The sequence below is a fragment of the Variovorax humicola genome, assembly GCF_037889915.1.
In the GTDB taxonomy this organism is placed as follows: domain Bacteria; phylum Pseudomonadota; class Gammaproteobacteria; order Burkholderiales; family Burkholderiaceae_C; genus Variovorax; species Variovorax humicola.
Genome location: NZ_JBBKZV010000039.1, coordinates 1 through 48,417, shown reverse-complemented (window position 1 = coordinate 48,417; position 48,417 = coordinate 1). Strand labels below are relative to the sequence as shown.

Below are 48,417 nucleotides of genomic sequence, written 5' to 3'. Positions count from 1 at the left end.
GCCACGGCGACCCGCCTGAAGGAACCAAGGCGCTTCAAGCTGTCACTGGCTACGTCAGTGTATGACGCGCTGCGCGCAGAACTCATCGCCATATCGGGCGTTCTCGGCATCGAGTCTGCGGGCAGCCTGCGCAGGCAACGCGACACCGTGGGCGATCTCGACCTGGTGGCGGCCGTCGAGCACGACAGTCCGATCATGGACCGCTTTGTTTCCGGCACGGACGGGCGGCGCGTACTCGTCAAGGGACCGACGCGGGCCAGTATCGTGCTTGCCAGCGGCCTGCAAGTGGATCTTCGGGCGGTGCCGCACGAGAGCTTCGGCGCGGCATGGCTCTACTTCACCGGCTCGAAGGCCCACAACATCGCGTTGCGACAGCGGGCGCACGCGGCGGGGCTCAAGCTCAACGAGTACGGCCTTTTTCGCGGCGACCTGCGCATCGCGGGCGATACGGAAGCATCGGTGTATGGCGCGCTTGGCTTGCCCTTCATCGAACCCGAGCTGCGCGAACAGCGCGGTGAGATCGAGGCGGCGTTGTCGCACAGCCTTCCCGTGCTGGTACAACGCCGCGACCTGCGTGGCGATCTGCATGCGCATACGCGCGAGAGCGACGGCCGCGAAAGCCTCGAGGCGATGGCCGCCGCCGCCCGAGCCCGCGGACTCGAATATCTCGCGATCACGGACCATTCGCCGCGGCTTGCGCTGGCCCACGGCCTGGATGCGGAACGGCTTGCACGACAGATCGACCGCATCGACGAACTCAACGCCCGCCTCGTTGGCATCACGCTGCTCAAAGGCATCGAGGTCGACATCCTGGAGGACGGGAGGCTGGACCTGCCCGACGCCGTCTTGCGGCGGCTGGACCTGGTCGTGGGAGCCGTGCACCATCGCTTCGACTTGCCCCGCGACAGGCAGACCGACCGGCTGCTGCGCGCCATGGACCACCCGTGCTTCAGCGTCCTCGCCCACCCCACCGCGCGACTCATCGGAGAGCGCGCCGCCTGTGAAATCGATCTTTCGCGCGTGATACGCCATGCGCGTCAACGCGGCTGCTTTCTGGAGCTCAATGCCCAGCCCTCCCGGCTCGACCTGGACGACATCGCCTGCCGCATGGCCAAGGACGAAGGGGTGCTGGTAAGCATCGCCTCCGACGCCCACAGCCTGGACGAGTTCGACAACCTGCGCCATGGCATCGGCCAGGCGCGACGCGGCTGGCTGGAATCGCGCGATGTCCTCAACACCCGCAGCCTTGCCGCGCTGAGAAGCCTGCTGTCCGCGACGATGGACAAGCCGGCGCCACACGGCCGGGTTCGCGCGGACGAAACCCTTGCAGCGCACTGAGCCGGCAGGCCGCACGCATGACGGAGGCAAGCGCCTTTCTTCAGCACCGAAGGGTACCGAACATGAAAAAGCACCCGACCGCAGTCCCCCCGCCAGTTGCGGCGATGGCACGCAGGCGTCGTGCCCAGGCTCCGACCGTCCCGCCCCCTGGCGATGACATGGCGAGCGTCACTCCCGGACACGCGTGGGAGCCGGGGCGAATCGACATGGAGCGCCCGGGCAGGCTTCAGGGTTCGATCGAGACCGTCTCGCGCGACGAGTCGGCAGGGGGCATGGAATCGCCAGGGCCTGCCACGGATGCGAGAAAAGCCACGCCCTTCGAATAGGCGCGGGCAATGACGGTGCCGGCCCGGGCACACGTTGTGGCGAGCCCATCGGGCAACCGATGCCCGGGGTCGTCGCTGTGGGGAGACCTCGGCCTTGGCAGCAGACAGTCAGCGACGGGCGGCAAGAAGACCGACGAACAGCGCGGCCGCGGCAGCGATGCCAATTGCGCGATACGGATGATCGTGAACCGCCTCGTCCGCTTGCGCAGCGGCGTCGCGCGCCTTGCGCATCGCACCGGCCTGCAACGCATCGACCCGCAAGCGTTGCAGCCCGCCCTTGATCTTTGCTGCAAGCGCAAAGTGCCTGCGCAGGGGCCTCCCGGGCTACCTGCGCAGCGTGCTCGACTCGATGCTGCGTCGCTGTCCGCCCATTCGCTACGACGGCCCGTTGCCAAAGTCATTCGACGCCGTGGTGCTCGTGTCGCCGATCTGGGCATGGCGCCTGGCCAGTCCCATGCGCAGCTTCGTGATGCGGCGACAAGACCACCTGCCGGACGTCGCCGTCGTCTCGGTAATGGGCGGCGGCGGCGCGGCCAATGCGGTGGACGAGGTCTCGCAAATTCTCGGTCGCGCGCCCCTCCTCCACGCAGCCTTCGCCCAGCGCGAAGTCGAGAGCGGCAGCCAGGCGCAGCGCCTTCAATCCTTCGGCGAGGAACTGGTCCGCGCAGAAGGCGCCCATCGCCCCCTTCACCCCGTCACGCTGAACCAGCAGACGGCCTGAAGAACGGAAGCCTTCCATGAGAATCCTTGTCGCAACTGATGGCTCCAGGCATGCCCTGCGCGCCGTGAAGTACGCGGCGGGACTCGTGCACCTCTTGCGCACGCGAAACAGGATCACGCTGGTCAGCGTGCACGACGACACCGGCCTGCGGTCAAGGCCTTCGTCGGCAAGGACCAGGTTGCGGACTACCTGCGCGAGCTCAGCGAGAAGGAGATGAAGCCGGCCATCAAGCTGCTGAAAGCCGATGACATCGGCTACGACATGGAGATCCGCACGGGCCATGTCGCGCAGGAGATCGTCGCATGCGCGAACGAAGGCAGGTTCGACATGATCGTGCTGGGTTCCAAAGGGCGCGGCGCGGTGGCCGACATGCTGCTCGGCTCTGTCGTGCACAAGGTGATGGCGCTGGCGAAGCAGCCGGTCATCGTCGTCAAGTAGACCTCCACCGTTTCGCCAGAGGTGCGCCCTGAACAAGGAATGACCAGCAGTGGCTGAAGACGGGACAAGCAGCCCAATCCTTGACCTGCGTCAAGACTTCGTACACAGGGAACACTACAGTGAGGGATCCTCCACCCGGGGGATTTCGCGGCATCCGCCCGATGCCGTGCGGTGAAGACAGGCCCAGTCCGCTCGCGCATCGGCGCGGGGGCTGGGACCTTCACCAGGCCCGCCGCTCCGCAAGGATGGCGGGCCTTTTCTTTCCATGTGTACCGTGAGGTTCTCGCCTGCGTGGAGGACCCTTCCAGCGCCACTTGATCGCGATCGGCCATTGGCTTGCGCCTGATCAACCGCCGGGCATCCTCCAGTCCTTACTGTTCGTGCATCACCTTCAATCGAAGCGAGCCAACATGAGCCGAACCATCTCATCCCTGATGCAGCCCATCGTATGGAGCGTGGGCATGGACGCCACCGTGGCGGAAGTCGAGACCCTGCTCTCCGCTAGGCACCTGTCCTGGGTCCCCGTCACCGAGCCCGTGCGGGGCGAAGCCGTCGGCGTGATCAGCGCCTCGGACATCGTGCAGTTCCATGCACAGAATCGCGACGCCGCCACTTCCCACGCATGGCAGATGTGCACCTACAAGCCAATCGTGGCCGACCTCGACACGCCGATCGACAAGGTCGCGGCGCTCATGGTGGAGCGCGGCGTCCATCACGTTGTCGTGACAGGCCGCGACGGGATGGTGGGTATCGTGTCCTCGCTGGATTTTGTGCGCACGTTTGCAGCGGAAGACAGGTCTGCGCAGGTCGTCACCGCAGCGCCATCCGCTTGAAGTCCTTCCAGCGCTTGCGCACCTCGGGCCTCGCGCTTCGGCTGCGCCGATCGAGGTGCTCGCTGGCGGCTCTCGCGGAGGGCGCGAGCCTGTGTTCCTTCCCGGCAAGTTCGCCGAGCAGGCGCTTGGCAACGATGGCATCGTTGAGCTGGCCGAGGACATCCTGCAAGGCCGCCAGGCGTTCGATGTAGCGCTGCGCCGGCTTGCCCGGATAAAGCGAGCGAAAGAAGTCGGTGGCGTAGCGCAGCCGTTTGGCGGCGATGCGCACCCTGTGCCGCTGCGCGGGTCGGGCGCGCGCAATGCCCTTGCCGGCATCGATCAACTTGTGATGCAGGCGGCCCGATACGCGAAGCGCATACGGACGCAGCGGTTGGTACAGTGCCTTGCGGCCCTTCTTGCCGACCGAGGTGCGCCACGCCATGCATTCCAGCCATGCAGCCAGGCCCAGCGAAAGCCGCGCATACCGATGCGAGGCAAGTGCCTGCGCCGAACTGCGTCGATGCATCCCGGCCGATGCAGATGCGTTTTGAAGCAATGCGGTCCATGTGGATTGCCCGCCCGCGTCGTGGGCCAATGCCGGCAAGGTCTCGACGGATAGCACCTCCGCATCGCGCGACTCGCCCAAGACCCGTCCAGGCAACTGGTTTCCATCGGCGACATGGCGGCTGCCATGGACAGCGACAGCATCTTGTGCTGGTCTTCTCTTTGCATTGCCCAATGCCGTGCCAGCCTTGCCGGGGACCTCGACGATCCTTAGCTTGCCCCTCTTCCTCCTGACGATCCAACTGGCATCCGCGAGAAAGCCGGCCCTTCCTCGATGGATTGCCAGGTCGCTGCTACCCAGCGTGCCGGTGGAATTGATCAATGCGCTGCAGACGACACGCAATCCTTCCGACCTGGCCGACATCACGGCGAGCGTGAGCGATGCCGAGACAACAGGCCCGTCTTGAAATGACCCATTCCGCTGAAAGGTGCGGGCACTGCTCAAGCTCCTGTCGCACCGGCTCGAGGTGCGCTGTCCAAGGAGATCGGTGAACGGACCAAGGAGCATCTCGACGATCACCAGCGCAAGTTCCTGTTGCGCCAGCCACTCAAGACAATCCAGGCCGCGCTCGGCGAGACGGGGGGCGACGAGGAAGAGTTCGCGCGCATCGAGGAAAAGATCGCAGATGCCGGGATGCCGGCAGATGTCGAGGCCCACAGCCGCAAGGAACTCGCCCGACTCCGGGGCATGCCCGATGCATCGAGCGAGTCCTCGATGCTGCGCACCTATCTCGAGTGGATGACCGAGTTGCCCGGGAACACCGAACCGGCTGCACCGCTGAATCTTGGCGCGGCGCGCCAGACGCTGCAGGCCGATCACCTCGGCCTCGATCGTGTCAAGCAACGCATCATCGAGTTCCTGGCCGTGCGCAAGCTCAATCCCGGCGGCCGGGATCCTCTGCTTCGTGGGGCGCCCGGGGTCGGCAAGACCTCGCTGGGACAAAGCATCGCGCGCGCCATCCAGCGACCCTCTGCCCCCGCGCGTCGTTCGGCGGCATGCACCGACGAAGCGGAAATCCGCCGGCATCGCCGGACGTACATCGGCGCCATGCCCCGGCGCCATCGTGCAGGCGTTGCGGCGCGCGGGCGCGCGAGACTGCGTCATGAAGCTCGACGAGATCGACAAGATCAGTGCCAGCGCCCAAGGCGATCCGTCGGCGGCCCTGCTCGAGGTGCTCGATCCCGAACAACAACAGCTCTCGCGACAACTACCTGGGCGTGCCCTTCGACCTGAGCCGCATCGTCTTCATTGTCCCGCCAACGTGATCGAGAACGTTCCCGCAGCGGTTCGCGACCGCATGGAGGACAACGAACTCGCGGGCTACACCCTGGAAGAAAAATTCCAGATCGCACGCAACTACCTGATCCGGCGCCAGCGCGCGCCAGCGGCCTGGAAAGAGGCGCAATGCGAACTGGACGACCAGGCCCTTCAGGCGATCGTCTCCGGGTACACGCGGGAAGCAGGTGACGCCAGTTCGAGCGGGAAATCGGCCGCGTCATGCGATATGCGGCAGTGAAGGTCGCCAAAGGTGCGGTCGGAAGCATCCGCATCGGCGCGGCCGACCTGGACGAAATCCGGGCCCGGCGGCCTATGAGCATGAACTGGCGATGGTCAGCAATGTCACTGGGGTGGCGACCGGCCTGGCATGGACACCGGCTGGAGGCGAAATCCTGTTCATCGAGGCGACGCGCGTGTCCGGCATGGGCAAGCTCAACCTCACGGGACAACTTGAGAACGCGATGAAGGAAAGCGCCCAGGCGGCACTGACGCTCATCAAGGCTCGCGCCGCCCTGGTGGGCGTGCCGTCCAAGATTCGAGGGCATCGACATCCACCTTCACATCCGGCGGGCGCGATTCCCAAGGACGGGCCGAGTGCGGGCGTCGCGCTGTTCAATTCATTTGGCGTCGCTGTTCACGGGCAGGCCCACGCTCCACGATGTCGCCATGACCGGCGAGATCAGCCTTGCGCGGCCCGGTGCTGCCCGTCGGCGGCCTCAAGGAAAAGGTGCTGGCGGCGCAGCGCGCGGGTGTGCACACCGTTCTGCTGCCGGCGCGCAACCTGAAGGAGTTGCGCGAAGTGCCCGACAGCGTTCGCGCGGCGCTCCGGATCGTCGGGGTGTCAACGGTGGACGACGCGGTTCGCCACGCGCTGACCGGCATCGACGAGTTCAAGCCCGAGGCCGTTTCCGGCTGAGCCGCCCGCAGAGGTCGCCGACTTCAGGGCTTGCGATATCCCACCGTCTGCGCGAGCCCGATGCGCTGAGCTCTGCGCAGGCCCAATGCCTCGGCCAGCGCGCGCCGGTCGATGGCGGCGCGCTTCACCGTCGCCAGTCCCGCCGCCGCGCAATGCAGGTACACGTTCTGTGCGATGCCTCCGGCGTCGGCTCCCGCGAGAAAGGGCCGGTCGCGCATGTCGACCTCGACCATGCGATCGAAATCGGCCACGTACACCAGGTTGACCGGCGCGCTCGCGACGAAGTCCTGCATGCCCGTCAGCGCGCGCAAGTCCCCTGTCCACCAGATACAGGTAGTGCGTGCGGGGCTCGTTAGCGATAAGCGCCTTCAGCCAGCACGGCATAGACGTCGATTTCCTTCCAGTTGTACGCGGAAGGCGCCGTGCGCCCGCCCTGCCGCTCGCGATTGAACGCCGCCTGGTCGAGTGTCATCAACGTGGGCAAGAGCGTAGGCAGGACCGTGGATGCGCTCGCCGCCTCGATGTGGATGGGGCTCATGGCCGGGATTCAGGAGTCGACAATGCGGCCCGGCAGGCGCGGCGCTTGACACCGAACTCTGCCGCGTGGATTCGGGCTGACTTCGCAATTCGCACTCGCTGCTCAGAAAGGAGGAGCTGGCAGCATTGCCCGACACCAGAACGTCTGCTTTGACGTGGCGCAAGATCCAGGCGTCCACGCGGCCGAGCCCAAGTTGGCGGCGCGACATCTTCTTGCCGCCGCAGCGTCACGGGGCTGTCACGCTCGCCATCCCGACACCAGCGTCGATGCGAACGATCGGCAGCTGGGAATGCACGAAGCTCAGGGCATATTGGAGCGCCCCCAGGCTTTGAGCATGCAGCGTGTAGAGAGGATCATCGCGCTTGACGCGATCGCTCACCCGCACGTGCATCGAGGCGCCCGCTGCCGGATCGCGCGGCGCGCCTGCGAGCTTGGCCGTTCGCGCCACGAGCCGCGTGTCGATGGCGGACACCATGCCGTCCACGGGCGCACGCACGCTTCGCACGTGCGCCGCCCTGGGCGGTACGCGCAAGCCGCCCTGCGCCTCGCAGATCGCAATGAACTTGGCCAGTGCGCGTCCGTCGTCCAGCACCTCGCGCGCCATCAAGTTTCCCCTCTCCGGCGCGGCCTTTCCCGACATCTCGAGGATCAGCCCGGCCAGCAGGAGTGCCCGATCGCGCAGATCCTGCGGCGCATCGGCCCGGCGTTCGAGCACCGCCATCACATCCATCGCCTCGAGTGCCGGGCCGACCCCGCGGCCGACGGGCTGGCTTCCATCGGTGAACACGGTCTGGACCTGCAGGCCCAGCGCCGCGCCCACCGACACCAGCCCTCGCGAAAGCCGGTCCGCCGCAGCCGGACTGCGGACCTTGGTCAGCACGCCCAGGGGAATGTCGATCAGCACGCGCTGCGAACCCATGGCGGCCTTCTTGGACAGGATGGACGCCACCATGAGGCCTTCGCTGTCGATGCTCAACGGCCGCTCCACGCGAATCAGCATGTCGTCGGCGGGGCTGAGGCGCATGGCATTGCCCCACACGATGCAGCCGCATTCGCGCTCCACGACGCGGCGCATTGCCGCCAGGTCCAGGTCGACCGGCGCCAACGTCTCCATCACGTCCGCAGTCCCGGCCGCTGACGTGATGGCGCGTGAAGAAGTCTTAGGCATGACCACGCCACAGGCGGCGACGATGGGCACCACGATCAGCGTCGTTCGATTGCCAGGCAATCCACCGATGCAATGCTTGTCCACCACCGGCGACATCCCCCAATCCAGGCGCTCTCCCACATCGACCATCGCGCGCGTCAGCGCCACGGTCTCCTCGAGATCGAGGCCGTCCCCGGCGCACATCGTCACGAAGGACGCCAAGTGTATGTCGGGAACCCGCCCGCGACTCACATCGTCCATCAGTGCACGCAGTGCCGCGTAATGCAGTCGCTCGCCATGAAGCTTGCTTCGAAGATGCGTCAGCGAATCGAGCACGGGCGGATGCCGCACCACCAGTTCGTCGCCTTCCGACGCACCCATGAGGTTCCAAGCCGACTCCGACAGGGCGATCTCGTCGTTGCGAAGCCAGTTGCCGCTCACCTGGTGAAGGACGGCGAGCAGGTGACGGCCGTCGGAAGTCACCTCGACTTGCGCCTGCGACTGGAAACCCTCGGCCTTGCAGACATCGCAGTCGCTGCGCAGGTAGACCACGGGTTGCTGGTAGGTATCGATGCCGGCGCGGCGCGCCAGCAAAGCGTTGAATGACACAGGGCATCGCTCCGCGGAACTCGTGCGGCCCCGCGCTCGTCCGAGTGCGATTCCGCGTACCCCCCTGAACATGGCGTCATTATTCGGACGCCCCGGCTTCCCGACCTTGACCCGGATCAACCCTCCCAGAATGCACCACGCTCAAAACGCCAATGCCGGGGCATTCGTCGCCTCGCTGCGATCACGGACCCGGCGCCTCCCAACCCACCGTCTGCGCGAGAGTGATGCGCTGGTTTGCCGGCAGTTGCAGCGCCTTTGCCAGACCGCGCCGGTCGATCATTGCGCGCACCACCGTGCCAAGACCCATGGCCGCGCAGCAGAGGTAGACGTTCTGTGCGATGAATCCGGTATCTGTGCCAGCCAGGAACGGCCGGTCCTCCAGTGCAGCCTCCACCATCCGGTCCAGATGAGCGACATAGACCAGGTTCAGCGGAGCTGCACCCACGAAGTCCTGCACGCCGGTGGCGCCGCGCAGATCCTGCGCGCTGACAAGCGCCAGGCGATGCGCCTCCGGTTCGTACCGGTAGGCGCCCTCGGGCAGGACCGCATAGATATCAACCTCCTTCCAGCCGCGCGCCGATGGCGCGGTGCGGCCACCAGTTTGCTCCCGGTTGATCCCGCAGGCTGCCCAGAGTAACGCCGAAAGCGTGGCGAGCGAAACCGGATCCGGCCGGAATGACCGCGTGCTCCGGCGTCCCCTGAGGGTCTGGTGCAGCGACGCTTGCGACGGAAGCTGAGGGGCCGGCAGCACGACGGCGTCCGATGCGAGATCCAATGGAATGACAGACATGACGCGTCCTTGCAGTTCAAGAAGGACACAAGGATCCCGCAACGGTGCGAGCGCGCCATTGACCTGGCGCAAGCCTGCGTCGCGGTCGCGCACCGCCCGATGGGCCTGCGCCAGGCGCGAGCGATCTGCCGGGCCGAAAGCCGTGCAGCAAGGCTGCGCGACCCTGCGCAAATCGCCTACCGCGTCGAGAGAGGCTTCGTCACCTCCGGATCTTCAGTCGGTGTGCGTGATGCAGATGGTGCGCTCCGACCTCGCGGGCAGCGGTGTCATGTTCACGCTCTACCGACAGCGGATTCCGGGATGTGGTCTACATCCACCGGGGCCTACAGCCTGGGCGAGAACATCGTCCAGGGCACGGTGGACCCCGACGAGTTCTACGTCTTCAAGCCCACGCTCAAGCTTGGCCATGGCGCCGTGCTGCGACGTAAGCCGGGCAGCAAACAGATGCGATGGTGTATTCGAAGACCGAAGGGCCCGAAACCACCGGCAACGAATCCACGCCACCGGACGATCAGGCGCGCTGCTGCATCAAGGACGCCGCTGTGCTGGCATTAGCCGATGCCGCCGTGGCGATCGAAGACGACTTCAGCGGCCGTGCAGGCCAGCCGACCCCGATGGACATCGAATGGGCCAGGGACGGGCTCGATGGAGAGATCTACATCGTGCAGGCCCGACCGGAGACGGTCGCCTCGCGCAGGCCGCGTCAGCGCTTCGACACGTACCGGTTGCGGGAGCCGGCGCGGCCGCTGCTTGCGGGTCGCGCGGTCGGCTCTTCCATCGCCTCCAGGAAGGCACGTGTCATCACCGACATGTAGGCCTTGGTGCTGATCGCCGACACCACCACGCCCGACTGGGGCCCCGTGATGAAGATCGCGTCGGCCGTCGTGAACAACCGCGGCGGCGGCACCTGCCATGCGGCCATCGTGGCCCGCGAACTGGGCATTCCGGCGGTCGTCGGATGTGACGGTGCGACGGCCATGATCCTCACGGGCGAGCAGATCACCGTGCACTGCGCAGGCGGAGCCGAAGGCCATGTCTATCCGGGCGCGGTGCCGTTCGACAAGGAGAGCGTGAATCTGTCTGCGCTCGCGCGCCCGCAGACGTACCTGATGGTCAATCTCGGCAACCCCGACCTCGCCTTACAGATCGCCCTGCTGCCCCATGACGGCGTGGGCCTGGCGCGCATGGAATTCATCGTGACCGGACACATCAGAATTCATCCGATGGCGCTGGTGCATCCGGAGAAAATGGGCCGACCCGCGCAGCGCGCCGAGATCGCGCGTCTGACCCGTGGCTTCGATCGGCCCGCGGACTACTTCGTGCGCCAGCCGTCCGAGGGTGTCGGCGCGATCGCAGCGGCCTTCCATCCCAAGCCCGTCATCGTGCGGATGTCCGACTTCAAGTCCAACGAGTACGTGCGCCTGCGGGGAGGCGGCGCCTTCGAATCCCCCGAAGAGAATCCAATGAACGGGTTTCGCGGTGCATCCCGCTATACGCGCCCCGCCTATGCGGATGGCTTTGCGCTCGAGTGCGCCGCCATGAAGCGGGGTGCGCGAAGACATGGGATTCGCCAACGTCAAGCTCATGATTCCCTGCTGCCGCCGCATTCCCGAGGCCGAGAAGGTGCTCGAGGCGGTGGCCGCCCACGGGCTGCGCCGCGACGCAAACGGCCTGGAGATCTACGTGATGTGCGAGATCCCGAACAACGTGATCCAGATCGACGCGTTCGCGCGCCTGTTCGACGGTTTTTCGATCGGGTTGAACGACCTCACAACTGGTCCTGGGGGTCGATCACGACTCGCGCATCGTGGCGTTCGACTTCGATGAGCGTGACGAGGGCGTGAAAACCATGATCCGGCAAACCATCGAGGGTGTCCGGCGCCACGGGACGGCACGTGGACATCTGCGGACAGGCCCCCTCGACTACCCGGAGATGGCCGCGCAGTTGGTCCAACTCGGCATCGATGCCATGAGCGTGAGCCCCGATGTCCTGCTCAAGATCACCGGCGATGTCCTGGCCGAAAGAAGCGCTTGGGGCGTGCGCCCAGGCCGCTACTTGACCACGGAATGGTCGACGCGGCGCAAGCCCGCGGCGGACCGCCGGGCCGATGATGCGAAGCTAACTTGAGAACGAGACCATGCGCTTTGCAGATCGCGCCGACGCCGCCAGGCAACTTTCGAAGGCCCTTGCGACCTGGAAGGGACACCACCCCTGGTCCTGGCCATCCCCGCGGCGCCCTGGAGATCGGCGCCATCCTGGCGCGGCAGTTGGGCGGGGATCTCGACGTGGTGCTCGTGCGGAAGTTGCGCGCGCCCGCCTCGCCTGAGCTCGCCATCGGCGCGATCGATGAAAGCGGGTGGACCCACATCGCGCCCCATGTCCTTGCAGCGGGTGCGACCGACGCATACATCGAACAGGAAAGGCGATCCTGACTGGGTGTGCTGGAAAGACGGCGCAAGCAATACACGCCCGATCGGGCACCGATCGACGCCGCCGATCGCACGGTCATCGTGGTGGACGACGGGCTCGCCACGGGCGCAACGATGGTGGCTGCCCTGCACGCAGTCCGGGCGCGCAAGCACCTCGACGCGGCCCTGCGCCGTGCCGGTCGCATCCGCTCGCAGCCTCGAACTGGTACGACCACTGGCCGATGAATTTGTATGTCTGCATGCGCCCGCGAGCTTCGACGCGGTTGGTCGGTTCTACAAGGCGTTCGATCAGGTGGAAGACGAGCACGCGCTGCGCCTGTTGCATCAGCAGGCCGGGCACGGAGCCGCACCTGCTCGCGCCGTTGATCTTCCGCACGCCCGCCGCTTGGCGGGATCACCGCTTGTGACGTGGCTGCGTGTCGAGATTAAACAATGAATAGAGGGGGCAGTTGCCGACGACACCGGTCAACACGGCCACGACGCCCAGATAGCCCCAGAGGCCAACGACGCCCGTGGCCGCCAGCACGATCAGCAAGATGCCCAACCCGATACGCAATGCGCGGTCGACGGGCCCGACGTTGATCGAAAGAAACGGCATGACTCTTCTCCTTGAACGACATGGAAGACGATGCTAGGCAGGCGGGCGACCGGCCGCGTTGAGGTGGATCAAGGTCCGTTCGCGCTGCTCGCAACGCGATGCATTCGCAGCGGATGAAGCGCTGTGGCTCCCGGGCCGGCTGACACCCTCGCGCCGGAAGGAGCGGCCGCCTCGGTCGCCTTGACGGAGGTCAATGGGCGCACCACGTGCGCGATCGAAAATGCACTACCTTTTCAAGAGCACGTCCATGCAATCAATGCTCATCCCTGGCGCTTTCGATCTTCCCTGGTGGGGCGATGTGATCGTAGCATTTGCGCTCACGCGGCTCACCATCGCCTGGGTCAGCGCAGTGCTGGGCTATCTCATCGAGCAAGTGGTTCGAATTCGACCGCGTGTAGCGACATCCGGAAAGTGCAGGCGCCCAGGCTTGGCGACGGTGATGCATGCGAGCCCGGGGCTTCGCGCCCATCCTGGTCCATCGGGCCATGGACGACCCGGGCGACGGGAGCGATCAACTCCGCGCGGCTCGACGGTCAGAAATTCCAGGCTCAACGGCGTATCAATGCTTCGTGGCGGGGAACGATTGGTGATTGGCGCGTGACGGGGACGACGTGCTCGGCGACGGCCAGTAGCCGCTCGCGCCGTCTGTTGGCCTTGCGCCATTCGATGGGGCCTGTCGCGTCGATTGGAGAGGTCCGATGCATGACATCCCATGCCAGCCGGCTGCGGAATCACCACGCAGATCCCGCGTACCCTTGCCGGGCGCCGAGGTCACGCGCAACTGCCCGCCGCACGCCTCCACCCGCTGGCGCACGGCCGCGATGCCATGACGACCGGGCCGATGGCAGCCCGGGTCGAAGCCCCGTCCGTTGTCCGCAACGATCACGATCACGTCACGCTCACCGTCGAGCAGGCTGACCTTCACCTTGTCGGCGTGCGCGTATCTGCCGACGTTTGTCAGGCTTTCCTGAACCACCCGATAGATAGCCCAATGGGTGGATTCAAGCACCACCACCTCCTGACGGCCCATGGTGACCGGGATACCTGCGCTGAGGCTGAAATCCCGGGCGAGATGGTCCAGCGCGGCACCGAGGCCCGCCGCGCCTGGCGACGAAGGCCTGTGCCCATCGATGATCCGGCGCTTCAAAGCCAAACCCGCATTGAGATGCTGAAAATGCTGCTCCATCCTGCTGCCCAAGCCACCGCCAAGTTACTGCCGCACACATGCCAGCTCCAGTTTGGCGGCCGTCAGGATCGAGCCCAATTCGTCGTGAAGTTCGCGCGCCAGATGCGCACGCTCTTCCTCGCGAGCCCGCCGCAGCTGCCGATCGAAAGACGCGTTCTCCGGATCGCCGGCCGCATTTCCAGGCTGAATGGTTTCCGATCCCGAAAATTTATCGAGCATGAACAGACTTTCGTGTTCTGCAAGAAATCGCCCGATACTACGTTTGATGCAGGCAGGGTCATTGACCTCCGTCAAGGCTTCCCACAGAAGGCTTCCTTCGAAACAGCTTCCCTTGCGACAGTTTTTCAAACCAGGCCGATGCGTCCTGTGCAAGATATCCAGCAGTTCAGCGCGACTGTCCAGGGCTGCGCAGAACGGTCGAAGAAGGACACTGCGGCAGCGCGAATGAGCCGGCTATGAAACAGGGTGACCGCGCACGTGGCGACCTCCACTCTGATCCATCACCAGCCGTCACCGCGACAGCCACAGCGCCCTGGAAGTCTGAAACGAGCGAACGGCATCCGCCGCACGCGCGCCTCAGGCGGCGACCCGGAGGTCGTCTTCGACGCTCACGATGCCCGGGGCGGACCATGCCGCGCCCTGCGCTGCCGAGCGCTCGGCCCACGAATGAACCGTGCCGCGCAATACCGCCTTCGCTCCCTTCACCTCGACCTGGATCCCCTTGGCTTCGTCCAGCGCGTGCCGTTCCAGCGCCTGACGAATGCGGGCGCCGATGTCGGCAGGCGTGAGATGAACCTTGAGGGTGATGTTGTTGCTGAGGCCCACCACGCCGATCAGCGCTTGGACGGCGCGCTTGGCAGCACTGCGCTGGAAATCCCAATCCAGTTCGCCATCGAGCGTGATCCAGCCCTTCTCCACGCGGATCCTGACGACGTTCTTCGGAATCTCCGAGTGCCAGTTCAAGGCACCTTCGGCGGCCTCGGCGATCTCCGCGTCACTGCGCTTGTGACTCGGCGACAGCTTTAAATCGAGCTCGACGGCCACGGCCTGCACGCCCTGCACACGTTGCACCGCACGCTCGATGTTCAGCACCGGCGCGCCGGTGATCTTCGCGTACCACGGCTATCCCGCGCTGATCCACCGACTCACCTACCAGCGCACCAACCATGACAACTTCCACGTGCACGGCTACCGAGAGGAAAGCAAACCACGCCCTTCGACATGACGGTGCTCAACCACCTCGACCGCTTCCACCTGGCCGCGGCGGCGATCGACCGTGTTGCCACGCACCCGCGAGCGCGCCAGCCATGTGCAGCAGCGGCTGCGCGACAAGCTGCTCGAACACCATGCATGGATCCGCCGCCACGGACGGGACATGCGATCAGCGGGTGGCGCTGGCAGGCATCGAACCCTTGATCTGACGCAAGCCATGGGCCCGCGCTGCTGCCTACATTGAAGTCGCTTCGCAACTCTTCAGGAGACCCTTATGAAGTCCGATGTGCAACTGAGAAACGATGTCCTGTCCGAACTCGCATGGGACCCGGCCATCACCGCCACCGATGTGGGCGTGATCGTCAAGGACGGCGTGGTCACGCTGACCGGCCATCCGTCGAGCCATGCCGAGAAGTGCGCCATCGAGCACGCGGTGCAGCGCATCGCCGGCGTGCGCGCGCTGGCGGTCGAGATGACCGTCAAGCTGCCGGCGGATTTCCAGCGCACCGACGCCGAGATCGCGCTGGCGGCCGAACGCGCGCTCGAATGGAACGTCCTCGTGCCCGACGGCAAGATCAAGGCGATGGTCGAGAACGGCTTCGCCACGCTGAGCGGCAAGGTCGACTGGGAGTACCAGCGCCGCGCCGCCGAGGTGGCGGTGCGCGACCTGCTCGGCGTTACCGGCGTGGCCAACCAGATCGTCGTCAAGCCGAAGGTCACCTCCACCGACATCGCGCTGAAGATCCAGAACGCGCTGGAACGCCAGGCCGACCGCGAGGCGCGCCGCATCGAGATCAGCGTCAGCGGCGCCGACGTAACGCTGCGCGGCACGGTGCATTCCTGGGCCGAGCGCCAAGCCGTGCAGGGTGCGGCCTGGTCGGCACCCGGCGTGGCCAACGTCGTGAACAACCTGCTCGTGGAGGCCTGACGCCATGCGCGCCGCGCTGGTCACCGGTAGCACCGCGGGCATCGGCGCGGCGACTGCGCAGGCGCTGAAGGCGCCCGGCTACCGGGTCGCCGTGAACCACGGCGCCAACACGCAGGCGACGCATGCCTTCACGAAGCGCACCGGCATTCCCGCGTTCACCAGGGACGTGGCCGATCCGATCGCCTGCAGCGAAGGCGTGGCGCTGGCGGAAGCCGAGATCGGCCCGATCGCCGTGCTCGTCAACAACGCCGGCATCACGCAGGACGCCGTGCTGCACAAGATGAGCTTCGAGCAATGGCGCGAGGTTCTCGACGTCACCCTCGGCGGCTGCTTCAACATGTGCCGCGCGGTGATCGAAGGCATGCGCGATCGCCGTTTCGGGCGCATCGTCAACATGGGCTCGGTCAACGGCCAGTCAGGGCAGGCCGGGCAATTCAATGGGACGGATCGCCAGCGCGCAGGAGATCGCGCGCTGCGTACTATTCCTCGTGGCCGAAGAAGCCGGCTTCATCAGCGGCGCCTCGCTGCCGGTGAACGGCGGCAAGTACATGGCGTGAGGTCTGCGATGCAGGACGACTCGACGATGCGGGCCATGGTCCTTGCGGCGCCACTGCTGCCGCTGGCCATGGAATACCGCACGTTGCCCGAGCCCGGTCCCGGCGAGTTGCGCTGCGCGTGCTGGCCTGCGCCGTGTGCCGCACCGACCTGCACGTCGTGGACGGCGACCTGCCGCTGCCGAGGCTGCCGATCATGCCCGGCCACGAGATCGTGGGCATCGTGGAAGCCATCGGCGAAGGGGTGGACTCGCATTGTCTCGACGACATCGTCGGCGTGCCGTGGCTCGGCCACACCTGTGGCCACTGCTTCTATTGCCAGCGGCCACGAAAACCTGTGCGACACGCCGAGCTTCACCGGCTACCACCGCGACGGCGGATTCGCCAGCCACGTTGTGGCGGAGGCCGCCTTCTGCCTGCCGCTCGGCGAGCTCGAACACGGGCCGGCGCGCATCGCACAGCTGATGTGCGCAGGCCTGATCGGCTGGCGCTGTCTCAGCGCGGCCGGACCGGACGCGCACCGGCTGGGGCTGTACGGCTTCGGCGCGGCAGCGCACCTCATCGCGCAGGTCGCGACCGCGCAGGGCCGCCATGTTTTACGCCTTCACCAGGCCCTGCGACGACCAGGGCCAGCGCTTCGCGCGCAGCATCGGCGCCGTATGGGCCGGCGGCTCCGACGAGCTGCCGCCGGAGCCGCTGGATACCGCGATCATCCTCGCGCCGGTCGGCGCCCTCGTGCCAGCGGCGCTGCGCCCGGTGCGCAAGGGCGGCCGCGTGGTCTGCGGCGGCATCCACATGAGCGACATCCCGGCCTTCGCCTACCGCTTGCTGTGGGAGGAGCGCCAACTGGTGTCGGTCGCCAACCTCACGCGGCAGGACGCAACCGGATTCTTCGCCGACGTTCGGGCGCACCCGCTCGACGTGCATGTCAAGACCTATCCGCTCGCGCAGGCCAACGAAGCGCTGGCCGACCTGCGCAACGGGCGGGTTCAGGGCGCGGCAGTGCTGATCCCATAGGCCTGCAGCGGCAGACAGCCGCATTCATCCACTTCTTTTAGTCATTGATCATGAAGCTCTCCACCGTCGACCACATCGCATTGGCCTCGCAACTGGACTCCCTGAAAAGGCAGGCCATCGACGATCTGCGCAGCCATGCGCCACATGTCGACCAGAGCGCCACCTCCATCGACCAGGAGGTGCACACGCACGCGGACGATGCCGAGGCCGAACGGGAGCAGGAAGTGCGCAGCGCCGAAATCGAGATCGATCGCCATCGCTGCACGACATCGAGGAAGCCGAGCGCCGTCTGGCCTGCGGGCGCTTCGGCGTCTGCATCGACTGCGGCGAGGAGATCGCGCGCCTGCGCCTGCTGGCCCATCCCATCGCGATCCGCTGTACGGCCTGCCAGGCGGCGCTGGAGGCGCGCCGGCGCTGAGCACCCGGGCCGCTGCGCAGCGGTTCCCGCGGACGCGCTCAATGCGACATCAACACCGGCACGGTCATGGACTGCAGGATCGACCGCGTCGCGCCGCCCAGCACCCACTCGCGCGCGCGGCTGTGGCCATAGCAGCCCATCACGAGCAGGTCGGCACCCACATCGGCGGCCCTGGACAGCAGATGCTCGCCCGCGTCGGCGTCCTCATGTCCACCCGGATGCACCGCCACCTTCACGCCGTGCGCCGCGAGATACGCCTGCAGGCTGTCCAGCGATGCATCGGCGCCCTCGCCGTAGCACACGGCATGCACAGCCTCCGCGCGCGTGAGCCATGGCAGTCCCGCCGACACCGCGCGCGCGGCCTCGCCTGACTCCTTCCAGGCGATGAGCACGTTCCGGCCGATCGGGCCGATCGGTCCCGCATAGGGCAGCACCAGCGCGGGCCTGCCGGATTGGACAAGCACACTGGACAGGAAGTCCGGCGGCAATTCGCCCGCCGCGGGGTCGTCAGCATCGCGCTGGCCAAGCACCAGCAGATCGGCGTAGATCGCGCAGTGCGAGAAGCCCCACGGTGCATCAACCAATGGCTCGCGCCAGCGCAAGCGTGCCGAGCCGGCGCCCGCCGCCATCAACACGGCATGCGCCTTGTCGCGGCAGTCCTCGTCCAGCGCCTGCATGATCTGCATGGCATCGGCCGAGGCTTCCAGTGCGTAGGGGTAGCGCATCAACGCGGTCAGCGTGCAGGGCTGCGCGACGACTTCGGCGTCGAACGCCTCGGCCAGTTCGCGCGCAACCCTGACGCGCTCCGCGGTGCGGGCGGAACTGTCCAGATGCAGGAGGATGGTCTTCGGGGTCGGCATGGGGGCTCCTTGATCGCCGTGAATGCGGGCATCCTCGCGCCGAGTCCACGTCTCGGGCTTGCGCGGCGTCAATCCCGCGGCGCGGGCCACGGTCGATGTTTTGCGCCGACGCTGCCTTTCCGCCCTCAGGTGCGCGACATCCAGAGCGCGCACAGCGACGCCGCGTCCGGCCGCATCTCCGTCTCGACGCAGATGGCCATCGCGCGCTCCTATGCATCCAGTGGCTCCTGGAACGCGAACTGCCGCTCCAGCACGGCCGGGTCGGCTTCGGACCGATCGAGACCGCCGGCATGGCGCGCCGCGACGCGGTGCCGCGGTTGCGCCGGACTCGCGCGCAGGTCCAGGATCGCGAAGGGCACCTGCAACGAGACGGCCAGCCGTGGAACGCGGCACGCTCGGCATGGCGCAGGAAGGCGGCGTCCATGATCACCTGGGCAGCCCGCCTGCAAGGCAAGTCGGACCGCTTCCGCGAGCCGTGCGAAGGTGCGCCGCGTTGCGTCGGGCGTGTAGATGTCGAGCGCCTGGTCCGACGAGTGCGCCAGCGCCGACAGGCCGAACAGGCGCTTGCGTTCGACATCGGAGCGCAGCCGCACCGCGCCGGCGAGCTCGAGCAACTGCGCCGCCACGGTCGACTTGCCGGAGCCGGACAGGCGATCAGCAGGCGCGGCATGCGTTCGGCGCGGTGCACGATGTCCTACGCGCACAGCAGGTAGTCCTCGACACCCGGATGCCCATCCCCGGACGGACCGCGCAGGCTCGCGACCTGCGCCCGGACCAGCGCCCGGTACACCTCGTAGAAGCGCAGCACCGGCAGGCCTTCATGGTCGCCCGAATGCTCCAGGTGCCAGTCGAGGAAACGGAAGGCCAGGTCGGTGCGGCCGTGCATGTCCTTGTGGTCTTCTACTCACTCAGCGGGACCTCGCGGAGCGTGGCGCAGCTGCTTTGCGCGCAACAGGACTGGCGCATCGGCGAGATCACGGAATACCATGGCCGTACGGACGGGTGGGGCAACCTGCGCTGCATCCTCAACGCCTTGTTCTACCTGCGACCGCCCATCCGCTACCTGGGGCCCGGTCCGATCGACTTCGACGCCGTGGTGCTCGTCTCGCCGATCTGGCTGATGCGCCTGGCCAGCCCGATGTGCAGTTTCGTGGCGACCCACCGCAAGCGACTGCCCGAGGTTGCCGTGGTATCGGTCATGGGGGGCCTCGGCAGCCCGGATGCCCCCGACGAGGTCGGGCGATGGATCGGACGGCAAGTCACCTTGAGTACGACCGTCACGGCCCGTGACGCGAAGGACGGCGGTTGCGCCGAACGCATGCAGGCATTCGGCGCTGCACTTGCGCCGACACCGGCTGCGCAAGAGATCGCGCGGCCGGTGCAATTCACCTGAAGGCTCCAAGGATGCGAGCATGAACGAACTGATGAACCGATGGCATGTCGACCATGTCGATTTCTCTCGGCTCCTGGACCTGCTGAGACAGCAGGTCGGCGCCTTCCATGAAGATGGCGCCTCCGACTACCAACTCATGCCGGACGTCGTTCGCGTACCTGCGCGAGTAGGCGACAGCGCCCATCATCCGATGCAGGACATCGCGTTCGCACGGCTGGTGCAGCGTGCGCCGGAGATACACATCCCTGTCAACCGGCTGAAGCAGGAGTACCGGGCCATTGCCGTCGCGGGCGAGGAACTGGTGGGGCTGCTCAAGGAAATCACTGCCGACGCGGTTGGTCTCGCGCGAGAAGGTGGAATCCGCAGCCGCGCTCAACCTTGTCTACTACCGTCACCACCTCGCCGCCGAGGAGCGCGAGATCCTCCCGCGCGCGGCACGACTGCTCGACAATCACGACTGGCAGGCTGTGGCCAAGGCTGTGCCCCAACGGCCGGACCCGCTATTCGGGACGGCGCAAGGCGCGGGCTTCAGCAGCCTCCGTGATGCCCTGAGGCAGACGGCCTGACCGGCTCCTCAGAGCGTGCGCACCTCCATGTAGTCCGGCACCGTCACGGCCCAGCCGTAGCGTTCCTCGATGCCGAGGCGCAGCGCATCGGCCGCGATCGGTTCGCCATGCGTCACGAAGACGTGCCTGGGCGCCGACATGCCGCCCGCCAGGCCAGCAACTGCTCGCGGTCCGCATCGCCGAGAGGCTGTCGAGGTTCGCGACCTCCGCATGGACCGGTACGTACGTCCCATGGATCTTCACCGCCGGCGCGCCCGCCACCATCGCCAGGTGCGGCGCAATTTGCTGACCGGCGGCTTTGCCGGGACCGTGTACGGGGTCAGCCCCAAGCCCACCACGCGCGACGGCCTGCGCATCCACGCGTGCGCCGCCGACCTCCCCTCGCCGCCCGAACCGGCGTTGCTGTTCACACCTGCCGACACCATCGCGCCGTTCATCGCGCAACTTGGTGCACTGGGCACGCGAGCAGCGGTGAATCGTGACGGCCGGGCTCACCGCCGCGCAGAAGCAGGAGGCGCTGGATGCGCAAGGCCATACCTCATGCGCTTGCTCGGTCCCAAACGCGCGCCCGCCGCTGGCGCTGAACGCTTTGCCATCCTGCCCTATCCGGTGCAGTGGGTTCGCCACGCAAGCTGGAACGGGCGCAGCATCACGATCCGGCCGATCCGCCCAGAAGACGAGGGCCAGCATGCGGACTTTCTCAGGCGTCTGAGCATGGAAGACATCCGCATGCGCATCTTCCTGACGCGACGCGAGCTGCCTCGCAGCGAACTGGCCCGCCTGACCCAGATCGACTACGACCGCGAGATGGCGTTCATCGCGGAAGACGTCGATGCCGGTGGGCGCGCCGAGACGCTCGGCGTGGCGCGCACGGTCAGCGACCCGGACAACACCGAGGCCGAGTTCGCGATCATCGTTCGTTCCGATCTCAACAGCGCAGGCCTCGGCCGGCTGCTGTTCCAGCAGCTGATCGAACATGCGCGCAGCCGCGGCACCGGCCGGCTCGTGGGCATCGTGCTGCGCGAGAACGCTCGCATGCTGAACCTAGCGCGCGCCATGGGTTTCGCGGATGACCATACCGAGCCTGCGAATTCCGACCAGCGTCGCATCGTGCTGCCGCTGGCGCCAAGAAGCTTGGTCCAGCACAACACGCCGGCGGCCGATGGCGCGCATCATGCCATCAACCACGCATTGACTCCGCCCGTGAAAACGAACCTCGGAGATTTCGATCGCGCATTGCCGTTGGCTTGCGTCTCCTCGCATTGACGAGCATCGGAGCGATCGGCTTGTGGGGACTGGTCGGGCTCGTGCCGCTCGTCACCGGCGTTGCGGCGGTGTGGCCGGCGTACCCCCTTTTCGGCCTGAGCAACTGCCGTTCGAAGACCTCGTGAGCGGCGGCTAGCCTCAATTGGCAAACAGCACCGGCAGGGTCATCCAACGCAGCATCCGCTTCGTGACGCCGCCCAGCACCCACTCGCGCCAGCGCGAGTGACCGTAGCCGCCCATCACCAGCAAGTCGGCCTGGACGTCGCGGGCGCCCGAGAGAAGGGCCTCGGTGATGTCGCCATCCACGATCTCGCGCCGGGCCGTCGCGCGCAGGCCGTGATGTTCGAACCAAGCCACCTGTTCGGGTGGCAGCAGCAGGTCCTCGGCTTCCGGCTCGCCGGGGTTGCGCAACGACAGCACGGTAATTCGAGATGCGGCATCCAGCAATGGCAAGGCCGCGCGCATGGCCACGGCGGCGGCCCGCCCGCCATCCCAGGCGACGAGTACGCTGGCGCCGATGCTGTCGAATCGACCGAAGCAAGGCACCAGGAGCACCGGCCGGCCCACCTCCAGCATGACCTTCGCGCCGAGGTCGCGCAGCGCCGCTTCGGGCGGATCGTGCTCGTCGTCCTGGCCCAGGATGACAAGGTCCGCCGCGCGACCATGGGCCACCAGCGCGTGCAGCGCCGGACGATCCGTGCGGCACACTTCCCAGCTCACGCCGGCCACGCCTGCCATGTGGTGGCGGAAGGCTTCCGCGACCTGGTCTGCCCGTCGCCGCAGCCAGGCAGCTGTGGCGGCGGCAAAGTCGGGCGCATCCCGCGGCACCGCGCCGAACGGTATGGCCGCCTCATGGCGCCCCGTCGGAAGCAAGCCGACCAGATGGCTGCCGTGCCTGCGCGCGAGGGCGGCTGCGAGGCTGACGCGTGCAGCACACCGCTCGGTGTGATCGAGGTGCACGAGCAGGGTCTTCAGCTTCATGGGGGCAACTCCTTCGTTCAACGACGGTCGACCGCGATGTAGCTGCGCAGCTTTCCCCGGGCTACGAGCATCGCGATGACATCGTTGCCTCGGGCGGTTGCCAGCGCACTGTCGAGCTCGTGGGGCGTGGCCGTCGGCGCATCGTTGACACCGAGGATCTGGTCGCCGACGTGGATGCTCTGCGCGGCGCCCGTGACGGTGCGCACGTAGCGCCCGCCATCGCCCAGCGCGCCCTTTCGCTCGATCACGCCCAGGCCGAGACGCGATTCGTCGCGCTGCGTCGCCGGAGGCCGATCGTCTTCCGCCGGCCTGGCCGCAACGATCTCGGTGGCGGTGGCGGTGGCGGTGGCGGTGGCGGCGGCGGTGACGCTGACCTGGGTCGCCGCCCGACGCCGCCACACCGTCAGCATGAGCGTTGCGCCGGGTCGGGCCGAGCCCACGGCCTCCTGGATGTCGGCATAGGTCCCGGGCCAGGCGCCATTGACCGCGAGGATCACGTCGCCGGTGCGCATGCCGGCGCGCGCAGCGCTGTCCTGCGAGTCCACGCCCACCACCATGGCCCCGACGACACGGTTGATGCCGAAGGCCTGCGCCAGCTCAGACGTCAGCGGCTGGGTGTGCGCGCCGATCTTCGCGCGGGTGACATGGCCGGTGGTGCGCAGTTCATTGGCCACGCGCAAGGCCAGGTCGATCGGCACGCTCAGGGAATAGCCGGGGAGCCCTCCGAGGGCCGAATAGACCATCGCATTCATGCCGATCACTGCGCCCCGCCGGTTGAACAACGGCCCGCCCGAACTGCCTGGATTGAGCGCGACATCGGTTTGGATGTAGGGCACGCCGCCCCCGCCTTCGACAAAGCGCGGACTGGCGCCGAGGACGCCGGCGGTCACGCTCTGCTCGAAGCCCAGCGGCGAGCCCAACGCAGCCACCGGCTCGCCGGGGCAAGGCACGGCCGTGGCGATGGCCGCAACGGCGAGGCCCGATGCCTCGACCTTGAGCAGGGCCACGTCGGTGCGCTTGTCGATGCCGACGATGCTGGCCCTGAAGCCTCGTCCGTCGGCGAAGCGTGCGGCGACATCATGCGCACCGGCCACGGCATGCGCGCTCGTCACGATGTAGCCGTCCGGCCGGATGACGAGGCCCGCGGCGGTGCTGCGTCCAACGGACGGCGCCCCTTGCTTGCGGTATGGCTCGCCGGGGGCGCCTGCATCGTCCACTTCATCGTGTTCGGCTTCGCCGACGTTCCACCCCACATCGACGCCACTCGCGACCAGCGTCACCACTGCCGGGGTTTCGCGCGCGGCGGCCGCCGCGAAGTCCGCGACGCGGCCATCGGTTCGCTCGGGGCATGACGCGTCCATCGCGCCGGCAGGGGCGACAAGGGTCAGGGCGAGGGCGCCCGACAGGACTTTCGCGCGAACGGGCTTCACGGGTGGATCGTCGCGCTGGCAGGACGGGCTCCCCTTGCGCTGGCGCAAGCCAGGCGCGTGTTCAACGCACCAGTCGCTGATGCCTTGCGCGAAGTCCAGCCACACGGCCTGCAGCGCCATCAAGGCCAGCAGCACGCCCGCGATGCGCGCGCCCCAGCGTGCCCGCGATGGACCCAGCTTGTCGTTCCCCAGCAGCTGCAAGGCCCACGGGGCCGCCCCATCACCATCGCGCCGTCGAGCGCGCCGTTGCCCAGGCTGGCCAGCGCGAGCGCCGAACAGAGCAGGCCGCACGGCATCACCAAACACAGCGCACCCATGGTCAGCACGCCGAACGCCGAACGCCTGTGCGGACGCATGCGCAAGGCCAGCCTCTTGCCCAGCCCTGTGGGCCCAGTCCGGCTGCCGGCCCTGGAAGATCAGGGCCAGGCCCCAGGCCAGCGTGGCCGCATGCAGCAGCACCCACAGCGGCTTCAGTGCCGTCACGTGTGCGCTCGCATAGGCCAGCGACTGCGCCGCGCCGGCGACGAGCGCCCCGGCCAAGGCATAGCTGGCTGCCCGCCCCGCATGGAACGCCAGCGTGGTCGATACCGGCGCGGCTTCCACCGTGGAGCCGAGCGGTGCGCGCACCAGTCGGATCACCCCGGCCGATGGCGCGGCGCACATGGACACGCAATGCGGCCCGCCGGCCCGCCCCATCAGCAACGCGGCAGTCGCCAGGCCGCCTTGCATCAGACGATGCGCGAATAGCGCGTGCGGGTTCGGCCTGCAGATAGCGGTCGAACACCATGGCGATGGCGCGCACGAAGAACCATCCCATCGGCGTGACCTCCGGCGCATGGTCGCTCAGGCGCACCAGGCCGTGGGCGATCAGCGGCCCGAGCGCGGCGAACTCTGGCGCGAAGTGGTCGCGAAAATCGACCGGGTGCGCATGACCCTGCCTCGTTTCCACGTACACCAAGTCACGCAGCCAGGAGGCTGAGTTCCCCTTCGACGGGGGCAAGGTACCCGATGGCCGTTTGCATGCGCACGCGGTTGTACAACCCAACAACGGAACACCCATTAGTACCGAATCGCGAGAAGTCCGATACCACCGGCATCCGAGGTTCGGCCGTACGGTGTGGGTGCATGTCACGAGGATCAGCCAGGGGCAAGTTGTCGTTCGCTGCGGGCTGACGCCCGAACTGGACGTGCGCGTGCGGTCGAGATCCCGCTGTGGATGTTCCACGCAGGGGTGCGCAGCGCCTTGCACAGGGGCCTGCGATCCGGAGGTCTGCGTTGATGCTTTGCGCGAATTGCATGCGTTGATCGGACTTGCACGCCCGATCGGGCCACATCGCCGACTCAGTGCTAAAAGCCGAGCACCATGACCAGTCACTTGCAGGAGGTGCTCATGCCATCGACTCTGAAGGCGCCGCGGGCGATTCAACTGACGCTGTTCCGGCCGTCTCGCAACGAACCGAGCTGGGAGGCCGATCCCAATCGACGTCCGATCGCAGGAACTGCGCCTACTGGCGCGCATGCTTCGCGATCACGTTGCTCGTCAGCACGGGCAGGCAACGCCCCCGAAGGACCGCTATGAATGACAAGATCAAGCCTCAACACCTTTCGCGCAAGGCGATCCACTACGTCCGCCAGTCCTCGACCTACCAGGTCAGTCATAACCTAGAGAGCCAACGGCTGCAGTACGCCATGCAGGAGCGGCTGCAGCACCTCGGCTGGCGCGAGATCGAGGTCGTTGACGAGGATCTGGGCCGCTCAGCCGCTGGGACCGTGACGCGCAGCGGCTTCCAGCGCATGTGGCCGATGTGTGTCTGGGCAAGGTCGGCGCGGTTGCCGCGCGCGAGGTTTCGCGCTTTGCCCGCCACAGCCGCGAGTGGCAGCAGTTGGTCGAAGTGTGCCGTGTCGTCGGCACCGTGCTGATCGACCATGGCGAAGTCCGCCGCCAGGCGACGGTAGTCGTGGCTTGCGTTATGGCTTCCACGATCGGTGTGTACAAGCAGTCCGGCTTCTCTGCCAGTATGCCAACTTCAGTGCCGCGCAGACCAACTTCGCATCGATCCTCTCGGACATCGACCAGCCCACGATTCGGCGGCTCGCCAGATCCATCACAACGGCCAGGTACAACCAGCCCTCGCCGGTTGCGACATACGTGATGTCGCCCACCCAGGCCCGGTTCGGCTGCACCCGTCGAAGCGACGATTCAGGAGGTTGGGTGTCACCGGTTCTACGCCAGGACAGCAGGCCTGTCCGGACTCTGGCGCATGAAAGGGCGCCCTCTTGACCTGCATCCAAGCCAAATCCAGCGCCTCGCAGCGGTTAACCTACGTCAAGCCCGGGCCCTCGCCCCGCCTAACGATGCGCTCGGCAGCCCAACGGCCTTCCGCGGACGTTGCGCATGTACTGCCTCCAGCAGTTGGTACGGCTTGGCCGATGAAGCGCTGGAACAAGCGCTGTACGAGCCAGGCACTGCGCGATTCGTGGGCATTGACCTGTCGCATAAGTCGGTGTCCGACACCACCACGCTGTTGAAGTCAGGCGATTGCTGCTGGACAAAGACCTCACGAAGACGGTGTTCGAAGGAACCAACGCCCCTTGCCGAGCGAGGGTCTCTGATGCGCGCGTGCACCATCGTGGATGCGACCATCTTCGCGGCGCCGAATTTCCACGTCGTCATGCGTGCCCCTAGCCCGAACTTGCATGGAGGAACACGCTGCCTGGTGAGTGATGCGAGGCCCAGCAAAACTCGCACGCAGCGCGTGTTGCGCAAGAATCACCGTCCCCATCTTGATGATCCGCACGCAGATCGCGGCGTGGTGGCGCGCTCCAGCTCGCCGCCCCTCAAGGCGAGTTCGCGAAGGCGCTGCATCTACATATAGGTCAATGCTGAAGCAGCAAGCGCAGCTGCTTGGCCGCAAAGCGGTGGCAACTCGCTCGCGTGCCGAACAGGTCAAACTTCGCCTCCTTGATGCGGTTCTCGGCTTCGCCCCGGGCACAGTGCAAGCGCTCAACAGCTGTGCAGCGCCGTCGTCGAGATCGGTCACCACGAAGCACGGGTTGTTGCCTTGTGCACCGTGCTCCAGCCGCGCGTGCACGCGCCGCTCGATGTTCCAGCTGTCGGCCGCGTCGGCGAACTCGCCGCAGACGCTGCTTGGTGCCAGTGCGTTTGTGCTCGTCGGCGAGCATTCGCCTCGGCGTATTGCACGATGGCGCAAGGTCTCATATCAGAAACCCGATACGAACTCACGCGCCTCTGACGCAACGAATCGACGTTCGCAAACTACGCGAACAGCCAGCGCAGAAAGCAGGAGGTTGATCCAGCGCAACGTCCCACACGGATGAGCATACTAGCCTTCGACATCATCCCATCCAGGGAACCATCATGAAGACCCAATGGACCCTCGTCGCCGATGCCGCATCGGCCCCGGGGCGTGACTCTCGCGAACTTAGCGACAAGGAACTCAAGCCGGCCGGCGGTTGCCGAAGGCCTTTGGCATCGCCTATAACATGGAGATCCGCAACAGGCCAAGTGGCGCAAGAGACCATCAAATGCGCGAACAAAGGCATGTTCAACCTGATCGTGCCGGGCTCCAAAGGCCGCGGCGCGGCGGCCGAGCTGTTGCTAGGCCCGGTCGCGCAGAAGGTACTGGTGCGAAACAGCCAGTCGTCGTGCTGAAGTGATGCTTCCAGCAGCCAAAGCAAAGGAGTGCTCCATGTACCAGCGAATTCTTGTTCCTGTCGACGGCAGCGCGATTCGCATCTCGCCGGTGCCCGTGCTGCTCGTTCGTGCTGCGAGGCAGGCCGGCAAGGAATGAGCAGCGCACGACCGAGCCGCGTCGCATACCGCAAAACGTCGAGGAAACGCCAATGGCCCCGCAAGCAACCTTCATCCGCTGGTTTTCCGAGCTGGGCGCCGAGAACGTGCCGACCGTGGGCGGCAAGAACGCATCGCTCGGAGAGATGTATCGCGCGCTCACCCCGCACGGTGTGCGTGTGCCCAACGGCTTCGCCATCACCGCAGAGGCCTATTACCGAACGCTCGAGCAGGCCGACGCGTTGCCGCGCTTGAGGGACGTACTGGCCGGCCTCGATGTGAATGACGTCGATGATCTCGCGCGGCGCGCGCGGCGCGCGCGGGAGATCATCTACGCCGCCGCCCTCCCCGATGCGTTGACGGCCGAGATCTGCGCTGCCTATGCGCGATTACGTGAAGAGTTCGGCGCCGACATGACGGTGGCGGTGCGCAGTTCCGCCACTGCGGAAGACCTCCCGGACGCCAGCTTCGCCGGCCAGCACGAGAGCTTTCTGAACATTTCCGGCGAGGTCCGGCTGCTGGACGCCGTGCGCCTGTGCTTTGCCAGCCTGTTCAAGGACCGCGCCATTGCCTACCGCGTCGACAACGGCTTTGATCACCTCAAGATTCTCCAGTCAGTGTGCGTGATGCAGATGGTGCGCTCTGACCGGGCCGCCAGTGGCGTCATGTTCACGCTCGACACCGACAGCGGATTTCGCGACGTCGTGTTCATCACCGGGGCGTACGGCCTCGGGGAGAACGTCGTTCAGGGCACGGTGGACCCCGACGAGTTCTATGTCTTCAAGCCCACGCTGAAACAGGGCCATCGCGCGGTGCTCAGGCGCAAGCTGGGCGGCAAGGAGGCACGGCTGGTGTATTCGAAAGGGGCCGGTCGGGAAACTACCTGCAACCTGCCGACGCCGCCGGAAGATCGGGCCCGGTACTGCATCGACGACGCAGACGTGTTGGCACTGGCGGACGCCGCCGTGGTCATCGAGGACCACTACAGCCGACTTGCGGGCCAGCCGACGCCGATGGACATCGAATGGGCCAAGGACGGCCTGGACGGGCACATCTACATCGTACAGGCCCGCCCTGAGACGGTGGCGTCGCGCAAGCCGCTGACCTGCGTCGACGAGTACCACATAGATGCGCCTGCCGCTCCCCTTGTCAGGGGCCGGGCCGTCGGCTCGACGATCGCAGCTGGCAAGGCGCGCGTCGTGACCGATGTGATCGCACTCGGCCAGTTCCAGCCCGGCGAAGTGCTGGTTGCCGACACCACGATGCCCGATTGGGGAACGGTGATGAAAATTGCGGCAGCCGTCGTCACCAACCGCGGCGGTCGTACCTGCCATGCGGCCATCGTCGCCCGCGAAATCGGCATACCTGCCGTCGTCGGGTGCGACAATGCGACGGCCAGCATCCGCACCGGCGACGAGGTCACCGTGTCCTGTGCCCAGGGCGCCGAAGGCCGCGTCTATGCGGGCGCAGTGCCATTCGAGAAGACGCGTGTCGACTTGTCGACACTTGCGCGTCCGCAGACCCGGTTGATGGTCAACTTGGGCAATCCTGATAGTGCGTTCCAGACGGCGCTCCTGCCCAACGACGGTGTCGGCCTGGCGCGCATGGAGTTCATCGTGGCCGAACACATCAAGGTTCATCCGATGGCGCTGGTGCATCCCGAGAAGATCGACGACGCGGGTGTGCGCGCCGAAATCGCTCGCTTGACGCGGTCCTTCGAGCGGTCGGCCGACTACTTCGTGCGCGAACTGTCCGAAGGCGTTGGCATGATCGCCGCGGCCTTCTATCCAAAGCCGGTGATCGTGCGCATGTCCGACTTCAAGACCAACGAGTACGCCAGCCTGCTCGGCGGCGGCTGGTTCGAACCGAAGGAAGAGAACCCGATGATCGGCTTTCGCGGCGCCTCGCGCTACACGCACCCGGCCTATTCAGAGGGCTTCGCTCTCGAATGCGCCGCCATGAAGCGGGTACGCGAAGACATGGGAATGACGAACGTGAAGCTGATGATTCCGTTTTGCAGGCGCATCAAGGAGGCCGAGGATGTGCTCGAAGCGATGGCTGCCCATGGCTTGCGTCGCGGTGTCGATGGCCTCGACATCTACGTGATGTGCGAGATTCCAAACAACGTGATCCAGATCGACGCCTTTGCACGGCTATTCGACGGCTTTTCGATCGGCTCCAACGACCTGACGCAATTGGTGCTGGGCGTGGACCGCGACTCGCGCATCGTGGCCTTCGACTTCGACGAGCGTGACGACGGCGTCAAGGCCATGATCCGCCAAACCATTGAGGGTGCGCGTCGAAACGGCCGACATGTCGGAATCTGTGGTCAGGCACCGTCGGACTACCCGGAGGTCGCCGCGTACCTGGTCGAGCTCGGCATTGATGCGATGAGCGTGACGCCGGACACGCTGATCAAGATCACGCGTGACGTGCTCGCCGTCGAACAGCGGCTGGGACGTTCGCCCCGCGCCATTGCAACCACCTGAACTAAACACGACATCATGAAGAAGCGCCAGACTACGCGATGCTCACGGAACGCGAGCCCGAGCAGCCCGATCGCGAGCAGGATGGACCACGGGTGGCGCTTCCCCCAGTCATTCATGGCAGGGACCCGGGACGCCGGCTTGCCGTCGGCATCAGGACCACGGGCGGGCCGGACGGCGACCTGAAACCATAGAAGCTTTCATTGAGGTGGCGTGTCACCGCCACGATGTCCTCGTCGCTCCATTCGAGCGATGCCGCGGCCTGCCAGCGAACGACTTGCGCTTGCAGGCTGTTCCAGTCTGTGGCGAGCCTGCGCTCGCGCCAGTGCACCTGCGTCGTATGGCACGCAATGCAATGCGTTGCGTACAGGAGTTCGCCGCGCGACTGGGCCCCTGCCGAAACACCGGACAGTAACGAGGCGGCGAGAACACAGGCTGGCAGGGGTCGAATGAACATGCGACGGCTCCTCTTTGAAATCGCCGCAACCGGAAAGCCGCCGACGACAGGAGCACAGCATCGCGCGGCTACCCGGCCGGCACCTTGATGCAGAGAAACGTTGCACGAGTTTGATCCCGCGCAAGGTGTGGCGCTCGCCGGCTGCAAGAATTTCCACAACGCAGCACGTGCAACGTCAAGAAGGAGGTCCAATCATGAATTCGCTGGCCGCTTCGAACCATGTCCATTCCCACATTCCGTATGGACGCGCCCAATGTCTCGCCGCCCTGTCGGGCATTGCCGCGGAGATGGATTCGTCGCTGGAACAAGCACGCCGGCTGGGTGCCGAGCGTTGCCTGAAGTCCTTGCGTGCAATCCTCGTTCCTTTCGATCTCGGCCGCCATGAAGTCCGCATCCATGCGAGGGCGGACTCGACCTGCCTGAGCGTAAATCTGCGCCAGGACAATCAATGCGGAAGGCTGGTGAGCGACATCCGAGGCGACAGTCTCCTGCTGGATGTCTTGCAGGAGATCGACGATTTCCTGTATGCGCATGAGGATTGGGTCCAGTATCTCGATGGCGCCGTTCTCAATATGCCGGCGGGCTCGGAGCAGGCACCGGCACGATTTAGCGGAACCCGCTGATGACGCTGCGGCGCCCCTCGCGCCAAGAAGGCGCACCATAGTGCGCTGGGCTTACGGGGTGTTGCGGATTGGATGCCGGCCCTCATGCATGCAGCAAAGGAGCCGTCTTGGACATTCCCCGTGAAGCCGACAGGCACGGTATCGACATCGACCGTATCGCGCGGATCGCCGCGGATCAGACGCGACGAAGGCGTGGCGCCCGTTCTGGTGGCACTGGGCGGGTCGCGAGACGACGGACTGCTGATGGCGCTGGGCATGACGGCTGGCGTCGGCTCGCTCGCTTTCTCGGCCATTGTCATTGCCGGCCTGGTGAAGATCGGCAGCCAGGTCGTTGCGCCGTTGCACTTCTGAAATCGACTGCGCGACGCACGTGGCCCAACCCTGACTTACATCAAGAAACGTGGTTGGACCTTCGATGGTTTAGGCGGTTGAGTAACGCTTCAACTTTGGCATATCCAATGCCGCGTAGGGTGGGGGCGTCCATTCCATTACTTCACGCAATCCAAGAACCTGAATCCGTGAGCCGAAATGCTCTCGGGGGCAATTGGGGCTACTCTGTGACGGACGTAGACGCGCAATTCGAAGCCCGCGTCATGGCAGTGCCGAGAGTTCTGCGTGCAGCCGCTGGAAGGCCTTGGCCGCGCGATCGTTGGCACCGAGCCCGAGGATGAGGCGCCGGCCATGCTCGATGAGGCGACCGGCGCGGTAGATGAGTTCCTGCATCACGGTCTTGAGGCGCCTGCGCTTGGCCGCATGGCGCACCGGTGCATCGGGCCCCAGCAGCCCGGCCTGTCCCATCAGGCGCAGGATGCTCATGGCCAACGCCGCGAGTTCGCACACCAGATAGTTTGTATCGAACTTGCCCGAGGGCAGTCGCTCCAGGTCGAGGTCGGTCTTGAACTCGGAATGGAACTGCTCGTGCGTGCCGTGGTCGGCATACAGCGCGATGATGGCCTTCGCATCGAACTGTTTGGCGCCCAGGCTGGTGGTCCAGCCGTCCAGCGTGAGCTTGGGCTCGATCAGCAACTGGCCCTTCATCGATGGTGCGCTCAGTCAGACGCAGCACCCGGCGCAGCGGCCGCTCGATGCCCTCGATGTGCAGCGCCTGTTCCCACAGCGTCACGCGCTTGCCATCCCGCGGGTGTTCCCAGAGCGTGGTGGCGTCGGCCTCAAGCCGCTCGGCCAGCGCTGCCACATCGGTCGTGCGTGGGTTCCACTTGATCAGCCAGTCCACCGCTGGCATCCCCGGCACGCCGGCCCGGTTGTACGAATCGATCTCACGCATCAGCGCCGCGGAGTCGAAGCCAGAGTCCAGCCGCGCCAGGATCGGTGCCTTCGGCCCTGCCGCGCTCAGGCGTTGCGCCATCGGGAGCACACGCTCAAAGTTGAATTGCGTCTCCGACGCCGAGTGCTGCACGCCCGGGCGCAGCGCCAACTCCAGGCAGAACCCGTGCGAGCCCAGATACGCGGCCAACGGACAGTAGCCATCGACCCCGCTGTAGGTGCGCCCCACGCCGTCCTTGGCGGTGTCGCCGTTGTCCATCGTGAACGTATCGACATCCAGCGCGAGCCAGCCGCACGGCAAGACGCCATAGTCGAGCCGCACGCCGGACAGCAGCGTCTCGATCAACGGGGGCAGGAAGTCAAACAGGTCGCCCGCGCGTGCATCCATGCGCTGGCGCAGCGTCGGGCTGGAGGGCAGCAGCTTGATACCCAGCGCCTGCTTGAAGAAGGCATCGCCGCGGAAGTTCTCGATCGCGTCGAAGTCGCTCTTGCCCTGCACCAACAGACCCAGGTAGCTGCGCAGGATGTCGCTGTTGGCAACGCCATTCTTCACGGGCAAGGCGCTGTCGATGCGCTTGAACACCGAGGCGAGTCGGTTCAGATGATGTGCGACCAACGCCAGGCCGGCCACCGGGTGAGGTCGTAGTCGAGTTGCTTGACGATGAAGGGGCGCATTTCGAAGAATCAGACGCATTTGAAACAGCGTCATCGACGCCTCGCACTCGTCTCGCGTTTACCGAAATCACATCGCATCGGCCTCACCCGCAGGGTGATCGCGCGCAATGCTTCCTCGTATCGAAACCCAATCACTGTCACGCCCTGGACGCGGTAGCCGAGTGTGGCCAGTGCATATGCCGCGAAGGCCAGGGTCATGGGATTGTCCCGGTGGTCCGCAAGGGCCTCGTCTGCCAAGCGCAGCCCGGTTCTCACGTCCTGAGCGTCCCCTTGACCGTCGATCACGCGGTGCATGCACGCAAATGCCCCGAACGCTTTCGCCAACGAATAGCGCGGGTCCAACTGCAGCGCGCGATCGAGCAACAAAGACGCTTCATCCTTCTGTGCCTTGCTCGCGCCTGGCAGGATCCCAGGCAGCGCGCGCAGCACAAGATCGTAGGCCTGCAGATTGCTGGTGGGTTTTACTCTCTAGAGTTCGATCTCGGCGCGCTCCACGCTGGGCACAATTGCCCACACCACGTTCTCGGTGATGCGATCCTGCAGATCGAACACATTCTCCAGCGCGCCATCGAAGCTGTCGGCCCAGATGTGACTGCCGCTCTCGGCTTCGATCAACTGGCCGCTGATTCGGATCTGGCTGCCCGCCTTGCGTACGCTTCCTTCGAGCACGTAGCGCACCCCGAGTTCGCGCCCCACCTGCTTGATGTCCACGGCCCGGCCCTTGTAGACAAAGCTCGAGTTGCGGGCGATAACGAAGAACTGCCCCGTGCGCGCGAGGGCCGTGGTGATGTCCTCGACCATGCCGTCGGCAAAATACTCCTGCTCCGGGTCGCGGGTTATGTTGGTGAAGGGCAGCACCGCGATCGAGCGGCGGTCTGCCAGCGCGTGCGCTGGCGATTTAACCGCGGCGGCAGGCGCAACCTGCCCATCGCGCGCCGCATAGACTACGACACGAAACAGCGGGCTCGGCAATGTTCTTCACCGCCTGTTCGCCCATGTCTTCGGACTGCAGCGCAAGCCGGTTGCTGACCTGGTCGCGCACTGCTTGCGACGCGCAGATGCCTCCGGCGGCGGCGAGCGACTCCAGCCGCGCAGCGATGTTGACGCCGTCGCCGTAGATGCCATCGGAATCGGCCAGCACGTCGCCGAGGTTGACGCCGATCCGGTAGCGCATGCGCCGCGATTCGGGCAGGCCAGAGTTGGCTTCTTCCATTGCACGCTGGACGTTGACCGCACATTGCACTGCGCTCACAACGGAGGCAAATTCGGTCAGCATCGAATCTCCGGGTGCGTTGACGATGCGCCCGCCAGCGGCTTCGACGTGGACGGCGATCAGCGCCCGGCGTTCGGTCAACGCCCACACCGTCGCCTGGTCATCCTCCTGCATCAGTCGGCTTTAGCCGACCACATCGGCTGCGATGACCGCTGCGAGCCTGCGTTCGCCGTTTGACCGCTCCATCGCGTTCCTTATGATCGATGGATGTTACCGACTCACCGGCGCGATGGATAGGGATCGAGTCGGGTCACGGAATACCGGTCCCAAGTTGATCAGACGGTCGGGCGGCTCCGTTGTGGCGCGAGCTCGAACTAATCTGGCGGACGAGATGAGGCTGTGCGACGACCGTCTTACGCTGCATGGCGGGCGCCCAGCAGCCCTAAAGCGGGCGACAGCAATGGGCCCACTACGGTCTTCTGAGATTCCCGATAGCGGCCGTTGACGGCCGGGGCAACTCATCAGTTTCGCCATTCAAGCGACGACCAATCTTCACCAGAGGAGTTGCTGAGAATTTTGAGCAGCGTGCCTTGAAGGCTACCCCGTCGGTCGAATGAGGCCCACAACGTCATTCGACCCATTCGACGTGCGGCGCAACTGCAGTTGAGCACTACTTGCATCAACGCTTCCTCCAGCGCACTTCTATCTACGTTCCACGCGGGGCAATCTCTGTCGACTTCCACAACAACCTCAATGCGCTTATCAAGGGTATGCCTGAAAAGGTCGGCTAGGGAGCACAAGAATGGTAATACCTCGACGCGCTCAGGAACCAATGTTCGGCGCCCAGCGATGGAAAGCAGCACAGCAGTGACCAAATCTTCATCTCGCACGCCCAGCCAAAGTTCGGAGGCTGCCGCAACACCCCCCGGCATCGGGATGGCTGCGTTGGACGCGACATGCTCGCCCAAAAGATATGAAGGCTGTTGCGTTGACATGTGCGCCGATCATGAAAAAGACACTTCTAGCCCAGGCCAGAGACCTTGGTCTGTACGCTGGCGCACACATCGGAATTCCTTTCCTCGGTGCCGCGTAAGGGAGAGCGCCATTTTGGATGAGGCCGCCATCACAGAGATGACGTTTCGTTATTTATGGCCCCGGTGGGGCAGGCAGTGCGCGCAGGTGAAAATGACTTGGCGGTAAAGAGAATGGTCGACGGCGTCAGCGGGCGACCTGGCTACTTTGACGCGCAGCCGGCTGCTTTACAGAGGATCCAACTCGACAGTGCTCGCTCGATGGGCGTGTACTTTGAGGAAAAGAACGTCCCACAGATTAGCTGCGAGCAGTTGTCGAAAATTACGCGGCCGGTGCTGATCGTGCGCGGCGAGCGGTCTCGGCCTTTCTTCACCGTCATGGCCGACGCGGCTGCCCGATGCTGGGTGGAGGCAAACTCGTCGTAGTGCCCGGCCAAAACCACATGAGAGTGTGCAAAAGTGTGGGAGGCTGCGAGCCCCGCGGCCTTGCTTCGACTTGCTCTCAAGGCGGCCGTCTTCGCTACTCTGGCGGTTATCGACCCGTCGGAGGTAAACCATGCGCTTGATCATTGAGGCTCGAATTGCTGAGGCCGCCGACATCGGCGACGCAGTGGACGGTGCGGTAACGTTGGCCGTTCTCGAGCGTCGCGACCGCAGTCTTGCCAAGTTGGGCCTCACCCTTGCTGAAGGCCGTGCTCTACTGGCCCGGGTCCAAGACGTAATGGTCTCGCAGCAGGTCGACGAGTGGATGGCGGGCGAGACGAACTGCTGCCGGTGCGGTACGTTGCTCAGCCACAAGGACAGTCGCAGCATTGTGGTGCGGACCGTGTATGGCAACGTGGCCGTCAGGAGCCCGAGACTGTGGTCGTGTCCCTGCCGTGCGGCGCCGGGGACAGCACGCAGCTCCGTGAGTCCCCTTTGCAAGGCGCTGCCCAGGCGGGTGACACCGGAACTGGAATACCTTCAGGTGGAATGGGCTGCCCATCTGCCCTACCGGCAGGCCACAGCACTGCTCAAGGAGGTCCTTCCAATCGACAAGCAGATCTCGTTCAGCGGCACACGGGAACGGGTTCATGCGGTCGCAAGGCAACTGGATACCGAAGTGGAGCGCGATATCGCCAACCAGCCGAAGGCCACCGCCATCGCCGACACCACCGTCCCACGGCGCGAATCCACCAACGTCGCGTGCGTCAGCGTCGATTCGGCATGGTTGAAGCACCACAGCACCCCCAAGGGCCGCCAAGCCATTCGCGCGGAAGCCAAGCTTCGATCGCCTTGGTCACCGGCACCGACCTTGCAACGCCACGTGAACATCGTTGCCGGGCGAGCTGCGTTTGCCGACCGTGCTCCTCGCGTGTACGCGTATGTGCACAAGCAGGTGCCCTCGGCGGCCGCGCGATTGGATCAATTCCTCGCCCGCAGTGGTGTCGGGCCCAACGAGCGCGTGACGGTGATCAGCGATGACGCGGGCGAGTTCGCCAAGGCGGTTCAAGGCAGCCAACTTGCCCGAGGCAGGATACTGGACTGGTTTCACATCGCAATGAAGTTCAAGGCGGCTGAGAACTCGGTGTTCGGTAGCGCGGCGATCGAATCGCTGGAGCGAGCCTGGGTGGAAAGTGAAATCCGCAGCTCCAAATGGTTCGTCTGGCACGGCAAGGCTGGCAAGTCCGTGGCGCGCATCAAGGCGCTCGATGACGCTTTGATGGCCAGGAAGGGCTATGAATTCTCGACGCTCTGGTGGAATCTCCAGCGCGTGTCTGGCTACATCGGGAGCAACGCCGGCACGCTGGTGAACTACGGGGCGCGTCTCAGGAGAGGCCTGCCTATCAGCAGCAGCATCGCAGAGTCGGCAGTGAACCTGGTCGTGAGCCATCGCATGGCGAAGAAGCAGCAAATGCGCTGGACCGACGAAGGGGCCCACTGCCTGGCGCAAGTCCGCGTCGCTGCTCTCAACGGCGATCTGTCGCCCGGTCGGCTGGCGAAGTTGGCCAAGGCGTCGGCGCCAAAGACTGGCACACGGCTCTCGTGCCATCCGCCGTAATGGCGGCGGGTTTCAGCGGAGTCCGATGCTTGACCTTCGGAATCAGCCTCCCACGCTTTTGCACACTCTCATCAGCTGCGAAGTAATGTTGTGCTCGTAGTACTCATCACGATTGGCGCGGTCAATGTGCACCAGCGCCTCGGCGGCCATCATCTTGGCAGCTGGCCCCGACGCCGGTCCATGATTGAAGTTTTCGACGCCCAAGGTGACACCCGGCCTGCCAGCATTGGACTTCCCGAAGGAGCCGCCTACTTCGTCGACGGATGATCGCCCGTAAAGGGTTTGACAGCCCGACTCATGAAGGCGAGCACGAGCTCTGCGCCATAGCGCGCGATGAACGCCATTGCCCAGTTGGACGCCCATTTCAGTTCCACGGGGAGGTTCTGCGACTGGAAGAGCCACGCCGAGGCGAACCCTCCGAGAGCAATCGCGGGCTTCGGGTTCTCGGGCGGCTGAGCGCCGGCGGCGCCTACCTGCAGCGGACCTCTGCCGCGAAGCTACCGACGAGCATTCGGGCCGAACGCCAGGCCATCCACAAGAACGCGAAGGGCAGGACGATGGTCTGCAGCACGAAGATCGCGATGAGGTTAACGATCCTTGCGCTCAAGTCCTTCGCCTCGTCGAGGATGCCCCTGTAATCGAATCCCTCCTTGACGTTGTCGAGGATGTCCTTCCAGCCGCGCAGGATGTCCCAGATGCTGCCCTTGACGCGCGGAAGGTCCGACACGCCGCTGGGCACCTTGCGGTCGGCGTCGTTCACCTTGGCGCTGACCTCGGCGTAGTCCTTCGCCATGAAGGCGCCGTAGACGGCCTCGTTGGCGAGTGCGGTCAGCGGGACCGCGAAACGAACCAGCAGCATCCCAACCAACAACGGGCGGGACCACCTCGCAACCCATGTGCCGCCACCGCGCCACACAGCCGCGGCCCACCAGAGCACGACGGCGACCGAGGTGGCGATGGCCACGGCTTCATGGCCCCCCATCTTCATCAGGAACATCTGGATCCCGAACGACACGCTCGCCACGAGCATGACGTCAGCAAACTTGTCGACGAGTTCGTTCAGTGGCTGCAAGACCTGCCCCGGCGCGAAGGTGACACCGACGCCACCGGGCTCCACGCTGACTTGCGTACCCTGCGCCACCGAGAGTGCCGCGCCGAGCGCGCGTGCGGTCGCGAAAGTTGCCAGCGAGCGCTTCAGGCCGGCATCGATGTTCTGCTCGGCCGGAGCATTGATGCGGGGAATCCAACATGCCGCAAGAATCAGCATGGCGATGATGGAAAGGAGGAAGAGAGAGGAATTGGAGGTTGTCATCGTCCGAGCTTAGCTTCGGGCGCCGCGCCGTTGCCGCAGAATCCCTCACATGAGTTCTCCTCGCCCCGACCACGACACGCTGGTTCATCGACTCACCCGAGTCCTCGTCAAGCTCAACCGTGGAGAACGCCTTGACCCGCGAAGCCTCGCCGCGGAATTCGATGTGGACCTGCGCACTGTTCAGCGCGACCTCAACCAGCGCTTCGCCTACCTGGACCTGATCAAAGTTGACGGCAAGTACCAGATCGATCCCGCAATGCTGGGTCAGCTCAGTACGCGCGATATTGCGCGCTTTGCCGCTGTCGCCGGGACACAGGGCTTGTTCCCCGCGCTGTCCCACGCATTTGTGCGCCAGCTCCTGCGCGAGGAAGACGATTCCGGCCTGCTGGTGCGAGGGCACAACTACGAGGACATCGACGACCATGCCGAATCCTTCGCGTTGATTCGGCGTGCGATCGCGGATCGTCGTCGTCTTGCATTCGAGTTCAGCGCCATAACGTCGCCAACTCCACGGTTCTTCTGCGGCGTGGAACCTTACAAGTTGCTCAACCAGAAAGGCATCTGGTACCTGGTCGCAATCGACAGCGGCAAGCTGAAGATATTCGGGTTCACGCGCCTGCGGGCGCTGCAAATCGAGAATGGCCACTTCGAGCCTGATGCCCAGGTGGAGTCCCGTCTCGAGAGCGACGACGGCTTGTGGCAGTCGGAGACTTCGACGCGCGTCGTGCTGCACGTCGCGAGCAGCGCAGCACCCTATTTCCAGCGCCGCGACCTCGTGGCCAATCAACGAATCGAGGCTGTGCAGCCGGATGGGAGTCTGCTCGTCTCCACCCGCATCGGCCATCCCAACCAGATCGTGCCGATCGTGCGCTACTGGATTCCACACCTGCGCATCGTCGAGCCGGCCCACCTGCAGTTGGAGCTCGAATTGGAACTCGCGTCCTACTTGGGCCTCCGCGCTCCTGAAACGACACCACCTGTCGCGACCCCCTCGTAGCCTGCACGCTTTGACTGGCGCGGAGGTTCGATGTCTCTCATTGCGATCTTTGCATTCGTATTGCTGCTTGGTTTGAGCCAGATGGTGAGCCAATCGATACGGGCGGCGTATCGCGGCGATCCCTTTGCGGGATGGTGCTGGGGCGTTGTCGTGCAATACATGATCTGCGTCGCACTGCTCGTGTTCATCGATGGCAGTTCATTTCGGCAGGCAATCAACAGCGCGGGCGCGCTGACCTGGTTCGTACGCCTCTTCTTCCTCATGAAGGCCCTCTGAAGCAAGCGGCCGCAGGGATCGGCACACTCGCCAAGTCAATTTCACTCCATCCGTTCACGGGAAAGCAGTTCGCAAATGAACAGTCAGCCAATGTTGGTAGTTGCAGGCCGCCGCTCGCTGGTGTTGGCCCTGGTGGCAGCACTCGCGCCTGTCGCGTGCACGAGCGAAGACTCCCAGAGTCAAATGGCCCGCCTCGCACCGCTGGTGCTGCCAAAAGAAAAGTGGCGGGCGGAGCATCTCTCCGCCTTCTTGACGGCCCTGCCATCGAAGGCGATGCAGGAAATGAAAATCGCCGTTGGCGTCGCCAAGGCAGCCGACACTTCAAAGCCCACCGATCCGGCCATGGATGCTCATGCCATCCAAAAGCGTCTGCTGTGGTTGTCCAGCAATGCCTTGGCGTAACCCTTCAAGGATGCCGATGCATTGGACTATCACGGCGTTGTTTCATGGGTCGCCGCCGAGGCGCGTGTGGACAAGCAAATCGTCAAGGAGGCGCCCACGTTCCCGTTGGAGCAGGCGTTGTTCAAGGTTCTCTTCGTCGGGATGTGGGACAAGTTGAGCGAGAGCGAGCGGAAGGCAGTTCTTGCGCACGTCGACCCGAACAATTCGCTCAAGGACAAGGCCGCCATCGCAGCACTTGGCGGGGCTGGCGCTCTCGCCGCGTTGTCGGGCACGGTGGCACTGGCGGGATTCGCGTTCTACACAACCATGAGCGTCACGATGGCGGCGGTCGCTGGACTGATAGGCGCCACCCTACCTTTCGCGAGCTACGCCGGCGCTTCTGCACTGGTTGGCATGCTGAGTGGGCCGGTGGGCTGGGCAGTCGTGGGGCTCGCAGGGCTGGGCGGCCTTGCACTCAAGGGCCGTGCCAACGCCGAGAAATCCACCGCCATGCTCTTGCGGATCCACTCGCTCAAGGTGGAAGCGCTTCAGGCAGCCCGCGTACCCGAGGAGCAGGTCTTCACCGGCTGAACCGCCCTCTATCATCGACCGGCATTTTCATCAGCCCAAGCGACAACGCATGCTCAACGGGGGTAACCGTATCTTTGATGATTGACACGATTTCGCTCAGAAGACCCAAGCGCGACAAGTACTTGCCGACCGCGTCCTGACGTCGACCGATGCTCCGCGTAACTTGTTGAATTCGCAGGGAAAATCCTCAGACACCGCGTGTCAATCTGCGCAAAAGATACGGCTACCCCCATAAGCGTTGCGCCTATGGACAGACGAGTGCGCACTGGAAATGCCCCACCGTTTCACCGACATGCATGCACGTCCCAATCACGGCCAACTCAAGCATTGGTTCGACAACGCAGGCATCGTGGCCCCGCGGCGGACCAGTCTTCAGGCCGGAGCAACGCGACCCCCGACAGGATGGCGAATAGCTGCACGAAGGCCCGCAGGAAGCGCCCGCCGATCCGGTGATGCTTCAAAAGGGCGTTCGACTGATCCCTTGCTCGTCAGCGTGTGCGCGCTGGGTCTCGAGGGAAATAGAAACAATTCTGCCGCTGTGGTCTGCGGTTCCCCGCGCTAGCGGAGTTCATTGAGCGGCTAGCGTCATTTACTGACCTGGCTAGCGTCATTAGATGACTTCAACAATTGCCGACAAGCGCGCGGTGCGTTCCTGCACCGCTGCAAGCCGCGCGGCCTCCACAAGGTCTGCAGCGATCGGCCCTCTGCCTACCGGTCCGAAAGCGCCTTTGTTGCTTCGTTCTTCTCCCCGATGGCCGCATTCGCGATCGCAAGGAACTGCTCCAGCACCTCCGGCTCGTTTTGTTCCAGATAGCGACGCACATGCCTGTTGTCGAGCAGCTTGATGACGTATCCGCGCGCCAGCACCAAGTTCAAGGTGTCCTCGCCGTAGGTCTGCTCCGCGATCCTGTACTGATCGTGCAGGTTGCTCATTTCCCGCTGCATCCGACCGATCTGCTCCTGGGTCACCTTCCGGGGCTGAGGGGGCTTCTTTGGCTGCGCGAGTCCATCGGGCAAGGTTCCGACCAGCAGCGCACGCGCATAGCCGACGGTCAGATTGTTTGCGGAAATCATCAGTTCCACGCTTTCGATCTGTCGAGTCGGCTTCATACGGCGCAGAGCCGCGCACACCTCGACTGAGAACTGGCGATCCTTGAGCATTTCAGTCGCCTCGGGGCAAATGCCGACGAGCAGGTTCATGCGCTTCACAACTTCAGTGGAGGCCAGGCAGAGCGCTTTGGCGAGCCGTTCGGGCGATAGCCCGCGATCGGCGGCGCGGCAAATCATCAAATGCTCCTGGATCGTCGACAGTCGATTGATTCGGTTGTTGTACGTATAGGATTCCTCGTCGATCGCGACAAGGCACGGGGCCTCGGTACGGCCGAGTTCCTTCAGGATCGCGAGCCGGATGTGACCGTCGAGGAGGACATGTTGGCCGGAGCGTCGCTCAACGGCGCTTATCGACAGCGGCTCGATCATGTCGACCTCTTGGATGGAGGCCAGGATCTGCTTGTACTTCTTCGTGGCCGCGAGACCTTCCGACAACTTGCGCGAGGGCAAGATGTTGCCGACCGGCACCAGGATCGGCTTCGGAAGGAACCCGATGGTCACTGCTGTCATGCGATGGGGGCCGCCGTCACGATGCGATCTGACAGGTATTTGGGCACGGCATCGAGCCCTTCGGCGCGCAGGAGGTTCGTGAAATTCTCATCCGCGATCAGCCGGTGCAGCGCGCCAAGGATGAACAGCAACTGCTCCTGAGCGAGCGAGGCCCGGCGCACCATCACCTGTTGGCGCATGATTTCAGTCTGGTAGGTCCGCACCAGGCTGCTGCTGGGTACGTTCGAAATCTTGCGTGGCATCGCTCGCGAGGTTGACCGCCCCAACTGACGCCGGCGCTGGAGTAAGCGCCTTACTTCGATCAACTGGCGCCCGCGAAGCGTACCGGCGTCATATGCCTCCTGCAGCGCGTTCTGGATGGCATTTTCGTCGTCGCCCGCTCGCGCGATGCTGATGGCGGTGTTCAACCCCATCTGCCCGCGGTGCACGGCCGTCAGCAGGCGTTCTTCGCCTTTGTCGAGGAGGATCAGGATGTCGCGAACGTACCCTACCCCCACGCCGATCTTCTCGGCGATTTCCCCGGCCGAATGGCCCTTTTCCTTCAATAGCCCGATGCCGCTCAAGAGCTCCAGCGCGCGATATTTGCGCCGAGCAATGTTCTCGGAGAGACTCATAAGATAGGCGTCTTCATCGGTGGCATCCACCACCAGCGCTGGAATACGCGTCTCGCCCAGGACGCGAAACGCCGTCAGCCGACCCTCGCCGCACACCAGCAGGTAGCGCTCGGCACCGTCGGTGCCTGCACGCGGGGTGACGGTTATCGGCTTTTTCAGGCCGATCGCCCGGATGTTCTCTACGATCTTGGCGAAGACTTCGGGGTCGCGCTCGCGCGGGTTCAGCACGTCAATCCGGTCGATGGGCACCATGCGCAGCTCCCGGTCGGTAGGCAAGTTGCTCATGCGGCTCTCTTCATGCGGATCTGTTCTGCCATCCCGCAGAGATAGTCGAGCGTCTCGAAGCGGAAGCTCTCGATTTCGATCGCGTTGTGCTCCGCCAGACTGAGCCTCGCGCGCGCAAACTCCCTCCAGGGCAGGAGGTAGTAGTCCATCGCCGCACTGTTGGACCGGTTCAGCCGCACCGCCACGGTGATGTCGGGCGCGAGTCCGGCGTCAAAACGGATCTTCCATCGAGAGCTGCCGCTAGCAGCCTCATGGCATCGGGCGAGCACCACGGAGACCGTGAACTCGTGATTGACATCGATCAGGTCTGTCGCGGGGTCACGGTAGATCCGCCCGCCGACCTCGGCCACTCGTCCTTCCACCGTGGCAATGACCTGGGGGTGCAGTTGCCTCAGGAAGCGGTTGAGCTCGAGATAGCGGTAGTCGCGTGCAGGCGCGTAGCCGACCAACTGGTACGCGCGCAGAAGGCTTCCAAAGCGGTACATGTATGCAGTGGAGGTCGGCATGCCTTCTGCTTCATCGATGACCACCCCTGAAAGGAAGCCGCGCTGGCGGTAGAGCAGGCGCAGACGCTCGATCAATTCCTCGTCGCTGTAGCGGCGTGCCCGCGCCCGGATGATGCCCTGGGCCGTGTAGAAGGCGTCGCGATCGACCAGAGGTTCGAAGGCCTGGTCCTTGCGAATCCACATGTCCGGCGAATTGATGACGCGCAATTTCTTGAGCTTGAAGGAAATGCGGTTGTAGATGTTGCTGCCGATGTATTTTTCGTTGGTGAGCACTTCGTGGACCGTCGCACGGGTCCATTCACGTCCGAGGTCGGATCGCACCCCTGCGGCGTTGAGGCGCTTGGCAATGTCGGCCTCGACCAGGCCGCCTTCAATGAACCACTCGTAAATCTGCCGCACGATGGTGACTTCCGCCGATGGCCCCGGCCTCAGGATCACTCGGTCCGTCTGCAGGCTCTTTTGCTGTCCTCGTTCGAGCGTCGCCTTTATTTCGCCCGATTGATCGACCAACACCCGCCGCAGTCCGAACCCCGCCAGGCCGCCTTGGCGAAAGCCCAGTTCGATCAACCTGCACTGGCCGGCAAAGACCTTGGTTGACAGCTCCCGGCTGTATTCTCCCGCCATGGCGCGCTTGACGCCTTTGACAATGGTCGAGACGGGCGAACCATCATTTTCGAATTGCTCGGCGCAATAGGCGACTTGGATGCCCGCGCGTCGGCAGATGTATTCGTAATAGGCGCTCTCGTCAGCGTCTTGGAACCGGCCCCAGCGGCTCACGTCATAGACCAGGATCACCGTATAGTCCGCGAGATGGGCCTGGACGTCATGGATCAGGCTTTGCAGCGCGACGCGGCCATCGATCCTCAGCCCGCTTTTGCCTTCGTCTGCATAGGTCTTAACGATCTGCATCCCTCGCTGCCTTGCATACTCACGGATCCGATCGTGTTGGTTTTGGGTCGAATACTGCTGGTGCTCGGTGGACATGCGCACGTATTCGGCCGCCCGAAGCAGGGCGCCTCCGGACGGAACGCTGGCGCTGAATTGGTCGTGATCCATTCGACTACCTCACCCATTGCGGGAACCGCTCGTCCCTGCCCGCGGAGCGGCCAGGCGGCGGCGGACGCTGCAAGGTAGCAGGTTGAATGCGGCGCATCGATCAAGTCCTCTCTTTGCAATCACAAAGCGATGGTCGACGGGCCCGCGGCCCGCGAAAGCACGGTGATCTTGACGATCCACGGGTCCATGTTTGCAACAGGCGAGACGCCGATCCGACGCAGTTCGTAGTGCCCCGTCTCGAGGAGGTCGCTCGCCTGCGAGAGGTCCATCTTTGCAACGGAGGGCTGCTTGCGCTTGTTGTTGCGACTGCGCTGGCGGCTGCGATTGTTCGCTGCATAGCTTGGGTGATCGGTCCGGTACTGCTTCCAATAGTTGATATTCCTCGCTGCCCACGCCTTCTGGGCCTGGGTCTGGTTCGCGAGATAGTCTGGATCACTGCGCCGCTTCGCCATCTGCCAGAGGCGCCGTCGCTCGCGGCGGCATTCGGGTTTGGTGCAGTACGCCTGTCGCGGCGCCTGGGGTCGAGGCGAAAACTCACAACCGCACGCGCTGCACCATCGGTTTTCCATGACGATCTCCGGCTCAGTCGGTTGCGCGCGGTCTCGACGACTGATCACCACGTTGTCGGTCGGCGCCAGTAAAGGCATGGCGGCGAAGGGCGTCAGCGAGAGTCACCGACGATTTTCACCAGATCTGATTCCGGCCAGATCCTCCGGTTGGCCGTCGGCAGTTTTCAGGCGGCTCGCGTATCCGGATTCCGCGATCGCCAAGCAGCAAGGCGGCACAACGGCCATGGTCAAGTGCACCGACGACCCGACCGGCTTACGGAATGAAAACATGAAAACAGCCAAGAGAATCCATTGGGCCGAACTGACACGTTGCCTTTTCCTTTGCCGGCGAAGGCCGCGACTGCGACGAGAAGGTCGAAAATCAGCTCAAGGCGGTTCTGGTGCAAAGTTTCGGCAACGCCGGAGTGACGTGTCCGGAAGGCCGCGCAGGTTATGCTGAAAGCACAGCATTCCAGATCGCGGGCGCAGCTTGGCCCCGAACGTGCAGCCGACCGAGATTGAACTGACCCTTGCGAACTCGGTGCAGCAACTCGACGCCAGCAATCGTCACCGCGGCGCGCTCGAAGACCTAGAGGCCGAGCATCGGGTTGATGCGTGACTTCACGCCCCGATGGTCTTGCTCGATCATGTTGTTGAGATATTTCGACGACCGCAGCCGCGTGTCTTTCCAGCGTGGGTTCTGCGCGGGCAACTTTCGCACCGCCCGGTGCGAGGCGGCGTAACCATCCAGCGTGATGCTCACTGGAACTCGGCCCTGGGTCTCCAACGCCTTGCGAAAGAACGCCTTGGCCGCCTTGACGTCGCGGTTGGCGCTCAGACGGAAGTCCACCGTCTGCCCCTCGCGATCGACAGCCCGGTACAGATAGGTCCACTTACCGCGGATTTTCACATAGATCTCATCGACGCGCCAGGATCAGCCGGCCTTGCGAGCGAATCGATTCCAACGCTTCTCGAACTCGGGCACGAAGCGCTGGACCCAGCGCATGATCGTCGTGTGGGCCAAGGCCAAGCTGCGCTCGGCCATCATTTCCACCAGGTCACGCAGGCTCAGCTTGAAGCGCAGGTACCAGCGAACGCACAGGACGATTACCTCTCGCTCGAAGTGTCGACCTTTGAACAGCTCATCCATGCTCTGGAACTTCTTCGCCACGTTCAGCCTTGACATCACAAAGATCGATGGGCTACCGGAAGCCAAAGTTTGCACCAGAGCCGCTGCGACCTCCATCGAGGTCGGAGCCCCATCGATTAAGTTCCATTATTTCAAGCGCACTGCACTAGTACATCAACACGTAAATAACGGAACATGAATACACTCTGCATGTCATCACAAGACGTTCGGAGGTGTAGTCATGCGCCAAACAGAGTTGAAGCTGAGCCCGCAGGACCGTGCGACTGTGGAGGCGGTTCGCGGCAAAGGGGTTCATCACAGCCGGGAAGTCAACCGTGCTCACGTGCTGGCTTGCCTGGACAAGGGGATCCCGGAAGCGCAAATCCAAGCTGTGCTGGGAATCGGACGGACGGCCCTCTGGCGCACGCGGGCCGCATATGTGCAGGGCGGACTGGATTTGGCGCTATGGGACGTCGCTCGAGCTGGGCGCCCGCGCCAGTACGACACGGATGTGGAGGCGCAAGTCACGGCGCTGGCGTGCTCGGGGCCGCCAGAAGGGCGGGCGCGTTGGACGTTGGTGGAACTCGAACAGGCTGCACGACGCGAGACTGGCAGACCCGATCTGAGTCGCGAGACGGTGCGCCGGATGCTAAAAAAAACGACCTCAAGCCCTGGCGCAGACTGATGTGGTGCATCGGCACTCTGACGCTGGAGTACCGACTTCGGATGTACGAGCTGCTGGAGCTGTATGCACGGCCCCTGGACCTGCGTGAGCCCGTCGTCTGCATCGACGAGAAGAGTCTGCAGTTGCTCGCTCGCAGCCGCGCGCCACTGCCGATTGCGCAGGGAGCACCGCACAAGGAAGACTACGAGTACGTTCGGAGGGGGACAAGTAACCTGTTCGTTGCCATCGAGCCCAGGGGCGGACATCGCGAGGTCTCGGTCACGGACCACCGCTGCAAGGACGACTTCGTCCACTTCATTGCCGCGCTGCTCACTGGCGCTTACGCGACCGCCAAGCGCGTTCATCTCGTGCTCGACAACTTGAACATTCACTTCCGCAAGTGTTTCGTTGACGTACTCGGCCAACGCACAGCCGCAAAGCTGTTGCGACGCGTGGAGTTTCACTACACCCCAAAGCACGCCAGTTGGCTCAACATGGCC

59 protein-coding genes and 11 pseudogenes are annotated in these 48,417 nt (G+C 64.8%); 38 read left to right on the top strand and 32 right to left on the bottom strand.

The features are described 5' to 3' along the window. Nucleotides 1-1,338 (top strand): PHP domain-containing protein (locus WKW80_RS32785; RefSeq protein ID WP_340367765.1); only part of this gene is annotated, 1,338 nt, incomplete at its 5' end. A gap of 434 nt (nucleotides 1,339-1,772) precedes the next feature. On the opposite strand, the gene WKW80_RS32780 is transcribed toward WKW80_RS32785, so the two are convergent. Further along, nucleotides 1,773-1,925, bottom strand: coding sequence for a glycine zipper domain-containing protein (locus tag WKW80_RS32780; RefSeq protein ID WP_340367764.1), 153 nt, complete (start codon nucleotides 1,923-1,925; stop codon nucleotides 1,773-1,775). Between the two features lie 16 nt (nucleotides 1,926-1,941). Between WKW80_RS32780 and WKW80_RS32775 the strand changes: the two genes are divergently transcribed. From WKW80_RS32775 to WKW80_RS32760, 4 genes are all read left to right on the top strand, one after another. Beyond that, nucleotides 1,942-2,385, top strand: coding sequence for a flavodoxin family protein (locus WKW80_RS32775; RefSeq protein ID WP_340367763.1), 444 nt, complete (start codon nucleotides 1,942-1,944; stop codon nucleotides 2,383-2,385). A gap of 16 nt (nucleotides 2,386-2,401) precedes the next feature. Next, nucleotides 2,402-2,602, top strand: coding sequence for a universal stress protein (locus WKW80_RS32770; protein WP_340367762.1), 201 nt, complete (start codon nucleotides 2,402-2,404; stop codon nucleotides 2,600-2,602). Next, the gene (locus tag WKW80_RS32765) at nucleotides 2,599-2,823 is read left to right on the top strand and encodes a universal stress protein (protein ID WP_340367761.1); all 225 of its coding nucleotides are present in this window, start codon (nucleotides 2,599-2,601) and stop codon (nucleotides 2,821-2,823) included. The genes WKW80_RS32770 and WKW80_RS32765 overlap by 4 nt, the downstream gene beginning before the upstream one ends. Nucleotides 2,824-3,137: 314 nt before the next feature. Then, a complete protein-coding gene (locus WKW80_RS32760) occupies nucleotides 3,138-3,656 on the top strand; it encodes a CBS domain-containing protein (protein ID WP_340367760.1) in 519 nt (172 codons plus the stop codon). Here WKW80_RS32760 and WKW80_RS32755 read toward each other — a convergent pair. Continuing rightward, nucleotides 3,634-5,043, bottom strand: a complete 1,410-nt coding sequence (locus tag WKW80_RS32755; RefSeq protein WP_340367759.1) for a CHAD domain-containing protein — start codon at nucleotides 5,041-5,043, stop codon at nucleotides 3,634-3,636. The genes WKW80_RS32760 and WKW80_RS32755 overlap by 23 nt on opposite strands. 259 nt (nucleotides 5,044-5,302) lie before the next feature. On the opposite strand from WKW80_RS32755, the gene WKW80_RS32750 reads away from it, so the two are divergent. The 4 genes and pseudogenes from WKW80_RS32750 to WKW80_RS32740 all read left to right on the top strand — a co-directional run bounded on the left by WKW80_RS32750 (nucleotide 5,303) and on the right by WKW80_RS32740 (nucleotide 6,394). Next, nucleotides 5,303-5,716 carry a hypothetical protein gene (locus WKW80_RS32750; RefSeq protein ID WP_340367758.1) on the top strand — a complete coding sequence of 138 codons (414 nt, stop codon included), beginning with the start codon at nucleotides 5,303-5,305 and terminating at the stop codon, nucleotides 5,714-5,716. A 91-nt stretch (nucleotides 5,717-5,807) separates the two neighbouring features. Beyond that, nucleotides 5,808-6,059 (top strand): annotated as a pseudogene (locus tag WKW80_RS37550) (S16 family serine protease); the annotation flags it as partial. Between the two features lie 13 nt (nucleotides 6,060-6,072). Continuing rightward, nucleotides 6,073-6,147 (top strand): annotated as a pseudogene (locus tag WKW80_RS37545) (hypothetical protein); the annotation flags it as partial. Between the two features lie 16 nt (nucleotides 6,148-6,163). Further along, nucleotides 6,164-6,394: a S16 family serine protease gene (locus tag WKW80_RS32740; protein WP_340367756.1), complete on the top strand. Its 231-nt coding sequence runs from the start codon at nucleotides 6,164-6,166 to the stop codon at nucleotides 6,392-6,394. Nucleotides 6,395-6,417: 23 nt separating this feature from the next. Here the strand turns inward: WKW80_RS32740 and WKW80_RS32735 are convergent, their stop codons facing one another. The 4 genes from WKW80_RS32735 to WKW80_RS32720 all read right to left on the bottom strand — a co-directional run bounded on the left by WKW80_RS32735 (nucleotide 6,418) and on the right by WKW80_RS32720 (nucleotide 9,478). Beyond that, the gene (locus WKW80_RS32735) at nucleotides 6,418-6,705 is read right to left on the bottom strand and encodes a nitroreductase family protein (RefSeq protein ID WP_340367755.1); all 288 of its coding nucleotides are present in this window, start codon (nucleotides 6,703-6,705) and stop codon (nucleotides 6,418-6,420) included. A gap of 41 nt (nucleotides 6,706-6,746) precedes the next feature. Further along, a complete protein-coding gene (locus WKW80_RS32730) occupies nucleotides 6,747-6,932 on the bottom strand; it encodes a hypothetical protein (protein WP_340367754.1) in 186 nt (61 codons plus the stop codon). 226 nt (nucleotides 6,933-7,158) lie between these two features. Then, nucleotides 7,159-8,688 carry a thymidine phosphorylase family protein gene (locus WKW80_RS32725; RefSeq protein ID WP_340367753.1) on the bottom strand — a complete coding sequence of 510 codons (1,530 nt, stop codon included), beginning with the start codon at nucleotides 8,686-8,688 and terminating at the stop codon, nucleotides 7,159-7,161. A gap of 181 nt (nucleotides 8,689-8,869) precedes the next feature. Beyond that, the gene (locus WKW80_RS32720; RefSeq protein ID WP_340367752.1) at nucleotides 8,870-9,478 is read right to left on the bottom strand and encodes a nitroreductase family protein; all 609 of its coding nucleotides are present in this window, start codon (nucleotides 9,476-9,478) and stop codon (nucleotides 8,870-8,872) included. Nucleotides 9,479-9,577: 99 nt separating this feature from the next. On the opposite strand from WKW80_RS32720, the pseudogene WKW80_RS37540 reads away from it, so the two are divergent. From WKW80_RS37540 to WKW80_RS32685, 5 genes and pseudogenes are all read left to right on the top strand, one after another. Further along, nucleotides 9,578-10,293, top strand: a pseudogene (locus WKW80_RS37540) (PEP/pyruvate-binding domain-containing protein). 6 nt (nucleotides 10,294-10,299) lie between these two features. Then, nucleotides 10,300-11,322 carry a PEP-utilizing enzyme gene (locus tag WKW80_RS37535; protein ID WP_422823009.1) on the top strand — a complete coding sequence of 341 codons (1,023 nt, stop codon included), beginning with the start codon at nucleotides 10,300-10,302 and terminating at the stop codon, nucleotides 11,320-11,322. Then, nucleotides 11,286-11,606: a hypothetical protein gene (locus tag WKW80_RS32695; RefSeq protein WP_340367750.1), complete on the top strand. Its 321-nt coding sequence runs from the start codon at nucleotides 11,286-11,288 to the stop codon at nucleotides 11,604-11,606. The genes WKW80_RS37535 and WKW80_RS32695 overlap by 37 nt, the downstream gene beginning before the upstream one ends. 17 nt (nucleotides 11,607-11,623) lie before the next feature. Beyond that, nucleotides 11,624-11,911 (top strand): hypothetical protein, encoded by a 288-nt coding sequence (locus WKW80_RS32690; RefSeq protein ID WP_340367749.1) that lies wholly within the window; start codon nucleotides 11,624-11,626, stop codon nucleotides 11,909-11,911. 6 nt (nucleotides 11,912-11,917) lie between these two features. Beyond that, the gene (locus tag WKW80_RS32685; RefSeq protein WP_340367748.1) at nucleotides 11,918-12,133 is read left to right on the top strand and encodes a phosphoribosyltransferase family protein; all 216 of its coding nucleotides are present in this window, start codon (nucleotides 11,918-11,920) and stop codon (nucleotides 12,131-12,133) included. Nucleotides 12,134-12,302: 169 nt separating this feature from the next. Here the strand turns inward: WKW80_RS32685 and WKW80_RS32680 are convergent, their stop codons facing one another. Continuing rightward, a complete protein-coding gene (locus WKW80_RS32680) occupies nucleotides 12,303-12,506 on the bottom strand; it encodes a YgaP family membrane protein (protein ID WP_340367747.1) in 204 nt (67 codons plus the stop codon). 559 nt (nucleotides 12,507-13,065) lie between these two features. Beyond that, nucleotides 13,066-13,692: a sensor histidine kinase gene (locus WKW80_RS32675; protein WP_340367746.1), complete on the bottom strand. Its 627-nt coding sequence runs from the start codon at nucleotides 13,690-13,692 to the stop codon at nucleotides 13,066-13,068. On the opposite strand from WKW80_RS32675, the gene WKW80_RS32670 reads away from it, so the two are divergent. Next, nucleotides 13,672-14,151 (top strand): hypothetical protein, encoded by a 480-nt coding sequence (locus tag WKW80_RS32670; RefSeq protein ID WP_340367745.1) that lies wholly within the window; start codon nucleotides 13,672-13,674, stop codon nucleotides 14,149-14,151. The two genes, WKW80_RS32675 and WKW80_RS32670, sit on opposite strands and share 21 nt — an antisense overlap. Nucleotides 14,152-14,268: 117 nt before the next feature. Here WKW80_RS32670 and WKW80_RS32665 read toward each other — a convergent pair whose 3' ends face one another. Then, on the bottom strand, nucleotides 14,269-14,745 hold the full coding sequence (locus WKW80_RS32665; protein WP_340367744.1) for a BON domain-containing protein: 477 nt from the start codon (nucleotides 14,743-14,745) through the stop codon (nucleotides 14,269-14,271). 28 nt (nucleotides 14,746-14,773) lie between these two features. On the opposite strand from WKW80_RS32665, the pseudogene WKW80_RS37530 reads away from it, so the two are divergent. From WKW80_RS37530 to WKW80_RS32635, 5 genes and pseudogenes are all read left to right on the top strand, one after another. Next, a pseudogene (locus tag WKW80_RS37530) lies at nucleotides 14,774-15,108 on the top strand (phosphoketolase family protein). A gap of 70 nt (nucleotides 15,109-15,178) precedes the next feature. Then, a complete protein-coding gene (locus WKW80_RS32650; RefSeq protein WP_340367741.1) occupies nucleotides 15,179-15,832 on the top strand; it encodes a BON domain-containing protein in 654 nt (217 codons plus the stop codon). Between the two features lie 4 nt (nucleotides 15,833-15,836). Beyond that, nucleotides 15,837-16,211 (top strand): annotated as a pseudogene (locus WKW80_RS32645) (SDR family NAD(P)-dependent oxidoreductase); the annotation flags it as partial. A 58-nt stretch (nucleotides 16,212-16,269) separates the two neighbouring features. Next, nucleotides 16,270-16,389, top strand: coding sequence for an SDR family oxidoreductase (locus WKW80_RS32640; RefSeq protein WP_340367769.1), 120 nt, complete (start codon nucleotides 16,270-16,272; stop codon nucleotides 16,387-16,389). Between the two features lie 26 nt (nucleotides 16,390-16,415). Next, nucleotides 16,416-17,403, top strand: a pseudogene (locus tag WKW80_RS32635) (zinc-dependent alcohol dehydrogenase family protein). A 37-nt stretch (nucleotides 17,404-17,440) separates the two neighbouring features. Here WKW80_RS32635 and WKW80_RS32630 read toward each other — a convergent pair. After that, complete coding sequence (locus WKW80_RS32630; RefSeq protein WP_340367740.1) at nucleotides 17,441-17,764, bottom strand: hypothetical protein; 324 nt, start codon at nucleotides 17,762-17,764, stop codon at nucleotides 17,441-17,443. On the opposite strand from WKW80_RS32630, the gene WKW80_RS37525 reads away from it, so the two are divergent. Beyond that, on the top strand, nucleotides 17,720-17,821 hold the full coding sequence (locus WKW80_RS37525) for a TraR/DksA C4-type zinc finger protein (protein WP_422823008.1): 102 nt from the start codon (nucleotides 17,720-17,722) through the stop codon (nucleotides 17,819-17,821). The two genes, WKW80_RS32630 and WKW80_RS37525, sit on opposite strands and share 45 nt — an antisense overlap. A gap of 38 nt (nucleotides 17,822-17,859) precedes the next feature. Here WKW80_RS37525 and WKW80_RS32625 read toward each other — a convergent pair whose 3' ends face one another. The 3 genes from WKW80_RS32625 to WKW80_RS32615 all read right to left on the bottom strand — a co-directional run bounded on the left by WKW80_RS32625 (nucleotide 17,860) and on the right by WKW80_RS32615 (nucleotide 19,567). Further along, a complete protein-coding gene (locus WKW80_RS32625; RefSeq protein WP_340367739.1) occupies nucleotides 17,860-18,681 on the bottom strand; it encodes a universal stress protein in 822 nt (273 codons plus the stop codon). Between the two features lie 209 nt (nucleotides 18,682-18,890). Further along, on the bottom strand, nucleotides 18,891-19,385 hold the full coding sequence (locus tag WKW80_RS32620) for a P-loop nucleotide/nucleoside kinase family protein (RefSeq protein WP_340367738.1): 495 nt from the start codon (nucleotides 19,383-19,385) through the stop codon (nucleotides 18,891-18,893). Further along, nucleotides 19,376-19,567, bottom strand: coding sequence for a hypothetical protein (locus WKW80_RS32615; protein ID WP_340367737.1), 192 nt, complete (start codon nucleotides 19,565-19,567; stop codon nucleotides 19,376-19,378). Before WKW80_RS32615 ends, WKW80_RS32620 begins: the two co-directional genes overlap by 10 nt. A 42-nt stretch (nucleotides 19,568-19,609) precedes the next feature. On the opposite strand from WKW80_RS32615, the gene WKW80_RS32610 reads away from it, so the two are divergent. Continuing rightward, nucleotides 19,610-20,074 (top strand): flavodoxin, encoded by a 465-nt coding sequence (locus WKW80_RS32610; protein ID WP_340367736.1) that lies wholly within the window; start codon nucleotides 19,610-19,612, stop codon nucleotides 20,072-20,074. Here WKW80_RS32610 and WKW80_RS32605 read toward each other — a convergent pair. Then, nucleotides 20,067-20,450, bottom strand: coding sequence for a hypothetical protein (locus WKW80_RS32605; RefSeq protein ID WP_340367735.1), 384 nt, complete (start codon nucleotides 20,448-20,450; stop codon nucleotides 20,067-20,069). The two genes, WKW80_RS32610 and WKW80_RS32605, sit on opposite strands and share 8 nt — an antisense overlap. Before the next feature lie 198 nt (nucleotides 20,451-20,648). Next, nucleotides 20,649-20,780: an MBL fold metallo-hydrolase RNA specificity domain-containing protein gene (locus WKW80_RS32600; RefSeq protein WP_340367734.1), complete on the bottom strand. Its 132-nt coding sequence runs from the start codon at nucleotides 20,778-20,780 to the stop codon at nucleotides 20,649-20,651. 91 nt (nucleotides 20,781-20,871) lie between these two features. On the opposite strand from WKW80_RS32600, the gene WKW80_RS32595 reads away from it, so the two are divergent. After that, entirely contained in the window at nucleotides 20,872-21,906 is a 1,035-nt protein-coding gene (locus WKW80_RS32595; RefSeq protein WP_340367733.1) for a GNAT family N-acetyltransferase, read from the top strand. Beyond that, entirely contained in the window at nucleotides 21,888-22,031 is a 144-nt protein-coding gene (locus WKW80_RS32590; protein WP_340367732.1) for a YgaP-like transmembrane domain, read from the top strand. The genes WKW80_RS32595 and WKW80_RS32590 overlap by 19 nt, the downstream gene beginning before the upstream one ends. A 13-nt stretch (nucleotides 22,032-22,044) precedes the next feature. On the opposite strand, the gene WKW80_RS32585 is transcribed toward WKW80_RS32590, so the two are convergent. Together WKW80_RS32585 and WKW80_RS32580 are read right to left on the bottom strand one after the other, a co-directional pair. Beyond that, the gene (locus WKW80_RS32585; protein WP_340367731.1) at nucleotides 22,045-22,887 is read right to left on the bottom strand and encodes a universal stress protein; all 843 of its coding nucleotides are present in this window, start codon (nucleotides 22,885-22,887) and stop codon (nucleotides 22,045-22,047) included. 17 nt (nucleotides 22,888-22,904) lie between these two features. Continuing rightward, the gene (locus WKW80_RS32580) at nucleotides 22,905-25,046 is read right to left on the bottom strand and encodes a trypsin-like peptidase domain-containing protein (protein WP_340367730.1); all 2,142 of its coding nucleotides are present in this window, start codon (nucleotides 25,044-25,046) and stop codon (nucleotides 22,905-22,907) included. 846 nt (nucleotides 25,047-25,892) lie between these two features. Between WKW80_RS32580 and WKW80_RS32575 the strand changes: the two genes are divergently transcribed. Next, nucleotides 25,893-26,237, top strand: a complete 345-nt coding sequence (locus tag WKW80_RS32575) for a hypothetical protein (RefSeq protein ID WP_340367768.1) — start codon at nucleotides 25,893-25,895, stop codon at nucleotides 26,235-26,237. Between the two features lie 23 nt (nucleotides 26,238-26,260). On the opposite strand, the pseudogene WKW80_RS32570 reads toward WKW80_RS32575, so the two are convergent. Continuing rightward, nucleotides 26,261-26,530: pseudogene (locus WKW80_RS32570) on the bottom strand (DDE-type integrase/transposase/recombinase); the annotation flags it as partial. A gap of 140 nt (nucleotides 26,531-26,670) precedes the next feature. Between WKW80_RS32570 and WKW80_RS32565 the strand changes: the two are divergent. Further along, nucleotides 26,671-26,977 (top strand): annotated as a pseudogene (locus tag WKW80_RS32565) (transposase); the annotation flags it as partial. A 22-nt stretch (nucleotides 26,978-26,999) separates the two neighbouring features. Here WKW80_RS32565 and WKW80_RS37520 read toward each other — a convergent pair. Then, nucleotides 27,000-27,503 (bottom strand): annotated as a pseudogene (locus WKW80_RS37520) (transposase); the annotation flags it as partial. Nucleotides 27,504-27,696: 193 nt separating this feature from the next. Here WKW80_RS37520 and WKW80_RS32555 point away from each other — a divergent pair. Further along, nucleotides 27,697-27,990, top strand: coding sequence for a universal stress protein (locus WKW80_RS32555; RefSeq protein WP_340367729.1), 294 nt, complete (start codon nucleotides 27,697-27,699; stop codon nucleotides 27,988-27,990). A gap of 191 nt (nucleotides 27,991-28,181) precedes the next feature. Then, nucleotides 28,182-30,617 carry a phosphoenolpyruvate synthase gene (ppsA, locus tag WKW80_RS32550; protein ID WP_340367728.1) on the top strand — a complete coding sequence of 812 codons (2,436 nt, stop codon included), beginning with the start codon at nucleotides 28,182-28,184 and terminating at the stop codon, nucleotides 30,615-30,617. A 112-nt stretch (nucleotides 30,618-30,729) separates the two neighbouring features. Here the strand turns inward: ppsA and WKW80_RS32545 are convergent, their stop codons facing one another. Then, nucleotides 30,730-31,071 (bottom strand): cytochrome C, encoded by a 342-nt coding sequence (locus WKW80_RS32545; RefSeq protein ID WP_340367727.1) that lies wholly within the window; start codon nucleotides 31,069-31,071, stop codon nucleotides 30,730-30,732. A 194-nt stretch (nucleotides 31,072-31,265) separates the two neighbouring features. On the opposite strand from WKW80_RS32545, the gene WKW80_RS32540 reads away from it, so the two are divergent. Together WKW80_RS32540 and WKW80_RS32535 are read left to right on the top strand one after the other, a co-directional pair. Next, nucleotides 31,266-31,694, top strand: a complete 429-nt coding sequence (locus WKW80_RS32540) for a hypothetical protein (protein ID WP_340367726.1) — start codon at nucleotides 31,266-31,268, stop codon at nucleotides 31,692-31,694. Nucleotides 31,695-31,814: 120 nt separating this feature from the next. Continuing rightward, nucleotides 31,815-32,045, top strand: coding sequence for a hypothetical protein (locus tag WKW80_RS32535; protein WP_340367725.1), 231 nt, complete (start codon nucleotides 31,815-31,817; stop codon nucleotides 32,043-32,045). A gap of 240 nt (nucleotides 32,046-32,285) precedes the next feature. Here the strand turns inward: WKW80_RS32535 and WKW80_RS32530 are convergent. The 5 genes and pseudogenes from WKW80_RS32530 to WKW80_RS32510 all read right to left on the bottom strand — a co-directional run bounded on the left by WKW80_RS32530 (nucleotide 32,286) and on the right by WKW80_RS32510 (nucleotide 35,861). Continuing rightward, a pseudogene (locus WKW80_RS32530) lies at nucleotides 32,286-33,672 on the bottom strand (IS1380 family transposase). An 11-nt stretch (nucleotides 33,673-33,683) separates the two neighbouring features. Then, complete coding sequence (locus tag WKW80_RS32525; protein ID WP_340367724.1) at nucleotides 33,684-34,082, bottom strand: hypothetical protein; 399 nt, start codon at nucleotides 34,080-34,082, stop codon at nucleotides 33,684-33,686. Between the two features lie 39 nt (nucleotides 34,083-34,121). Then, a complete protein-coding gene (locus tag WKW80_RS32520) occupies nucleotides 34,122-34,625 on the bottom strand; it encodes a hypothetical protein (protein WP_340367723.1) in 504 nt (167 codons plus the stop codon). Beyond that, nucleotides 34,552-35,040: an adenylate/guanylate cyclase domain-containing protein gene (locus tag WKW80_RS32515; protein ID WP_340367722.1), complete on the bottom strand. Its 489-nt coding sequence runs from the start codon at nucleotides 35,038-35,040 to the stop codon at nucleotides 34,552-34,554. Before WKW80_RS32515 ends, WKW80_RS32520 begins: the two co-directional genes overlap by 74 nt. A gap of 347 nt (nucleotides 35,041-35,387) precedes the next feature. Continuing rightward, entirely contained in the window at nucleotides 35,388-35,861 is a 474-nt protein-coding gene (locus WKW80_RS32510) for a hypothetical protein (RefSeq protein WP_340367721.1), read from the bottom strand. A 210-nt stretch (nucleotides 35,862-36,071) separates the two neighbouring features. Here WKW80_RS32510 and WKW80_RS32505 point away from each other — a divergent pair, with 210 nt between their 5' ends. Then, the gene (locus WKW80_RS32505) at nucleotides 36,072-36,323 is read left to right on the top strand and encodes a hypothetical protein (RefSeq protein WP_340367720.1); all 252 of its coding nucleotides are present in this window, start codon (nucleotides 36,072-36,074) and stop codon (nucleotides 36,321-36,323) included. A gap of 130 nt (nucleotides 36,324-36,453) precedes the next feature. After that, a complete protein-coding gene (locus tag WKW80_RS32500) occupies nucleotides 36,454-37,938 on the top strand; it encodes an ISKra4 family transposase (protein WP_340367719.1) in 1,485 nt (494 codons plus the stop codon). A 42-nt stretch (nucleotides 37,939-37,980) separates the two neighbouring features. Here WKW80_RS32500 and WKW80_RS32495 read toward each other — a convergent pair whose 3' ends face one another. After that, on the bottom strand, nucleotides 37,981-38,301 hold the full coding sequence (locus WKW80_RS32495; protein ID WP_340367718.1) for a hypothetical protein: 321 nt from the start codon (nucleotides 38,299-38,301) through the stop codon (nucleotides 37,981-37,983). Nucleotides 38,302-38,407: 106 nt separating this feature from the next. Then, entirely contained in the window at nucleotides 38,408-39,250 is an 843-nt protein-coding gene (locus tag WKW80_RS32490; protein WP_340367717.1) for a hypothetical protein, read from the bottom strand. A 49-nt stretch (nucleotides 39,251-39,299) separates the two neighbouring features. Here WKW80_RS32490 and WKW80_RS32485 point away from each other — a divergent pair, with 49 nt between their 5' ends. From WKW80_RS32485 to WKW80_RS32470, 4 genes are all read left to right on the top strand, one after another. Next, nucleotides 39,300-40,247: a helix-turn-helix transcriptional regulator gene (locus WKW80_RS32485; RefSeq protein ID WP_340367716.1), complete on the top strand. Its 948-nt coding sequence runs from the start codon at nucleotides 39,300-39,302 to the stop codon at nucleotides 40,245-40,247. A 30-nt stretch (nucleotides 40,248-40,277) separates the two neighbouring features. Next, nucleotides 40,278-40,523 carry a hypothetical protein gene (locus WKW80_RS32480; RefSeq protein WP_340367715.1) on the top strand — a complete coding sequence of 82 codons (246 nt, stop codon included), beginning with the start codon at nucleotides 40,278-40,280 and terminating at the stop codon, nucleotides 40,521-40,523. Between the two features lie 75 nt (nucleotides 40,524-40,598). Then, a complete protein-coding gene (locus tag WKW80_RS32475; RefSeq protein WP_340367714.1) occupies nucleotides 40,599-40,925 on the top strand; it encodes a hypothetical protein in 327 nt (108 codons plus the stop codon). 21 nt (nucleotides 40,926-40,946) lie between these two features. Continuing rightward, nucleotides 40,947-41,495 (top strand): hypothetical protein, encoded by a 549-nt coding sequence (locus tag WKW80_RS32470; RefSeq protein WP_340367713.1) that lies wholly within the window; start codon nucleotides 40,947-40,949, stop codon nucleotides 41,493-41,495. A gap of 708 nt (nucleotides 41,496-42,203) precedes the next feature. Here the strand turns inward: WKW80_RS32470 and WKW80_RS32465 are convergent. The 5 genes and pseudogenes from WKW80_RS32465 to WKW80_RS32445 all read right to left on the bottom strand — a co-directional run bounded on the left by WKW80_RS32465 (nucleotide 42,204) and on the right by WKW80_RS32445 (nucleotide 47,274). Then, nucleotides 42,204-43,115: a plasmid partitioning protein RepB C-terminal domain-containing protein gene (locus WKW80_RS32465; RefSeq protein ID WP_340367712.1), complete on the bottom strand. Its 912-nt coding sequence runs from the start codon at nucleotides 43,113-43,115 to the stop codon at nucleotides 42,204-42,206. Then, the gene (locus WKW80_RS32460; RefSeq protein ID WP_340367711.1) at nucleotides 43,112-44,014 is read right to left on the bottom strand and encodes a plasmid partitioning protein RepB C-terminal domain-containing protein; all 903 of its coding nucleotides are present in this window, start codon (nucleotides 44,012-44,014) and stop codon (nucleotides 43,112-43,114) included. Before WKW80_RS32460 ends, WKW80_RS32465 begins: the two co-directional genes overlap by 4 nt. Beyond that, entirely contained in the window at nucleotides 44,011-45,576 is a 1,566-nt protein-coding gene (locus WKW80_RS32455) for a recombinase family protein (RefSeq protein ID WP_340367710.1), read from the bottom strand. The genes WKW80_RS32460 and WKW80_RS32455 overlap by 4 nt, the downstream gene beginning before the upstream one ends. A 119-nt stretch (nucleotides 45,577-45,695) precedes the next feature. Next, the gene (locus WKW80_RS32450; protein WP_340367709.1) at nucleotides 45,696-46,223 is read right to left on the bottom strand and encodes a hypothetical protein; all 528 of its coding nucleotides are present in this window, start codon (nucleotides 46,221-46,223) and stop codon (nucleotides 45,696-45,698) included. A gap of 352 nt (nucleotides 46,224-46,575) precedes the next feature. Then, a pseudogene (locus WKW80_RS32445) lies at nucleotides 46,576-47,274 on the bottom strand (IS6 family transposase). A 220-nt stretch (nucleotides 47,275-47,494) separates the two neighbouring features. On the opposite strand from WKW80_RS32445, the gene WKW80_RS32440 reads away from it, so the two are divergent. Together WKW80_RS32440 and WKW80_RS32435 are read left to right on the top strand one after the other, a co-directional pair. Beyond that, complete coding sequence (locus tag WKW80_RS32440; protein WP_340367708.1) at nucleotides 47,495-47,938, top strand: helix-turn-helix domain-containing protein; 444 nt, start codon at nucleotides 47,495-47,497, stop codon at nucleotides 47,936-47,938. Further along, on the top strand, nucleotides 47,938-48,417 hold a 480-nt coding region (locus tag WKW80_RS32435; protein WP_340367707.1), incomplete at its 3' end, for a transposase. The genes WKW80_RS32440 and WKW80_RS32435, both read left to right, overlap by 1 nt.

What these genes read in the sequence shown, in the direction of transcription:
- WKW80_RS32770 (WP_340367762.1), top strand. Translation starts at nt 2,402, where the DNA reads ATGAGAATCCTTGTCGCAACTGATGGCTCCAGGCATGCCCTGCGCGCC.
- WKW80_RS32765 (WP_340367761.1), top strand. Translation starts at nt 2,599, where the DNA reads ATGAAGCCGGCCATCAAGCTGCTGAAAGCCGATGACATCGGCTACGAC.
- WKW80_RS32750 (WP_340367758.1), top strand. Translation starts at nt 5,303, where the DNA reads ATGAAGCTCGACGAGATCGACAAGATCAGTGCCAGCGCCCAAGGCGAT.
- WKW80_RS32730 (WP_340367754.1), bottom strand. Translation starts at nt 6,932, where the DNA reads ATGAGCCCCATCCACATCGAGGCGGCGAGCGCATCCACGGTCCTGCCT.
- WKW80_RS32720 (WP_340367752.1), bottom strand. Translation starts at nt 9,478, where the DNA reads ATGTCTGTCATTCCATTGGATCTCGCATCGGACGCCGTCGTGCTGCCG.
- WKW80_RS32680 (WP_340367747.1), bottom strand. Translation starts at nt 12,506, where the DNA reads ATGCCGTTTCTTTCGATCAACGTCGGGCCCGTCGACCGCGCATTGCGT.
- WKW80_RS32670 (WP_340367745.1), top strand. Translation starts at nt 13,672, where the DNA reads ATGCTGAAAATGCTGCTCCATCCTGCTGCCCAAGCCACCGCCAAGTTA.
- WKW80_RS32675 (WP_340367746.1), bottom strand. Translation starts at nt 13,692, where the DNA reads ATGGAGCAGCATTTTCAGCATCTCAATGCGGGTTTGGCTTTGAAGCGC.
- WKW80_RS32650 (WP_340367741.1), top strand. Translation starts at nt 15,179, where the DNA reads ATGAAGTCCGATGTGCAACTGAGAAACGATGTCCTGTCCGAACTCGCA.
- WKW80_RS32640 (WP_340367769.1), top strand. Translation starts at nt 16,270, where the DNA reads ATGGGACGGATCGCCAGCGCGCAGGAGATCGCGCGCTGCGTACTATTC.
- WKW80_RS32630 (WP_340367740.1), bottom strand. Translation starts at nt 17,764, where the DNA reads ATGGGCCAGCAGGCGCAGGCGCGCGATCTCCTCGCCGCAGTCGATGCA.
- WKW80_RS32625 (WP_340367739.1), bottom strand. Translation starts at nt 18,681, where the DNA reads ATGCCGACCCCGAAGACCATCCTCCTGCATCTGGACAGTTCCGCCCGC.
- WKW80_RS32615 (WP_340367737.1), bottom strand. Translation starts at nt 19,567, where the DNA reads ATGCACGGCCGCACCGACCTGGCCTTCCGTTTCCTCGACTGGCACCTG.
- WKW80_RS32600 (WP_340367734.1), bottom strand. Translation starts at nt 20,780, where the DNA reads ATGTCGGCGCCCAGGCACGTCTTCGTGACGCATGGCGAACCGATCGCG.
- WKW80_RS32595 (WP_340367733.1), top strand. Translation starts at nt 20,872, where the DNA reads ATGGATCTTCACCGCCGGCGCGCCCGCCACCATCGCCAGGTGCGGCGC.
- WKW80_RS32585 (WP_340367731.1), bottom strand. Translation starts at nt 22,887, where the DNA reads ATGAAGCTGAAGACCCTGCTCGTGCACCTCGATCACACCGAGCGGTGT.
- WKW80_RS32580 (WP_340367730.1), bottom strand. Translation starts at nt 25,046, where the DNA reads ATGCAAGGCGGCCTGGCGACTGCCGCGTTGCTGATGGGGCGGGCCGGC.
- WKW80_RS32575 (WP_340367768.1), top strand. Translation starts at nt 25,893, where the DNA reads ATGAATGACAAGATCAAGCCTCAACACCTTTCGCGCAAGGCGATCCAC.
- WKW80_RS32555 (WP_340367729.1), top strand. Translation starts at nt 27,697, where the DNA reads ATGAAGACCCAATGGACCCTCGTCGCCGATGCCGCATCGGCCCCGGGG.
- ppsA (WP_340367728.1), top strand. Translation starts at nt 28,182, where the DNA reads ATGGCCCCGCAAGCAACCTTCATCCGCTGGTTTTCCGAGCTGGGCGCC.
- WKW80_RS32545 (WP_340367727.1), bottom strand. Translation starts at nt 31,071, where the DNA reads ATGTTCATTCGACCCCTGCCAGCCTGTGTTCTCGCCGCCTCGTTACTG.
- WKW80_RS32540 (WP_340367726.1), top strand. Translation starts at nt 31,266, where the DNA reads ATGAATTCGCTGGCCGCTTCGAACCATGTCCATTCCCACATTCCGTAT.
- WKW80_RS32515 (WP_340367722.1), bottom strand. Translation starts at nt 35,040, where the DNA reads ATGCAGGAGGATGACCAGGCGACGGTGTGGGCGTTGACCGAACGCCGG.
- WKW80_RS32510 (WP_340367721.1), bottom strand. Translation starts at nt 35,861, where the DNA reads ATGTCAACGCAACAGCCTTCATATCTTTTGGGCGAGCATGTCGCGTCC.
- WKW80_RS32505 (WP_340367720.1), top strand. Translation starts at nt 36,072, where the DNA reads ATGGTCGACGGCGTCAGCGGGCGACCTGGCTACTTTGACGCGCAGCCG.
- WKW80_RS32500 (WP_340367719.1), top strand. Translation starts at nt 36,454, where the DNA reads ATGCGCTTGATCATTGAGGCTCGAATTGCTGAGGCCGCCGACATCGGC.
- WKW80_RS32495 (WP_340367718.1), bottom strand. Translation starts at nt 38,301, where the DNA reads ATGGGCGTCCAACTGGGCAATGGCGTTCATCGCGCGCTATGGCGCAGA.
- WKW80_RS32490 (WP_340367717.1), bottom strand. Translation starts at nt 39,250, where the DNA reads ATGACAACCTCCAATTCCTCTCTCTTCCTCCTTTCCATCATCGCCATG.
- WKW80_RS32485 (WP_340367716.1), top strand. Translation starts at nt 39,300, where the DNA reads ATGAGTTCTCCTCGCCCCGACCACGACACGCTGGTTCATCGACTCACC.
- WKW80_RS32480 (WP_340367715.1), top strand. Translation starts at nt 40,278, where the DNA reads ATGTCTCTCATTGCGATCTTTGCATTCGTATTGCTGCTTGGTTTGAGC.
- WKW80_RS32475 (WP_340367714.1), top strand. Translation starts at nt 40,599, where the DNA reads ATGAACAGTCAGCCAATGTTGGTAGTTGCAGGCCGCCGCTCGCTGGTG.
- WKW80_RS32465 (WP_340367712.1), bottom strand. Translation starts at nt 43,115, where the DNA reads ATGACAGCAGTGACCATCGGGTTCCTTCCGAAGCCGATCCTGGTGCCG.
- WKW80_RS32460 (WP_340367711.1), bottom strand. Translation starts at nt 44,014, where the DNA reads ATGAGCAACTTGCCTACCGACCGGGAGCTGCGCATGGTGCCCATCGAC.
- WKW80_RS32455 (WP_340367710.1), bottom strand. Translation starts at nt 45,576, where the DNA reads ATGGATCACGACCAATTCAGCGCCAGCGTTCCGTCCGGAGGCGCCCTG.
- WKW80_RS32450 (WP_340367709.1), bottom strand. Translation starts at nt 46,223, where the DNA reads ATGCCTTTACTGGCGCCGACCGACAACGTGGTGATCAGTCGTCGAGAC.
- WKW80_RS32440 (WP_340367708.1), top strand. Translation starts at nt 47,495, where the DNA reads ATGCGCCAAACAGAGTTGAAGCTGAGCCCGCAGGACCGTGCGACTGTG.